51 protein-coding genes, 2 tRNA genes, 1 rRNA gene, 3 pseudogenes and 2 other annotated features are annotated in these 57,280 nt (G+C 50.3%); of the genes and pseudogenes, 16 read left to right on the top strand and 41 right to left on the bottom strand.

The features are described 5' to 3' along the window. Positions 1-26: 26 nt before the first annotated feature. The 6 genes from DXA93_RS13360 to DXA93_RS13340 all read right to left on the bottom strand — a co-directional run bounded on the left by DXA93_RS13360 (position 27) and on the right by DXA93_RS13340 (position 5,269). Positions 27-803: a C40 family peptidase gene (locus DXA93_RS13360; RefSeq protein WP_158583302.1), complete on the bottom strand. Its 777-nt coding sequence runs from the start codon at positions 801-803 to the stop codon at positions 27-29. Then, positions 796-969, bottom strand: coding sequence for a hypothetical protein (locus DXA93_RS17885; protein WP_158583301.1), 174 nt, complete (start codon positions 967-969; stop codon positions 796-798). Before DXA93_RS17885 ends, DXA93_RS13360 begins: the two co-directional genes overlap by 8 nt. Positions 970-1,216: 247 nt before the next feature. Beyond that, complete coding sequence (locus DXA93_RS13355; RefSeq protein ID WP_022462000.1) at positions 1,217-2,119, bottom strand: dihydroorotate dehydrogenase; 903 nt, start codon at positions 2,117-2,119, stop codon at positions 1,217-1,219. Positions 2,120-2,143: 24 nt separating this feature from the next. After that, entirely contained in the window at positions 2,144-2,914 is a 771-nt protein-coding gene (locus DXA93_RS13350; RefSeq protein WP_022461999.1) for a dihydroorotate dehydrogenase electron transfer subunit, read from the bottom strand. A gap of 107 nt (positions 2,915-3,021) precedes the next feature. Then, positions 3,022-3,951, bottom strand: coding sequence for an orotidine-5'-phosphate decarboxylase (gene pyrF / locus DXA93_RS13345; RefSeq protein ID WP_022461998.1), 930 nt, complete (start codon positions 3,949-3,951; stop codon positions 3,022-3,024). A gap of 37 nt (positions 3,952-3,988) precedes the next feature. Beyond that, complete coding sequence (locus tag DXA93_RS13340; protein ID WP_022461997.1) at positions 3,989-5,269, bottom strand: dihydroorotase; 1,281 nt, start codon at positions 5,267-5,269, stop codon at positions 3,989-3,991. Between the two features lie 314 nt (positions 5,270-5,583). On the opposite strand from DXA93_RS13340, the gene DXA93_RS13335 reads away from it, so the two are divergent. Then, entirely contained in the window at positions 5,584-5,784 is a 201-nt protein-coding gene (locus tag DXA93_RS13335) for a cold-shock protein (protein WP_022461996.1), read from the top strand. 388 nt (positions 5,785-6,172) lie between these two features. On the opposite strand, the gene DXA93_RS13325 is transcribed toward DXA93_RS13335, so the two are convergent. Together DXA93_RS13325 and DXA93_RS13320 are read right to left on the bottom strand one after the other, a co-directional pair. Next, positions 6,173-6,544 carry a hypothetical protein gene (locus DXA93_RS13325; RefSeq protein ID WP_118595600.1) on the bottom strand — a complete coding sequence of 124 codons (372 nt, stop codon included), beginning with the start codon at positions 6,542-6,544 and terminating at the stop codon, positions 6,173-6,175. 97 nt (positions 6,545-6,641) lie between these two features. After that, on the bottom strand, positions 6,642-7,481 hold the full coding sequence (locus tag DXA93_RS13320; protein ID WP_118595628.1) for a DegV family protein: 840 nt from the start codon (positions 7,479-7,481) through the stop codon (positions 6,642-6,644). A gap of 326 nt (positions 7,482-7,807) precedes the next feature. Here DXA93_RS13320 and DXA93_RS13315 point away from each other — a divergent pair, with 326 nt between their 5' ends. The 3 genes from DXA93_RS13315 to DXA93_RS13305 are packed head-to-tail and all read left to right on the top strand — an operon-like array spanning position 7,808 to position 10,304. Continuing rightward, positions 7,808-8,689 carry a magnesium transporter CorA family protein gene (locus DXA93_RS13315; RefSeq protein WP_022461993.1) on the top strand — a complete coding sequence of 294 codons (882 nt, stop codon included), beginning with the start codon at positions 7,808-7,810 and terminating at the stop codon, positions 8,687-8,689. A gap of 6 nt (positions 8,690-8,695) precedes the next feature. Further along, positions 8,696-9,202 (top strand): DUF5721 family protein, encoded by a 507-nt coding sequence (locus DXA93_RS13310; protein WP_055221274.1) that lies wholly within the window; start codon positions 8,696-8,698, stop codon positions 9,200-9,202. A 34-nt stretch (positions 9,203-9,236) separates the two neighbouring features. Beyond that, entirely contained in the window at positions 9,237-10,304 is a 1,068-nt protein-coding gene (locus DXA93_RS13305) for an ethanolamine utilization protein EutH (RefSeq protein WP_118595599.1), read from the top strand. Positions 10,305-10,392: 88 nt separating this feature from the next. Here DXA93_RS13305 and DXA93_RS13300 read toward each other — a convergent pair whose 3' ends face one another. Together DXA93_RS13300 and DXA93_RS13295 are read right to left on the bottom strand one after the other, a co-directional pair. Then, positions 10,393-12,372, bottom strand: a complete 1,980-nt coding sequence (locus DXA93_RS13300) for an oleate hydratase (protein WP_118595598.1) — start codon at positions 12,370-12,372, stop codon at positions 10,393-10,395. A 219-nt stretch (positions 12,373-12,591) separates the two neighbouring features. Then, positions 12,592-13,158, bottom strand: coding sequence for a TetR-like C-terminal domain-containing protein (locus DXA93_RS13295; protein ID WP_022461989.1), 567 nt, complete (start codon positions 13,156-13,158; stop codon positions 12,592-12,594). Positions 13,159-13,501: 343 nt separating this feature from the next. Between DXA93_RS13295 and htpG the strand changes: the two genes are divergently transcribed. The 4 genes and pseudogenes from htpG to DXA93_RS13275 all read left to right on the top strand — a co-directional run bounded on the left by htpG (position 13,502) and on the right by DXA93_RS13275 (position 18,370). Beyond that, positions 13,502-15,577, top strand: coding sequence for a molecular chaperone HtpG (gene htpG / locus DXA93_RS13290; RefSeq protein WP_118595597.1), 2,076 nt, complete (start codon positions 13,502-13,504; stop codon positions 15,575-15,577). 184 nt (positions 15,578-15,761) lie between these two features. After that, positions 15,762-17,086 (top strand): annotated as a pseudogene (locus DXA93_RS13285) (Na+/H+ antiporter NhaC family protein). A 223-nt stretch (positions 17,087-17,309) separates the two neighbouring features. Next, positions 17,310-17,681, top strand: coding sequence for a CidA/LrgA family protein (locus DXA93_RS13280; protein ID WP_117509759.1), 372 nt, complete (start codon positions 17,310-17,312; stop codon positions 17,679-17,681). Beyond that, positions 17,678-18,370 (top strand): LrgB family protein, encoded by a 693-nt coding sequence (locus DXA93_RS13275; protein WP_119208551.1) that lies wholly within the window; start codon positions 17,678-17,680, stop codon positions 18,368-18,370. Before DXA93_RS13280 ends, DXA93_RS13275 begins: the two co-directional genes overlap by 4 nt. 125 nt (positions 18,371-18,495) lie before the next feature. Here DXA93_RS13275 and DXA93_RS18010 read toward each other — a convergent pair whose 3' ends face one another. From DXA93_RS18010 to ilvB, 3 genes are read right to left on the bottom strand one after another with little or no spacing between them, the layout of a single operon-like run. After that, positions 18,496-18,699: a hypothetical protein gene (locus tag DXA93_RS18010; protein ID WP_055227113.1), complete on the bottom strand. Its 204-nt coding sequence runs from the start codon at positions 18,697-18,699 to the stop codon at positions 18,496-18,498. Positions 18,700-18,717: 18 nt separating this feature from the next. Beyond that, complete coding sequence (gene ilvN, locus DXA93_RS13265; RefSeq protein WP_055267497.1) at positions 18,718-19,227, bottom strand: acetolactate synthase small subunit; 510 nt, start codon at positions 19,225-19,227, stop codon at positions 18,718-18,720. A 12-nt stretch (positions 19,228-19,239) separates the two neighbouring features. Then, entirely contained in the window at positions 19,240-20,958 is a 1,719-nt protein-coding gene (ilvB, locus tag DXA93_RS13260) for a biosynthetic-type acetolactate synthase large subunit (RefSeq protein ID WP_055267495.1), read from the bottom strand. A 71-nt stretch (positions 20,959-21,029) separates the two neighbouring features. Further along, positions 21,030-21,305 (bottom strand) — a binding site (T-box leader). Between the two features lie 144 nt (positions 21,306-21,449). On the opposite strand from ilvB, the gene DXA93_RS13255 reads away from it, so the two are divergent. Next, positions 21,450-22,571, top strand: coding sequence for a phosphotransferase enzyme family protein (locus tag DXA93_RS13255; protein WP_118640276.1), 1,122 nt, complete (start codon positions 21,450-21,452; stop codon positions 22,569-22,571). A 104-nt stretch (positions 22,572-22,675) separates the two neighbouring features. Here DXA93_RS13255 and DXA93_RS13250 read toward each other — a convergent pair whose 3' ends face one another. Continuing rightward, complete coding sequence (locus tag DXA93_RS13250; RefSeq protein WP_055267491.1) at positions 22,676-24,691, bottom strand: beta-galactosidase; 2,016 nt, start codon at positions 24,689-24,691, stop codon at positions 22,676-22,678. A gap of 161 nt (positions 24,692-24,852) precedes the next feature. On the opposite strand from DXA93_RS13250, the gene DXA93_RS18640 reads away from it, so the two are divergent. Continuing rightward, positions 24,853-25,026, top strand: coding sequence for a hypothetical protein (locus DXA93_RS18640; protein WP_243038166.1), 174 nt, complete (start codon positions 24,853-24,855; stop codon positions 25,024-25,026). Then, the gene (locus DXA93_RS13245; RefSeq protein ID WP_243038167.1) at positions 25,020-25,673 is read left to right on the top strand and encodes a helix-turn-helix transcriptional regulator; all 654 of its coding nucleotides are present in this window, start codon (positions 25,020-25,022) and stop codon (positions 25,671-25,673) included. The genes DXA93_RS18640 and DXA93_RS13245 overlap by 7 nt, the downstream gene beginning before the upstream one ends. A 79-nt stretch (positions 25,674-25,752) precedes the next feature. Here the strand turns inward: DXA93_RS13245 and DXA93_RS13240 are convergent, their stop codons facing one another. Genes DXA93_RS13240 through DXA93_RS13230 form a run of 3 tightly spaced genes read right to left on the bottom strand, consistent with a single transcriptional unit; the run spans position 25,753 to position 28,127 of the window. Continuing rightward, entirely contained in the window at positions 25,753-27,147 is a 1,395-nt protein-coding gene (locus DXA93_RS13240; protein ID WP_055267487.1) for an NAD(P)/FAD-dependent oxidoreductase, read from the bottom strand. A gap of 24 nt (positions 27,148-27,171) precedes the next feature. After that, positions 27,172-27,435, bottom strand: coding sequence for a hypothetical protein (locus DXA93_RS13235; protein WP_055221292.1), 264 nt, complete (start codon positions 27,433-27,435; stop codon positions 27,172-27,174). Positions 27,436-27,458: 23 nt separating this feature from the next. Then, positions 27,459-28,127, bottom strand: coding sequence for an HAD family hydrolase (locus tag DXA93_RS13230; RefSeq protein WP_055221324.1), 669 nt, complete (start codon positions 28,125-28,127; stop codon positions 27,459-27,461). Between the two features lie 174 nt (positions 28,128-28,301). Here DXA93_RS13230 and DXA93_RS13225 point away from each other — a divergent pair, with 174 nt between their 5' ends. The 3 genes from DXA93_RS13225 (at position 28,302) to pepF (ending at position 31,508) form a co-directional block, all read left to right on the top strand. Continuing rightward, entirely contained in the window at positions 28,302-29,123 is an 822-nt protein-coding gene (locus tag DXA93_RS13225) for a Cof-type HAD-IIB family hydrolase (protein ID WP_119208550.1), read from the top strand. 143 nt (positions 29,124-29,266) lie between these two features. Then, positions 29,267-29,623 (top strand): hypothetical protein, encoded by a 357-nt coding sequence (locus tag DXA93_RS13220; protein ID WP_118601413.1) that lies wholly within the window; start codon positions 29,267-29,269, stop codon positions 29,621-29,623. Positions 29,624-29,705: 82 nt separating this feature from the next. Further along, complete coding sequence (gene pepF / locus DXA93_RS13215; protein ID WP_199709573.1) at positions 29,706-31,508, top strand: oligoendopeptidase F; 1,803 nt, start codon at positions 29,706-29,708, stop codon at positions 31,506-31,508. Between the two features lie 97 nt (positions 31,509-31,605). On the opposite strand, the gene pdxR is transcribed toward pepF, so the two are convergent. The 3 genes and pseudogenes from pdxR to DXA93_RS20680 form a co-directional block, all read right to left on the bottom strand. Further along, the gene (pdxR, locus tag DXA93_RS13210) at positions 31,606-33,012 is read right to left on the bottom strand and encodes a MocR-like pyridoxine biosynthesis transcription factor PdxR (protein ID WP_055267548.1); all 1,407 of its coding nucleotides are present in this window, start codon (positions 33,010-33,012) and stop codon (positions 31,606-31,608) included. A gap of 86 nt (positions 33,013-33,098) precedes the next feature. Then, positions 33,099-34,772: a glutamine--tRNA ligase/YqeY domain fusion protein gene (locus DXA93_RS13205; RefSeq protein WP_022463080.1), complete on the bottom strand. Its 1,674-nt coding sequence runs from the start codon at positions 34,770-34,772 to the stop codon at positions 33,099-33,101. Between the two features lie 151 nt (positions 34,773-34,923). Next, positions 34,924-35,381 (bottom strand): annotated as a pseudogene (locus tag DXA93_RS20680) (Lrp/AsnC family transcriptional regulator). A gap of 319 nt (positions 35,382-35,700) precedes the next feature. Between DXA93_RS20680 and DXA93_RS13195 the strand changes: the two are divergent. Further along, positions 35,701-37,114: pseudogene (locus DXA93_RS13195) on the top strand (aspartate ammonia-lyase). A 113-nt stretch (positions 37,115-37,227) separates the two neighbouring features. Here the strand turns inward: DXA93_RS13195 and DXA93_RS13190 are convergent. The 15 genes from DXA93_RS13190 to mutY form a co-directional block, all read right to left on the bottom strand. After that, positions 37,228-38,400 carry an NAD(P)-dependent malic enzyme gene (locus DXA93_RS13190; protein ID WP_022463077.1) on the bottom strand — a complete coding sequence of 391 codons (1,173 nt, stop codon included), beginning with the start codon at positions 38,398-38,400 and terminating at the stop codon, positions 37,228-37,230. Between the two features lie 347 nt (positions 38,401-38,747). Then, the gene (locus DXA93_RS13185) at positions 38,748-40,136 is read right to left on the bottom strand and encodes an MATE family efflux transporter (protein ID WP_022463076.1); all 1,389 of its coding nucleotides are present in this window, start codon (positions 40,134-40,136) and stop codon (positions 38,748-38,750) included. A gap of 126 nt (positions 40,137-40,262) precedes the next feature. Then, a complete protein-coding gene (locus tag DXA93_RS13180) occupies positions 40,263-40,466 on the bottom strand; it encodes a hypothetical protein (protein ID WP_055221304.1) in 204 nt (67 codons plus the stop codon). Positions 40,467-40,483: 17 nt separating this feature from the next. Next, the gene (locus DXA93_RS13175) at positions 40,484-40,777 is read right to left on the bottom strand and encodes an AAA family ATPase (protein ID WP_022463075.1); all 294 of its coding nucleotides are present in this window, start codon (positions 40,775-40,777) and stop codon (positions 40,484-40,486) included. Continuing rightward, positions 40,756-41,352, bottom strand: a complete 597-nt coding sequence (locus tag DXA93_RS13170) for a chromate transporter (protein ID WP_022463074.1) — start codon at positions 41,350-41,352, stop codon at positions 40,756-40,758. The genes DXA93_RS13175 and DXA93_RS13170 overlap by 22 nt, the downstream gene beginning before the upstream one ends. Beyond that, positions 41,349-41,915, bottom strand: coding sequence for a chromate transporter (locus DXA93_RS13165; RefSeq protein ID WP_117804329.1), 567 nt, complete (start codon positions 41,913-41,915; stop codon positions 41,349-41,351). The genes DXA93_RS13170 and DXA93_RS13165 overlap by 4 nt, the downstream gene beginning before the upstream one ends. Before the next feature lie 85 nt (positions 41,916-42,000). Continuing rightward, positions 42,001-42,073: transfer RNA gene (locus tag DXA93_RS13160), tRNA-Thr, on the bottom strand. Positions 42,074-42,244: 171 nt separating this feature from the next. After that, on the bottom strand, positions 42,245-42,850 hold the full coding sequence (gene sigH / locus DXA93_RS13155) for an RNA polymerase sporulation sigma factor SigH (RefSeq protein ID WP_226906387.1): 606 nt from the start codon (positions 42,848-42,850) through the stop codon (positions 42,245-42,247). 39 nt (positions 42,851-42,889) lie between these two features. After that, positions 42,890-43,612, bottom strand: coding sequence for a 23S rRNA (guanosine(2251)-2'-O)-methyltransferase RlmB (rlmB, locus tag DXA93_RS13150; protein WP_055221331.1), 723 nt, complete (start codon positions 43,610-43,612; stop codon positions 42,890-42,892). A 243-nt stretch (positions 43,613-43,855) separates the two neighbouring features. Continuing rightward, a complete protein-coding gene (locus DXA93_RS13145) occupies positions 43,856-44,215 on the bottom strand; it encodes a Mini-ribonuclease 3 (protein ID WP_055221333.1) in 360 nt (119 codons plus the stop codon). A gap of 107 nt (positions 44,216-44,322) precedes the next feature. Continuing rightward, positions 44,323-45,006, bottom strand: coding sequence for a serine O-acetyltransferase EpsC (gene epsC / locus DXA93_RS13140; protein WP_055227154.1), 684 nt, complete (start codon positions 45,004-45,006; stop codon positions 44,323-44,325). A 102-nt stretch (positions 45,007-45,108) separates the two neighbouring features. After that, positions 45,109-45,343 (bottom strand) — a binding site (T-box leader). 42 nt (positions 45,344-45,385) lie between these two features. Next, positions 45,386-48,013, bottom strand: a complete 2,628-nt coding sequence (locus tag DXA93_RS13135) for a cation-translocating P-type ATPase (protein WP_118659440.1) — start codon at positions 48,011-48,013, stop codon at positions 45,386-45,388. 263 nt (positions 48,014-48,276) lie between these two features. Then, the gene (ispF, locus tag DXA93_RS13125; RefSeq protein WP_022463066.1) at positions 48,277-48,825 is read right to left on the bottom strand and encodes a 2-C-methyl-D-erythritol 2,4-cyclodiphosphate synthase; all 549 of its coding nucleotides are present in this window, start codon (positions 48,823-48,825) and stop codon (positions 48,277-48,279) included. 26 nt (positions 48,826-48,851) lie between these two features. After that, entirely contained in the window at positions 48,852-49,868 is a 1,017-nt protein-coding gene (locus DXA93_RS13120; protein WP_055227139.1) for a glycosyltransferase family 2 protein, read from the bottom strand. Positions 49,869-49,906: 38 nt separating this feature from the next. Next, positions 49,907-51,013: an A/G-specific adenine glycosylase gene (mutY, locus tag DXA93_RS13115; RefSeq protein ID WP_119208546.1), complete on the bottom strand. Its 1,107-nt coding sequence runs from the start codon at positions 51,011-51,013 to the stop codon at positions 49,907-49,909. Between the two features lie 108 nt (positions 51,014-51,121). Here mutY and DXA93_RS13110 point away from each other — a divergent pair, with 108 nt between their 5' ends. Further along, positions 51,122-51,754 carry an HAD family hydrolase gene (locus DXA93_RS13110; RefSeq protein ID WP_243037561.1) on the top strand — a complete coding sequence of 211 codons (633 nt, stop codon included), beginning with the start codon at positions 51,122-51,124 and terminating at the stop codon, positions 51,752-51,754. Positions 51,755-51,840: 86 nt separating this feature from the next. On the opposite strand, the gene DXA93_RS13105 is transcribed toward DXA93_RS13110, so the two are convergent. From DXA93_RS13105 to DXA93_RS13080, 6 genes are all read right to left on the bottom strand, one after another. Next, the gene (locus DXA93_RS13105) at positions 51,841-54,270 is read right to left on the bottom strand and encodes a L,D-transpeptidase family protein (RefSeq protein WP_118659411.1); all 2,430 of its coding nucleotides are present in this window, start codon (positions 54,268-54,270) and stop codon (positions 51,841-51,843) included. Between the two features lie 181 nt (positions 54,271-54,451). Next, a complete protein-coding gene (locus tag DXA93_RS13100; protein WP_022463061.1) occupies positions 54,452-54,898 on the bottom strand; it encodes a threonine/serine exporter family protein in 447 nt (148 codons plus the stop codon). Between the two features lie 41 nt (positions 54,899-54,939). Further along, complete coding sequence (locus DXA93_RS13095) at positions 54,940-55,701, bottom strand: threonine/serine exporter family protein (protein WP_055221312.1); 762 nt, start codon at positions 55,699-55,701, stop codon at positions 54,940-54,942. Positions 55,702-56,090: 389 nt separating this feature from the next. Continuing rightward, the gene (locus DXA93_RS13090; RefSeq protein WP_070103753.1) at positions 56,091-56,612 is read right to left on the bottom strand and encodes a DUF4230 domain-containing protein; all 522 of its coding nucleotides are present in this window, start codon (positions 56,610-56,612) and stop codon (positions 56,091-56,093) included. A 280-nt stretch (positions 56,613-56,892) separates the two neighbouring features. After that, a tRNA-Trp gene (locus DXA93_RS13085) sits at positions 56,893-56,963 on the bottom strand. A gap of 104 nt (positions 56,964-57,067) precedes the next feature. Next, positions 57,068-57,280 (bottom strand): 23S ribosomal RNA (locus tag DXA93_RS13080); the annotation flags it as partial.

Here is a 57,280-nt window from a genome sequence, read left to right as displayed (position 1 = left end):
CCCATGCCGCCCGCGATGCCTGTTTTTCACGGTACATCGCTCTTTTCCTCCAGCTTTCCGCTTCCAGATATTTCACGAAAAACACTCCCAACCACTTTCAACGCCTCCGCCAGATCCTCCCGAAAATCCTCATCCCCTCTCCGCAGACTATTCACCCTGCACCCAAACACCCTCTCATGCCCCGTACAGTGCAGATACCTGCCGTCCCCCAGATACATCCCCACATGCCCCCTCCAGAACAGCAGATCCCCGGCCTTCGCCCGTTCCTCCACCAGACACATCTCCTCCCCTTCTCTCCAGATCGCTTTCATCGGATACCCTTCCCTGATATCCGCATCCCGCCAAATCAAAACCCCATTCATCAAATACACCATAAACACCACACCCGAACAGTCAATCCCATCCGCCGCCTTCCCGCCCCACCGGTACTGGCATCCAAGATACCCCTTCGCACACTCCACAACCTTCCTCCGAAACTTCTCTTCCGACCACCCCTCCGGAATCCCCTGCTCCACAAAAAACCTCTCTTCCGATTTTCCCCACAAAAACCGATCCGAATCCAGTCTTTTTCTTAATGCCACCTCCGGCACAAACCCACTGATCCCATTCGCCAGTTTCACCCTGCAATACCCATTCTCCGTCTCCTCCATTTTCTCCACAAAACACCCCCGTCCCAGCGTCTCCAACATCCGCGCCTGCACCCGCGCTCCCCTCATCACATCCGCAAACCCGCGTGTCACCACATACGTATTCCCTGCCTTTTCCCTCTCCTCCATCCACTCCCGGCTTTTCTCTTCAATCAAATTCCTCTCCATCCACCCCCGATACCCCATAATGCGTCCAAACCTCAATCCACTCCCCCTCATCTTCCCACATCACGCTCCATCCAAAAAACACCTCATCAACCACATCAACCCCATTCTCCTCATACAAAAACGCCCGCTTCACTTTAATGATCCCATACTTCATCTCACATACCACCTTCCATTTTCTATATACTATGCACCCACCACAACACTCTCACGCCGATCCGCCCCCGGCGGATCCAGACCTACTTCGTTTCAGCTCCACACAACCAGACCTCACTGGAATTTGCGCCTGCGGTGTGGCGGGCATAGAAAAAGAGGGCGGAACTGTGCCCATTCTGAGCCACAGTTCCGCCCTCTTTTTCTCGCCCGCCGCACCGCAGATGCGAAGCCGCTCGAGGCCGTCCGTCTTATCTCACCGCCCCGATCAGCGAATTAATATCGTCAACCTTATGCCTTCTCATATACTCTTCGATACCGCGAACCGTTTCAACAGTCGCATACGGATTAAAGAAATTCGCCGTCCCAATCGAAACCGCCGTAGCCCCCGCCAGAATAAACTCCAGCGCATCCTCCGCCGACGCAATACCGCCCATACCAATAATCGGCACTTTCACTGCCTGCGCCACCTGATACACCATCCGCACCGCAATCGGCTTCACCGCCGGCCCCGACATACCGCCAGTCTTATTCGCAATCGCAAACTTCTGCCGTTCAATATCAATCTTCATCCCAGTAAGCGTATTGATCAGCGACAGCACATCCGCCCCGCCGGCTTCCGCAGCCCGCGCCATCTCCGTAATATCCGTCACATTCGGGCTCAATTTCATAATAATCGGCTGCTTCGCATATTTTTTAACTTCTCTGGTGATCGCCTCCACCGCCTTCGGATCCTGTCCAAACGCAATACCGCCCTCCTTCACATTCGGGCACGAAATATTAATCTCCAGCAGATCCACCGGCTCCGAAGTCAATCGCTCCACAACCTCACAGTAATCCTCCGTCGTCCGTCCACACACATTCACCACAATCTTCGTGTCAAACTGTTTCAAAAACGGAATATCCCTCTCACAGAACACATCAATACCAGGATTCTGCAGTCCGATCGCATTCAGCATTCCGCCGTAAACCTCCGCAATACGCGGCGTCGGATTCCCCGGCCACGGCACATTCGCAACACCCTTCGTCACAACCGCGCCAAGCTCCTTCAAATCCACAAACTCACTGTACTCCGCGCCGGAGCCAAACGTACCAGATGCCGTCATAACCGGATTCTTCAGTTCCACACCCGCCAGATTCACACTTGTCTTCATCGCTTTTTCTCCTCCTCGCGTCACTTACAGCTCAATTTCCGTACTTAAAAAGACAGGTCCGTCCTTGCAGATCCGCTTGTTGTGCACATGTGAATGACCATCCACCTCAGTCGACTGGCAGACACACGCAAGACATGCGCCAACGCCGCACGCCATCTTCTCTTCCATCGAAATCCAGCATGGAATTCCCTTTTCCAGACCGTACGCCTTAATCGCACGCAGCATCGGAGCCGGACCGCAGGCAAAAATTACATCTGCTTCCAGATGATCCTCGCGCACCGCATCCATCACATTGCCCTTCACACCGGCACTTCCGTCCTCCGTTGCAATATGAAGATCGCCTGCCGCAGCAAACTCCTCATTTAAGAACAACTCATCGCGGTAACCACAGCAGATGATCGTGTCCGTTCCAAGATCCTTCGCCGTCTGCAGCATCGGCGGAACACCGATACCGCCGCCCATCAGCATCACACGTTTTCCCTTACCTTCCTCGATCGGGAATCCATTTCCAAGCGGCCCTAAAATATCAACCTCATCCCCCGCTTTCAGATGCGAAAACTCCTCCGTTCCTGCACCTGCCACACGGTAGACAATCCGAAGTCTTCCTCCCTCTCGGTCGATCTCACAAAGAGAAATCGGACGCGGCAGAAGACGGCTGCCGTCCTTCGAAAACAGAGAAATAAACTGGCCGGCCTTCGCCTCTTTCGCAATCACTTTCGTGGAAATCCACATGCTGTAAATTCCTTTTGCAATGCACTCCTGACTTTCCACAGTACAGCATTCCTTGATTTTCATAAGCTGAACACTCCTTTTATTTTCTTGAATCGGCGAAAAGCCCAAAATATCCTCCGGCGGACATAACATCTACCCGGCAGACCTTCTGAGCTTTTCACCCTGTATTCTTATTTTGCAGCAGCAAGCGCCCCGCTGATATCCTCAACCATATCCTTTACAGCTGCTCTCGAAGCATCCGCAAAGTTCTCAGTGCCAAACTCGGCATATTTTTCCTGTTTGTAAGCAGCGATAATACCTCTCGAAGAGTTTACGATTGCACCCAGTCCGTCCTCATTGAAGAAGTGAACGAGGTCTTTTCCTTTTCCGCCCTGTGCACCGTAGCCCGGTACCAGGATGTAGGATTTCGGCATTACCTTACGCAGCACCTTGCCCATCTCCGGGTACGTAGCGCCGACAACAGCTCCCACATAGCTGTAATCATCGCCCATGTGCTCCTCGCCCCACGCGGCAACCTGCTCGCCGACCCACTCATACAGCGGACGTCCGTCGATGATGCGGTCCTGGAACTCGCCGCTGGACGGGTTCGAGGTTTTTACCAGAACAAAGATACCTTTTTTCTCCTCTTTGCAGACCTTGATGAACGGTTTTACGCCGTCAGATCCAAGATACGGATTGACAGTTGCAAAATCCTCATGGAATCCGGCGTAGGATTTGCTTCCCACCTGCACGTGGCCGAGGTGGCCGACTGCATACGCCTCAGAAGTAGAACCGATATCGCCTCGTTTGATATCGCCGATGACAACGAGACCCTTTTCCTGGCAGTAGGAAACGGTCTTCTCATACGCTGCCATTCCCGGAACGCCGAACTGCTCATACATGGCAACCTGCGGTTTTACAGCCGGAATCAAATCGTATGTTGCGTCGACAATCGCTTTATTGAACTGCCAAACGGCCTCTGCAGCTCCTTCGAGTGTCTCTCCGTACTCGGCAAATGCCTTTTTCTGTACGTGCTCCGGCACATAGTTCAGCATCGGGTCCAGACCTACGACGATCGGTGCATTTGTTTTTTTAATGTTTGCAATCAGTTTGTTAATCATCTGCTTACTCTCCCTCTTCTGTCTTTTCTTATAGAAATTACTCAGCTTCGTATACAATCTTGCCGCCGCATACGGTAGCCATAACTTTTCCTTTGACTTTCTTACCGCCGAACGGAGTGTTTTTGCCCTTGGAAACAAACTCCTTCGGATCGATCACATACTCTGCTTCCGGATCGATGACAACCACATCGGCGTCCATGCCAGGTGCAAGAGAACCTTTCTTGTCCAGGTGCAGGATTTTTGCCGGATTGTAGCTCATCTTCTCCGCCATCTGCATCGGGGTGATGATCTCGGTATCCACAAGTTCGGTGATGGTAAGAGCCACGCTCGTCTCCAGTCCGACGATGCCGAACGGAGCTTTCTTGAAGGACTCCTGTTTCTCGGTCAGCGCATGCGGTGCATGATCGGTGCTGATGACATCGAAGACATCGTCTTTCAGACCCTGGCGCAGTGCCTCGAGATCCTCTTTCGTACGGAGCGGCGGATTCATCTTGTAGTTGGTGTCGCCCTTTACGATGTCGTCGCTGCAGAGGGTAAAGTGATGCGGGCAGACCTCGGCGGAAATCGAAACGCCGGCCTTTCTCGCCTCACGCACCATATCCACGCTCTCTTTGGTCGAGCAGTGACACAGATGCAGGTGTGCACCTGTCTCTGCGGCAAGTACGATATCTCTTGCAACAATCGTGTTCTCTACGGAGTTTGTGATGCCCGGCAGATGCCACTCTCTCGAGTTTGCATCCTCATTCATGCAGCCGCCGTTTACGAGGTTCTTGTCCTCGCAGTGAGCCAGCACCGGAATGTTTTTCTCTGCGGCAATCTCCATGGCCTCTTTGTAGAGCAGCGCGTTCATAACGGATTTTCCGTCCTCGCTGATCGCCGGGATGCCGGCTTTTACCATGCCCTCGATATCGGCGAGCTCTTCACCCTTCTGTCCTACTGTGATGGCACCTGCCTGCAGTACATTAATCGGAGAAAAACGGTCTGCTTTGATCGTTACATAGTTGACGCGGTCCGGGCTGTCGATGACCGGTTTTGTATTCGGCATCGCTACCAGCGTTGTCACGCCTCCTTTTGCTGCTGCTTTCGAACCGCTTTCAATATCTTCTTTATATGTCTGCCCCGGGTCGCGGAGATGTACATGCATATCGATGATGCCAGGCATTACATAGCAGCCTTTTGCATCTATTACCTGCGCATCTTTTACGCGGATTCCTTTTTCAACCCGTGTAATAACGCCGTTTTCGATCAGAACATCACTGATTTCGTCTTTTTGGGTGGCCGGGTCGATGACCTGTCCATTTTTGATTAAGATACTCATCTTACGTTCTCTGATCCTTTCTTTTCTTCTGGCCGTCGTCCGACCATTTATTCCTTTTTATAATACACGAAATCTTTCCTGAAATAAAGAGTTTTTTCTTGACTTTTTTGATTTGCAAGATTATAATGGTCTCAATCGAGAAGATGTTGAGATGTAATACGTGGTCACTAGCTATTAGAGATTATATTAGCATTCACCTTCAATATAATCTGTAATAGCTAGTGAATTTTTTTATCAAAAGTTCACTCGCTTATGGGGGAACATATGCATTCCCACATCATGCTTATTTTTTAATTTTATGGAGGTAACTCACAATGAACAAGGGAACAGTGAAATGGTTTAACGCAGAGAAGGGCTATGGCTTCATCACAGGCGAAGACGGAAACGATGTATTCGTACATTTCTCCGCTATCCAGGGTGAAGGATTCAAAACTCTTGACGAAGGTCAGGCGGTTACTTACGATCTTACCGAGGGTGCTCGCGGAATGCAGGCTTCCAACGTTGTTAAATGCTAATTAACCATAAGCGAAAGGCCGGAGGATGTATGTCCTCCGGTTTTTTAATTTACGCGGACAACGAGCCAAAGTCCGTGCCTGCACGAGACCTTGGCGACTGCCGCGATAACTTAAGAAACTCGCGGAGCGTGTTTCTCATAGTTTTTTCTATAGCAAGACCCGAAAATAATGCAAAAAAGGCAGTGCTGCAGAGCGCGAATTGCAAGGAACAGATTTGAAGGCGTACCGGGGTACGACGAAAATCTGTGACGCAGTAATTCACGCTCTGCGGTGCTGAATTTTTTGCATTATTTTCGGGGATTGCTATAAATCTCTATAACAAAAGCGCTTATCACTCCGGGATTTTCCCGTCTGTGGTAAGCGCTTTTACTTTCTTTAACAATTCTGCTTATTCCGCTGTACTTTCGCTGATGGAATCTGCTGTGCTGTCACTTGCCGTATCTGCTGTGCTGTCCGAAGATGTATCGGAAACATCAGAGCTGTCGCTGGTGTCATCTGCACTGCTGTCGCTGGATGTGTTGGTCTCGCTCAGATAATTCTGAATATCCGTCACGTTCATCGTTGTGGTTTCTGTCGTGCGGTTCGCCTTTTTCTCTGCTACCGAGTTCTGGTAAACAGCAACGGAGAACCAGCCGATCAGGGTAGCCAGAACAACGACGAAAGCGGTAACTTCCAGTCTCGTGATCCATCTTTCACGTCTCATGATTTTCTCACGGTTCGCTTTTTCCTTTTTATAGCGGTCAACTTTTTCCTGACTCATGGTTCTACTTCTCCTTTGATTTCTAAAAAGTGCTCGGCGGCACTTTCAAACATGTTGAAAATTATACTACATTTTCAACAAAAAGGGAAGAGAAAAGTTATAATGCAATGATAATTCCGCCGTCATTTGCATACATACTGCTGACGCCCTGGGTATCGAGTACGAAGACATCCTGTACCGCAAGGCGCTCCAGAAGGGCTTCTTTTACCATCTCGGCGCGCTCCGGGCAGTTGCAATGAGAGATGGCAAGCGTTTTGTTTTCTACATGCTGTGCGTCATTTACAATGGCATCGACCATTTTCATCAGTGCTTTGTTGATGCCGCGCGCCTGATCAAGCTGTACGATATCGCCCTCCGATGTGGCTCCCATAACCGGTTTGATCTTAAGCGCGGATGCAACAAGTGCTTTCGCCTTGGAAAGACGGCCGTTTTTCCGCAGAGTTTCGAGATTTTCCAGCACGAAATAGGTGTGCTGTGTGCTGATATAGAGTTCTACTGTCTCTACGACGCGCTCAAAGCTCATGCCGGCTTCCTCGCACTCCACGATTTTTTTCACGATCAGGGTCTCTCCTATCGATGCGCTTCTGGAATTGAATACGTGAATCTTCAGATCCTCGTTCTCCTCCTGCGCCAGGTTTGCACCGAGCACTGCGCTGTTATAGGAACCGCTGAGCTGTGCGGAAAGTGTGACCGCGTAGCACCGTTCTGCTCCGTTCAGAAAAGATTTCCGGAAATAATCCGGCGACGGGCAGGCGGATTTCGGGCACTCCGGGCATTCCGCTACTCTCTTTAAAAAATATTTCTGGTCAAATGTCTCGTCATCCAGAATGGATTCTCCGCCGACTTCCAGGGTCAGCGGTGCAATTTCAATATTTCCTCTTTTTTTCATATCTGCTGTCAGTTCACAGCAGCTGTCTGCAACAATGTGAAAACTCATATATTTTGTCCCTCCAAACTTGATTCCGCTTTTTCTCACTGCGGACGTTTCGTATTTCCAATCACCGCTCTTTTTCAAACCTTCCTGAACTAGGGACGAATTCGACACAGTGAATTTTTTGATATTTTGTCATGTAGTTTTGATAACTACATTTTATCATAACACACTTAGTGCTCCATTGCAAAAAGTTTTTTCCCAATAAAAGTTTTTCCGTTAAAAGTTTTTTCCTTTTCTTGTCGCACTCCCCTTTTTGCGGTATACTACGGTCATACGGCTTTTTTGTTTATGGATATTTTTCCATTGCTTATTTTCAGGAGGTGGTACGTATGGAATGGACTTTTTCGGATTCGGTCCGGCTTTCCCTGCTTTCGTTTTCGGAAGCTTCCAAAGCCTGCGCGGCGCTGCCCGGATTTTCTCTTTTCCGGCGCAGTCTGCAGCCGGAGCGCATCGAATACTGCCGCGCAGAGCTGCTGCCTGACTGCCTGGTCGGATCGCTTGCCGTCCCGGACAAGACGCATCCGCTTCACCTTGCATTCTCGCTTGCGTTTTATCTCGACCGGGGGCAGCTTATTCTGGCAGCCGACGAACAGACACTTCCGGCTTTGCAGAGCCTCCTCTTCCCGGAAGAACCGCTCGATACTTCCGATGTCTTCCACCTGTTTTTCTCGTTTCTGGAATCGCTGATCCAGGAGGATATGCTCTATCTGCAGAATTTTGAGAAGCGCCTCGCGACAATCGAGGAGTCTCTTCTCGACACTCTGCCAAAAGAGCTGCAGCGGACCCTGATCACGATTCGTCGGGAGCTGCTCGTGTTCCATGCCTATTACCAGCAGCTTCTCGACATGTGCGAAATACTCTCCGAGGACGAAAATCACTTTCTTCCCCCGGAATGCGCCCGTCAGTTTTCGCGCCTTGGAAACCGCGTGGACCGTTTGTACGACCACACCCAGATGCTGCGGGAGTACGCCCTGCAGATCCGCGAGATGCAGCAGGCGCAGATCGACCTGCGTCAGAACGATACGATGCGGATTCTGACGGTCGTCTCGACGATCTTTTTCCCGCTTTCCCTGATCGCCGGCTGGTACGGCATGAATTTTACGCATATGCCTGAGCTTTCTGCCCCGTATGCGTACTTCATCCTGATCGGCGTCTGTATTCTCATTGTTGCTGTTGAAATTTGGTATTTTAAAAAGAAAGGCTGGTTTTAACTACGGATGATTATCCTGCAGATTACACAGTTAAAGAATTTTATGAACACTCTGCTCCGTCTCGAGACATTTGACCGCTTTCCCGTCTCCGAGGCGTCGATCACAACGTTTACGACGTTCTCCATCGACGGCAGTCTTCACACGGACTTTTTCGATCCCGATGACGCGCAGCTCTTAAAAGAAAAAGGGCGGACGCGGCTTCTCTGGAAAGATGTGAAATCGTTCTGCTATTCCGTCATCAAAGGAAAACGGACACCCCTGCAGTTCAAATTTGTGTTTCAGCTTCCGCAGGCGGCGTGCGAAAAAATGATCGCGGACCATGCGCTGCCGCTGGAAATAGAGAACGTGTTTGGATGCTTTCTGAATTTTCAGTATAAGGACGGAAAACTCTTACTTACCACCGGAACTTCCCTCAAAATCTTTACGATGGACAAGTCGCTCGACCGCGTCTTCGATGAGGAAGTCCGCCAGTTTCTGCTGAAAAATGAAATTGCATTTGAAGAACAGATATAAAGACAAAATACTTATTTAGAAAGGTTCTCTTTTTATGAATCAGATTATTATGTGGATCATGGCAGTCGGCGCGGTACTCGGCGGTGTCGACCGGATCGCTGGCAATCGCTTCGGACTTGGAAAACGGTTTGAGGAGGGCTTTACGCTGCTTGGACCGACGGCACTTTCCATGTCGGGCATCATCTGCCTCACCCCGCTGCTCTCCCGCTTTCTCCGTTTCGCCCTCGTTCCCATCTGGAACTTTTTGGGGCTGGATGCGGGACTTCTCGCCGGCATTCTCGCCATTGACATGGGCGGCTACCAGCTCGCCGGAGAGCTTTCGGCATCGCAGGAGATGGTGCGCTACGCAGGACTTGTGATTGCGGCGACGCTTGGCTGTACCATCACCTTTACGATTCCGGTCGGCATGGGAATGCTGAAAAGCGGCGACCGCCTCTTTTTCTCCCGCGGCATGCTGATCGGCACGGGCACGCTTCCCGTCACGATGATCGTCGGCGGACTGCTCTCAGGGCTCTCTTTTCTGCAGATCGTACTTCAGTCGCTCCCGGTGCTCCTCTTCTGCTTTCTGCTGATGTTCGGCATCTGGCGTTTTCCGGAGCAGACCGTGCGCGCGTTCACGGTATTTGCAGATGTGATCCGGCTTCTGACGACGATCGGCCTCATCGCGGGTGCGTTCTGCTATATGACCGGCTTTTCGCTGCTCCCGGACCTTGCGCCGCTAGAGGACGCGATGGCGGTCGTCTCGTCCATCGGCATTGTACTGCTCGGCAGCCTTCCGACGGCGGAGCTTTTACAGCGGGTGCTCAAAAAGCCGCTCTCTTTTATTGGAAGAAGAACCGGCATGAACGACAGCAGTGCCGCCGGCCTTCTGATGGGCATTGTCAGCCCTGTTCCGGCGATCACAATGATGGAAAAAATGGACGAGCGCGGAAAGATTGTAAACGCAGCTTTCCTCGTCTCCGCCGCATCGACCATCGCCGCACATATGGGATTTACGTTCGGCACCGATCCTGATTTTGTCGTGCCGCTTCTCGTTGCAAAGCTCGCTGGAGGCATCGCCGCCGTCTGTGCCGCACTGTTTTTCACGAAGAAATCTGCTTAATTGTTTGAGAGCATACATAGCAACGCAATAAGACCTGCGCCGTTTGAAAGCGCAGGTCTTATTGCATTTCTTACTTATTTTCTATTTCTTATTTCACCATATCCTCTTTGATAATTCCATGCTCTTTTAAGAGATCTCCAACTACATTTCCATCTACCAGTTTCAGCAGAGGTTTTTTCAGCAGGTTGAGCGGTCCAGGAAGCTCGATTTCCAGCGGGGATTTTCCATCCATCAGTTTCACGGAGCTGTCCAGCAGGTCGCGGATATCGTAAACGCTGCCCCATACTTCCGGCACGCCGCGGTCTACGCCGAGGAGTCCGTAAACAGCTTCCATTGCGGTACGAACGGAATACTCTGTCGTGAAGATGGTATCTCTTGGTGTCTCAGCGAACTGTCCGAGGAATGCGAAGTTGACGCAGCCATCCGGGATGACATCCGGGCGGTCGCCCTTTCTTCTTGGCATAAAGAATGCGGTGATGTACGGCATCATGGTCGGTACGCAGACAGCGCTGTTCTCTGCCAGCTCCGGAATCTGGTCAACCGGCACGCCGAGGTGGTACAGCCACTCTTCGGTGATCTCTTTACCAGTGCACTCTTTCATCGGTTTCTTCACATAGTCGCCAGGTACATCGGTGAACAGGCTGTAAACCCATACGCATACCTTATCTTTATCCTGCTCTTTGAACTGTCCCTGACGGTTGATGGTCCAGCTTAAAAGCCACTTGGAATCCTGGCAGCTTACGATACCGCCGGTAACAACCTTTCCGGTTCTCGGATCACGTTTGCAGATATTGGTGATATACGGAATGATCTTATTGTCGAGAGTGGTAATTGTTGCGGATTCCCAGTTTGTCTTTGCAATATCGGAACAGAATTTCTCCGGATGTCCAAAGGACGGATCCTGTTTTGCAATGTTTTTCCACAGGCTCCAGCAGCCGCTCGTGCGGACCTCTGCATCACCGTTCGGTGCATGGTTCTGATCGCCGTAGATCGTGCCTTCGGTGCAGCTTCCGTTGGTAACGAAGACGAGGTCATTCTCGGTGAGAACGATGCCTTTCTCGACGCCGTTTACCTTGCACTCGATGGCTTTTGCTACTTTCTTTCCATCGTTGATTTCAAAGATAACGTTGGTTACTTCGGTATTGAACTGGAAGTCTACGCCGGCATCCTCGAGGTATTTCTTCATCGGAAGAATCAGGGATTCATACTGGTTGTACTTCGTGAATTTCAGTGCGGAGAAGTCCGGCAGTCCGCCGATGTGGTGAATGAACCGCTGGAAGTACAGCTTCATCTCCAGTGCACTATGCCAGTTTTCAAATGCGAACATCGTTCTCCAGTACAGCCAGAAGGTGGAATTGAAGACTTCATCATCGAAAACATCCTCGATCGTCTTGTCGTACAGATCCTCGTCTCTTGTCATGAAGAGTTTCATGATCTCCATGCAGCCTTTCTGGCTCAGGTTGAACTTTCCGTCGGTATGGGCATCCTCGCCGCGGTTCTTCGTTGCACGGCACAGGGAGTAGTTCGGGTCTTTTTTGTTCAGCCAGTAATACTCGTCGAGAACGGATACGCCAGGTGTCTCAATTGACGGGATGCTGTGGAACAGATCCCACAGGCACTCGAAGTGGTTTTCCATCTCACGGCCGCCTCTCATGATGTAGCCGCGGGTCGGATCGTAGATACCGTCGCAGGCACCGCCGGCGATGTCCATGGCTTCCAGAATGTGGATGTGATCGCCTTTCATCTGGCCGTCTCTTACAAGGAAGCACGCTGCTGCGAGGGCTGCGAGGCCGCTTCCTACGAGGTATGCGCTCTTCTCATCGACGCCTTCCGGTTTTTCCGGTCTTGCGAAGGCTTCGTAGTTTCCGTTGGTGTAATAAATGCCTTTGCTGTTTTTCTTATCTTTTCCGCGCTCGGTGTTGCGGTAATCATTCTTTGGTTCTGATGTTACAGTGGTTGTCTCCGCTGCTTTTTTTGCTTCACTCTTGTTTTTTGCCTGCAGCACTGCTGCTCCAACTCCGATGACTGCTGCTGATGCGATTCCGAATTTTAATCCTTTTTTTGACATAGACGTTCATCCTTTCTTTTCTAAATACGACTGCCGGAATGTTTTTTCGAATTTCCGGTTCGTATAGGTTATGCTGCTTTCTTTGTTTTACAAGTTTCTATTTGTGTTGCCATTGTCTGTTGACAATTTGAATCTTACTTCATTTTTCCCCGCTTTTCCATTTACAAAACAGGGCGGATGATTAAATTTTTATCATCCGCCCTGTTTTGTAAAGTGTAACTATATTTTATTTCTTTTTTCAAAATTTCGGATGGAATTGACGACATTTCCTTCCATCGTGCGGTGCATTTTTTCCGCAATCATATGGTAATCCACTTTCATTCCGTCTTTGATCCAGTCAAGCATGACACCGGTAAAGCTATACTTATAGAAATCTGCGATAAAACTCTGATCCGCCTCAGAGATGCCGGTTCCCTTTGCTTTTTCCTGCACGACACCGTACAGCAGATCGTGCGTCAGATGAAAGAGATATGTTTCGATCTGCTCCCGGCTTACAGAGTGATAGACATTCATAATAAATGGTTTATTCTCGAGCACTGCCTCAAAAATCTGCTGCAGGCCCTCCTGCCATGTCTCATACGTTTTCTTCCCCTGCAGCGCCTGCGTCGCATCCTCCAGGCACGACCATTCGACAAGATCGTAGATATCCTTAAAATGATAATAAAACGCCATCCGGCTGATGCCGCAGTCTGTCGTCAGATCGTTGATCGTAATTTTGTCCAGCGGCTTTTTCAAAAGCAGCTTTTTTAATGACGCTTCCAGCGCCGCCTTTGTCGCATTTGTCATGTATTTCCTCCATTTTTCTTTTATGTACCCTCGGAATCTTTCTGTTCGAAACGCTTCTATGCTTTTTCATTGTAGCATATCCATTCTCCAGAAACAACTGCGCAGCCCTTCTGATCAGACTTTACAAAAAGTTTAGAAAGTACCGTAATACCAGTAAATTCAATACTTTCCGTTGTTCTGTTAGCACTCTTTTTTCTCGAGTGCTAATTTTTCCTTGACTTTTCCCTGTGCCAGTATTACTATAACTATCAGAGCAGTAAAAAAGCTGCAGACATCTAAAAAAGCATGATATCCCCGCTTTGCTGGATCAAAATATTTTTATAAGAAAAGGAGTGTGTTTCTCATGAGTGCGAAACATGGAAATCTTTCAATCAACAGCGACAATATTTTCCCGATTATCAAAAAATGGATGTACTCCGACCACGATATCTTCGTCCGCGAGCTCGTTTCCAACGGCTGCGATGCCATCACCAAACTGAAAAAACTCGACGGCATGGGCGAATATACTCTGCCGGATGACTACAAAGCAGCCATTCAGGTGATTGTAAACCCGGATGAGAAAACCTTAAAATTCATCGATAACGGTATCGGTATGACCGCAGACGAAGTCGAAGAATATATTACCCAGATCGCCTTCTCCGGCGCTACCGAATTCCTGGAGAAATACAAAGACAAAACGAATTCAGATCAGATGATCGGCCACTTCGGTCTTGGTTTCTACTCTGCTTTCATGGTAGCAGATGAAGTTCACATCGATTCTCTTTCCTATAAAGAAGGATCCACCCCGGTACACTGGACCTGTGACGGAAGCACCGAGTACGATATGTCCGAGGGCAGCAAGACAACTGTTGGTACCGAAATCACTCTGTTCCTGAACGAGGACTGCCTGGAATTCGCAAACGAATACCGTGTCCGCGAAGTTCTGGAAAAATACTGCTCCTTCATGCCGGTTGAAATTTTCCTGTCCAAAGCAAATGCGCCGCAGGAATACGAGACCATCGATGAAAGCGAATTAAAAGATGACGACGTTGTCGTAGAGCACATCCACGAGGACGCAAAATACGAAGAGAAAGAAAAAGAAGACGGAACGAAAGAGCAGGTTGAAGTTTCCCCGGCCAAAGAGAAAGTAAAAATCAACAAACGCCCGGTTTCCATCAGTGATATCCACCCGCTGTGGACCAAACATCCAAACGAGTGCAGCGATGAGGATTATAAAGAATTCTACCGCAAAGTCTTCAACGACTACCGCGAGCCGCTGTTCTGGATCCACCTGAACATGGACTATCCGTTCAACCTCAAAGGTATCCTCTACTTCCCGCGTATCAACACCGAGTACGATTCCATCGAGGGAACCATCAAGCTGTACAACAACCAGGTATTTATTGCCGACAACATCAAAGAAGTCATTCCGGAATACCTGATGCTCTTAAAAGGCGTCATCGACTGCCCGGATCTGCCGCTGAACGTATCCCGAAGCGCACTGCAGAACGACGGATTTGTCAAGAAGATCTCCGAGTACATCTCCAAGAAATTCGCTGACAAGCTCTCCGGCATGTGCAAAACCGACCGCGAGAATTACGAGAAATACTGGGATGATATCAACCCATTCATCAAATACGGATGCATCAAGGACGAGAAATTCTCCAAGAAGATGATGGACTATATTCTGTTCAAGAACATCGACGGAAAATATCTGACTCTTGAGGACTGCATCAACGAGAATAAGAAAGAAGAAGCTCCTGCAGAGAACACCGAAGAGAAGGCTGAAACTACGGAGAATACCGAAAATACGGAAAACGCTGACGAGAAGAAAGAGCCGGAAAAAACGACTGTTTACTACGTCACCGACGAAGTTCAGCAGAGCCAGTACATCAACATGTTCCGCAGTCAGGGCATGGATGCTGTCATCCTGAAACACAACATCGACTCCGCTTTCATCACCCATGCAGAGCGTTACAACGAGCATGTAACTTTCCAGCGCATCGATGCAGATCTGACCAACGATATGAAAGACGAGTCCGGTGAGGATCTGACCGACGCTACAAATACTCTGACCGATCTCTTCCGCAAAGTCCTCGACAAGAAAGATCTGACCGTCAAAGTTGAGAACCTGAAAGACGAAAATGTATCCTCCATGGTAACGCTTTCCGAGGAGAGCCGCCGGATGCAGGATATGATGAAGATGTACGGCATGACCGGCATGGATCCGTCCATGTTCGGCGGACAGGAAACCCTGATCCTGAATGCAAAACATCCGCTCGTTCAGTACATTCTGGAGAATGGCGAGAACGGCAACACATCCCTGTTCTGCGAGCAGCTGTATGATCTGGCAATGATCAGCCACAAACCGCTCTCTCCGGACGAGATGACAAAATTCGTAAGCAGAAGTAATCAGATTATGATGCTCCTCGCAAAATAATAAAGCACAGGCACAGCAAAACGCACCTCTTATAAAAAACGCCGGATTTCTGGAATTTACCAGATGTCCGGCGTGTTTTTTCCTGCTTTTTTACTTTACGATTTCTGATCCAGATGATAGAATAATTCTATTCGCCCTATTAAAAAATAAGGAAAATCACACGAAAGGTCTGGTATTTATTTCTATGAAAAAAGGAAAGCCATCCGCCCTGCTCCCGATCGCCGTTTTTCTGGTGTTTTATCTGGGGTTCGGCATTTATTCCGAGTATATTTTAAAAATTCCGATGGGCTTCTACAACATCCCCATCGTCGTCTCGTTTCTGACAGCGATCCTCGTCGCCTGTCTGCAGAACGCAGTGTCCCGTTTGAAGAAAAGCTCGCTCTCATGGGACAGGGCATCGGGGACAAAAACATCATCACAATGCTGCTGATCTTCCTCGCCGCAGGCACGTTTGTCGGCGTTGTCGGAAGGAGCAGTGCAGAGAGCGTTGCCTATTTCATGCTCTCCTGGATTCCGGCAAAGTATGCCGTCGCTGTGCTCTTTGTCGTTGCCTGCTTCGTCTCCACGGCCATGGGAACCTCCGTCGGAACGATCACGCTTCTCGTGCCGATCGCCGCTGCTGTTGCCGAGACCTCCGGCTTTTCGCTGGCGCTCTGCGTCGCCTCCGTCATGGGCGGATCCATGTTCGGCGACAACCTCTCCTTCATCTCCGACACGACAATCGCCGCCTGCAACGGACAGGGCTGCGAGATGAAAGACAAGTTCCGCGAAAACTTCTGGATCGCTCTCCCGGCTGCTCTTGCCGCGCTGGCGCTGATCCTTGTAATCTCCTTCCGACAGGCGCCGGGCACACCGATCGTCCACGAATACCATCTGCTGCAGATGGTTCCGTACCTGCTCGTGCTGATCGGCGGCATCGCGGGCATTCAGGTGTTTGTCGTACTCCTTATCGGTATTGCTTCCGGTGCCGTTATCATGCTCGGTACGGGACAGACGACGCTCTGGGATATGCTCTCCAGCATGGGAAGCGGCACTTCGGGTATGTTTGAGACATGTATGGTTGCGATTCTTGTCGCTGCGATGTGCGCGCTGATCCGGGAAAACGGCGGCTTTACTGTCCTGCTTCGTGCCATTCACAAAATCTTCCGCGGAAAAAAGGGCGGCCAGCTCGGTGTCGGCATTCTCGTCGCGCTGCTCGACATTGCGACCGCAAACAACACCGTCGCGATCGTCATGGCAAACCCGATCGCAAAGCAGATGTCCGAGGACTACGGCATCACCCCACGGAAAACGGCATCGCTCCTCGATACCTTCTCCTGCATCTCACAGGGCATCCTGCCATACGGCGCGCAGATGCTCGTGGCGATTTCCGCGGTGCATGAACTGGGATATGAGCTCTCCGCCTTTGAAATCATGGCAAACCTCTTCTATCCGGGCATGCTGCTTGTCAGTTCGCTGATCTTTATCTTCGTTCTGCCGGATCGGAAAAATGCCGAAAACAATGCTTAAAAAGTTCCGTATCGGATCAACTCAAAAAATTATGTTAAAATGCCCACCGATTTCACTTTTTCGTTTGATTGGCGAGCATTTTTTTGCTTTTTTTGGCAAAAATAGCCAAAATTGCAGTAACATTTACGGTTGAAATTCTTTTATGCGGGTAGTATAATCGGGGTCGTGACATTGAGAAGGAGTGATGTTATGTGGGTTATGGGGAGAAAGGACAACAGAAAAAGTGAAATTATTAAGACAGTTCCTTGTAATTATGGCGGTTTCGTTCGTCGGAGAAATCCTGCACGCCGTGCTGCCGCTTCCGATTCCGGCAAGTATCTACGGCCTTGTGCTGATGCTGGCGCTTCTGATGACGGGGGCATTAAAACTTGATACCGTCGAGGACGCAGGCAAGTTTATGATTGAGATCATGCCGGTCATGTTCATTCCGGCGGGCGTCGGCCTGATGGAATCCTGGGGTGAATTAAAAGCCGTTCTCGTTCCGGTTCTCGTGATTACGCTCGTCAGCACCATCGTCGTTATGATTGTGTCCGGACGCGTGACACAGGCGGTTATCCGGCTGGAAAAGAAACACAAAGGAGGGGACGCAAAATGACAAATACGCTCTGTGAATCTGCATTTTTCGGCGTTGTCATCAGCCTTCTGGCGTATGAGCTCGGCATGCTGTTAAAGAAAAAATTTGGGCTTCCGATTTTCAATCCGCTGCTGATTTCCATTGCAGTCGTCATTGTATTCCTTGCTGTTTTCGATATCGATTATCAGAATTATAATGACGGTGCAAAATACTTGAGCTATCTGCTGACTCCTGCAACGGTCTGCCTTGCGATTCCGCTGTATGAGCAGATGGAGGCATTGAAAAAGAATATCAAAGCCATCCTCGCCGGTATTCTCTCCGGCGTGCTGACGAGCCTTACCGTGGTTCTCGCGCTGGCGCTGATCTTCAATCTGAATCATAAAATGTATGTAACACTACTGCCGAAATCCATCACAACGGCCATCGGCATGGGTGTTTCGGAAGAGCTCGGCGGTGCGGTGACGATCACGGTCGCCGTTATCATCATCACGGGTGTGCTGGGAAATATGCTGGCGGAGACGCTCTGCAAGCTGTTTCACATTGAGGAGCCGATTGCAAAGGGCATCAGTATCGGATCGGCCTCCCATGCGATCGGTACGGCGAAGGCCATGGAGATGGGCGATGTCGAGGGCGCGATGAGCAGCCTTTCGATTGCAGTTGCAGGTATTCTGACTGTGGTCGGAGCGTCGATTTATGCGATGTTTATCTAAAAACGAACACTGATAAAAAACAGAAAAAATCCGGGAATGGAAAGCAATGTAAAACTTTCCGTTCCCGGATTTTCTATCCCTGAAATTCTATAATTAAAAATTAAAATTCCGACTGCAGAAACTCTTCAATAAAAAGAAGCGCAGTAGCACTCCGGCCCTTCCGGGTCAATGCAGATATGCTCGAGCGTTCCGCTGTGCATCGAAAGCCCCATCGTCAGATCCTGCACAATCTGCTGCTTCGCCGTCTGGCGGTGCTCATAGATGTACTGATACACACTTTTCTTATTAATCTTTTTTAACGTAATTGTGGTAATACTCTTTTCGTTCACGCAAAAACGTCCTCTCTTTTACCGCTCCATCACATTGATCGACTCGATGCCGACGCTTCCGCCGCGCACGACCTCGATCTTGCCGAATTCCTCTTTCATCAGCTTCACAACCGCATCGTTTTTCGTCGCCGTCTGGACAAACTCGAGCAGCAGGCTGTCTTTTCCGTAGTCGATGACCTTCGCCTTGAACGTCTCGGCGATCTGGAACAGCTCGACTTTTTCAGCTGCGCTGCAGTTGAATACCTTGATATACAGAATCTCTTTCATTCGCACAAACACGTCGGTGAAGTCGATGACTTTGATGACCTCGACCATGCGGTTCAGCTGTTTTTTGATCTGCTCAAACGTCTCATCATCGCTGACCGTGGCGATCGTCATACGCGATACAGTCGGGTCCTCGGTCGTTCCGACGGTCAGACTGTCCAGGTTATAGCTTTTTGCGGAAAAAAGCCCGGAAATCTTGGAAAGGACACCAACCTGGTTTTCTACGTACAGTGAAATCCATCTTTTTTTCATTCCTTTATTCATCGCGCTCTCCTCCTAACAGTCCATAATCATATCTTCAAGCGTTCCGCCCGGTTTGATCATCGGGTAAACCATCTCCTCCGGATCGATGATAAATTCGATGATCGTCGGAGTCTTGGTGTTTTTCTTCGCCTCTTCAAACGCTGCGGCGATATCCTCTTTCTTCATGACGCGGATGCCTTTTGCGCCGTAACTCTCAGCCAGCTTAATAAAATTCGGCGTGTATTCCGGGTACTCTTCTCCGTCTGTTCTGCGGGAAAGTGCACCGGCGCGCAGGTTCGTCATGCTGTACCGTTTGCCGTAAAACAGTTTCTGCCACTGGCGTACCATGCCGAGGTATTCATTATTAAAGATACACAGGATAACCGGCAGCTCCTCGAGAACGGCAGTCGCAAGTTCCTGAATATTCATCTGCATACCGCCGTCACCGGAAATCGCGATGACCGGTTTGTCCGGGTTGCCGATTTTTGCTCCGATCGCGCCCGGAAGGCCGTATCCCATCGTTCCAAGGCCGCCGGACATGATGATCTGGCGGTTTTCGGTAATGTCGACGTACTGACTTGTCAGCATCTGGTGCTGTCCGACGTCGGTGACGATGATCGCATCGTCAAACTGCTCGTTGATCGCGTTGAAAATATCGAGCGGTCCCATCACGCCGTTCGGGCGCATCGTCAGCGGATGCTCGTTCTTCCAGGCATCGATCTGGGCAAGCCATTTCGATGTGGAGCATGGCTCTACGTACTCTGTCATCTTCGTGATCGCCTCTTTTGCATCGGCTACGATCGGAATATCGACGTGGATGTTTCGGGAGATCGAAGCTGTGTCGATGTCGATGTGGACAATCTGCGCGTGCGGGGCAAATTCATGCAGCTTTCCGGTGATACGGTCATTGAAACGTGTTCCGATCGAGAACAGCAGATCACACTCGCCGACTGCCATATTCGCCGCATACGCGCCGTGCATGCCAAGGTTTCCGATGAACAGCGGGTGTTTCGTGGAGATCGCGCCGCGTCCCATAACGGTTGTGACAACCGGCACCTGTGTTTTCTCGACCACTTCGCGGAACACTTCCTGCGCATGTGCGATGTTGACGCCGCCTCCGGCAAGGAACAGCGGGCGTTTTGCTTTTGCGAGCATTTTCAGCGCACGTTTTAACTGGCCGATGTGTACGCTGGTGTTCGGTTTGTAGCCGCGGATGTTGACGTTCTTCGGATACTCTGCGCTGCCGAGCTCTGCCATGACATCTTTTGGAAGGTCAATGAGAACCGGGCCCGGTTTTCCGGTGCGGGCGATGTAGAAGGCTTCTTTGATGATGCGTCCAAGGTCTTCCCGGTTTCTGACGGTCACGCCGTATTTCGTGATGCTGCGGGTGATGCCGACGATATCAACCTCCTGAAATGCATCGTTTCCGATAAGGTGGCGGGCTACCTGTCCGGTGAAGCAGACAAGCGGAACGCTGTCGTAGTTTGCCGTTGCAAGACCGGTGACCAGGTTGGTTGCACCAGGGCCGCTGGTAACGAGGCATACGCCGACTTTTCCTGTCGTTCTCGCATAGGCATCCGCCTCATGCACCAGCGCCTGCTCGTGGCGCGGCAGAACGATTTTGATTTCATCCTGTTTGTAAAGCTCATCGCTGATATCAATGGTGCAGGCTCCCGGATAACCGAAGAGATACTCGACACCCTCCTCCTTCAGAGCCTTTACCAGAAGTTTGTTTCCTGTAATCTGTTTCATATGAAAACCTCCTGTTCTAAATTTGCTGCATAAAAAATCCCCGAACATAAAACACCTTTTCTGTGCCTTACGTTCAGGGAGAATGTTTCCATCCACGGTACCACCTGAATTCCAGAAGAATACGCTTCTGCTCATTCCGTACAGGATTTAACTTTTTTCATCCGATACGGCATCCCGGTAACGTGGGAACTACGTTGGAGCCTACTTGGAAAACATTGCTGTCCGCTTTTTCTGTTCAGTCCACTGCTCGAGGGCTACTTCCGCAGGCACGCTCACGGAGATTCTCACCAGCCATCTCCTCTCTTTGCTTTGCGCCGCCAGGTACTCCTCCCTGTCACTGCATTTTAGGTTTTGTTTTTTCTTAAATTACTGTCTATTATAGTCGGAAATGCCGCTCGTTGTCAATCGTTTCGCGCCCTTTTCTTGACTTTTCGCCCTGCGTGTGCTTTACTTAATCAGGTTTTTCTAATTAAAATAAGGAGTTTATACCCATGATGATTACATACACACAGGAAGAACTCTCTTCCATTGTCCACGCATTTGCTTTCCCGGGAACGATTACAGACTGGACGCCGCACGGGAACGGCCATATCAACGATACGTTTCTGGTGCGCTCTACCGAAAACGGCGTCCTCCGCAAATCGATTCTGCAGCGCATGAACCGCACCGTTTTCCACAATCCAACGGAGCTGATGCAGAATATTGCACAGGTAACATCATTTCTGCGGAAAAAAATCACAGCCGCAGGAGGAGATCCATTCCGCGAAACGCTGAACCTGATTCCGACGACAGACGATGCCTGGTTTTTCGTCGATGAGCGCGGAGAATTCTGGCGCGCATTTCTCTTTATTTCCAATGCGTCCTGCTATGATGCCGTGACAGATCCAAAGCTGTTTTACGAGACCGGTAATGCTTTCGGCCGCTTCCAGCAGATGCTCTCCGATTTTCCGTCCGCCTCTCTTTTCGAGACGATCCCGGATTTCCACAACACACCGCTCCGCTACCAGGCGCTTTTACAGGCGGCACAGGCGGATCCGAAAGGACGGCTGAAAAACGTTTCGGATGAGATGGCGTTTTTCCTCGACCACGCAGACGATTACGGCGTAGCCGAGCGCATGAAGGCCTCGGGCGAGCTGCCGCTCCGCGTAACGCACAACGATACGAAGCTGAACAACATTATGATTGATGACAAAACCGGCGAGGGCATCTGCGTCATCGACCTAGACACCATTATGCCGGGACTGTCGATCTTTGACTTCGGCGATTCCATCCGCTTCGGCGCGAATACGGCCGCTGAGGACGAACAGGATGTCTCTAAGGTGTCTCTTTCCCTTCCTCTCTTTGAGAGCTATACAAAAGGCTTTCTCGCAGGCTGCGCAGGCTCTTTGACCCGCGCGGAAGTCGAAATGCTGCCGATGGGTGCAAAATTAATGACCCTCGAATGCGGCATCCGTTTTCTCGCCGATTACCTGATGGGCGATACCTACTTCAAAACCGCTTACCCGGAGCACAACCTCGTACGTGCGCGGACACAGATTGCGCTTGTAGCGGATATGGAGGAGAAATGGGGCGAGATGGAGAACATCGTCGCACGGGCTTCGTTTTCCCACTAAGCACCCGCATAAATTCACAGCATCAAAAAGACACAGCTGGAAGTATCTTTCTGCCTCCTGCTGTGTCTTTTTTGTTATCTTTCTACTATACAATATGTTTTATATTATGCTCTCGGAACGCTGACAATCCGCAGATCGTATTTCTTCAGCATCTCGCCGCCCTGTACTTTCTCGCCGGTCAGGATATCTTCTTTTCCGTCGAAGACTACCGGAAGCGGAATCTCCTCATCTTTGAAGTTGATGATAAAGTACAGATCCTCGCCGTCTGCCTGGCGTTTTGTGATCTCGAGTGCTGTTGCTTCTCCAATCACCGGCTGGATGGCTGCGCCGTCTGCTGCCATAGCAAGAACTTTTGCAAGGCCGCTCTCAGAAAGGTCGGTTCCGACATAATATACGGTTCCTTTTCCGAACCGATTTTTTGCAACAGCAGTCATACCTGCATAGAAATCGCTCTCATACTGTGCGATTTCTTCAGCTCCTTCGAGGTGCATCAGGTCGCATACGAGACGGCACTCTTCCTCGGTTCCGTCTGCGAAACGGATCTTGTTTCTCTGCTCCGGTGCAAGAGCGTCGATCTCTTCTACCCATACGCCTGCCATTTTTCTGAGCGGTCCCGGGTATCCGCCGAGATGAACGTTGTCCGACTGTCCGACGATACCGCTCATGTAGGTGGTGATGAGAGTTCCGCCTGCCTGTACATAAGCCTCCAGGCTCTCTGCCACACCGTCTTTTACCATGTAGAGAACCGGTGCTGCAACGAGGTCATATTTGGAGAAGTCCGCGTCGATCGGGATCATATCGACAGCGATGTTCTTGTTATAGAAGTAATTGTACATCTGCTCGATCTGGTCTACGTAACGTAAATCGCGGTTCGGTCCGCTGGTGTACTCCAGTGCCCAGTAGTTTTCCCAGTCGAAGATGATGCCGACTTTTGCGTGGTTCTCGGAGCCCATCACACGGCTTCCGATTTTCTCCAGTTCTTTTCCGAGCTGGGTTACCTCACGGAAGACACGGGTATCTGCGGTTCCTGCGTGTGCGATAACAGCACCATGGAATTTCTCGCATCCGCCGACGCTTCTTCTCAGCTGGAAGAACTGAATCGTGTCTGCGCCGTGTGCAACGGTCTGATAGCTCTGTGCGCGCATCTGGCCAGGTTTCTTTAAGGAGTTGTACGGCTGCCAGTTCTGCTGGCTCGGAGTCTGCTCCATCAGCATAAACGGTGCGTCTTTGAGGCCGCGCATCAGGTCGTGGGTCATAGCTACGTGGCTCCATGGTGTATTGTAGCTCGGGTAGTTGTCCCAGGATACGATATCCATTTCTTTTGCCCATTTGAAGTAGTCGAGGCCTTTGTACGTTCCCATCAGGTTTGTGGTGATCGGGGTTTCTTTGTCGTATTTGCGGATCGCGTCACGCTCCATTTTGTAGTTGTTCAGCATGCCGTCGGAGTTGAAACGCATGTAGTCGAGGGACATTCCTGCAAATGCAGTGCCGCTTCCCCATGGCATTCCGTCTCCCAGATCGTTCGGCGGTACAATCTCGTCCCAGTCGTAGATGGTGTGGCCCCAGAACTCCATGTTCCATGCCTTGTTGACTTCATCGAGTGTTTTGTATTTGTCTTTCAGCCATACGCGGAACGCTTTTGCACAGTTCTCGCAGTAGCACTCGCCGCCGTACTCATTGCTGATGTGCCAGCAGACGATGTTTTTGTTGTCGCCGTAACGCTCTGCCAGTTTTTCTGCCAGGCGCTTTGCATATTTCTGGAAAACCGGGCTGTTCGGGCAGGCATTGTGGCGATGACCGAATTTGTGATGGCGTCCTTCGAAATCGGTTCTTGCCACTTCCGGATAACGGTGTACCATCCATGCCGGGAGTGCGCCGGTGGATGTTGCCATGACGATCTGGACGTCCTCTTTTGTCAGGGTGTCTACGATCTCATCGAGCTCTGTAAAGTCGTACTCATTCTCGGACGGCTGGATTTTTGCCCAGGAAAATACGTTGATCGTGGTGCTGTTGATGCCGGCCTGATGGAAAAGTTTCATATCCTCATCCCAGATCTCTTTTGGCCACTGGTTTGGGTTGTAGTCTCCTCCGTATAACATTTTTTTGAATTTTGGCTGCATTTTTTTGATTCCTCCTGTGTTTGGATATCTCGTTTTGATGGCTCTATTATATACTGGTCTTTGTGAGAAAAGTATGATATGCTTGTCTAAAAAGTATGAATTTTCGAAACTCATTCCGGAATCTTATTTTAGACTTTTCTTTCAGAAAGGAACTGACTGTTATGCCTATTTTCTTTAAACCATCCGCCTCCGATTTTTCCCTCTCCGCTGACAGCATCGGCAACCGCTGGCTGCAGGAGCCCGTTGTGCGCCCGAACGGATTCCCCTTATATCACTGGATCCAGACGGAACGCGGCGAAGGGCTGCTGACCCTCGAGGCCAGAAACTTTTGCTGAAACCAGGTGACGGTGTTCTGATTGCTCCGCATGTGCCGCATGAATACCGCGAAAACGACGGCAGCGGGATGTGGTTTACATCCTTTCTGACCTTTGACGGAAAGCTCTCCGATGATCTCTATAAAATCTGTGCCGTCTCGCCGTATCTTTTCGTTCCGGCCTCAGAGGGCGCGTGGTTTCAGGAATGGATTGACCGCATAATCGACTCACATTTTCTGAAAAATGACATCGACGATGCTGCGCTCTCCGTCGGATGCTTTGAGTTCCTGACACGCCTTTCCCAGCTCCGCACCGGCCTTTCCCGGACGGAGCATCCGCTGTATCTCCAGTATGTCCGCCCGGCAATGCAGGAAATCGAAAGTCATCTTTCCGACCCGCTCAATGTGGATGATCTCGCGGAACAGCTCCATATCACGCCGCAGTATCTGACACGCCTGTTCCAGCGTTTTGTCGGCAGCTCTGTCCGCTCGTACATCAGCGTTCTGCGCATCAGCCGCGCCAAGGAGCTTCTCATCAGCCGTCCCTACACTACGCTCGACGGCATCGCCGCCCTCTGCGGCTACCGCGATGTCAGCTACTTTATCTCGGTTTTCCGCCAGCAGACCGGGACAACGCCGAAGCAGTTCCGGAAGCTGTACGGCATATAATCTGAAACACCCCTCTTTCCGGCGCAAAAAAAGATCCTCCGTCTCATTTCACAGACGAAGGATCTTTTTTCGTTCTCTCTTATTTCATGCTTTTCAGAATGCTTCTCGCAACCGACAGTCCGTTTGCGCTTGCCTGCTGGAGGCCGCGGGTTACGGATGCGCCGTCGCCGATGGCGCGGAGGCCTTTGACGCTGGTGCAGAAGTCTTTGTCTACGACAACTTTGTTGGAATAGAATTTGACTTCTACGCCGTACAGCAGTGTCTCATCGCTGGCGATACCCGGTGTTACTTTGTCGAGGGCTTCGATCATCTCGGCAATGTCGACCATGATACGGTGCGGGAATACCAGGGAAAGGTCGCCCGGAACGGCATCTTTTAAGGTCGGGATCAGGTTATTGCGGCAGAGACGCTCTTCTGTCGTTCTTCTTCCGCGTTTGAAATCGCCGTACGTCTGAACGAGGATCTTGCCGTCGCAGAGCATGTTGGAAAGCTGTGCGATCTGTTTGCCGTACTCGATCGGGGTTTTAAATGGTTTCGTAAAGTTCTTGGATACCAGGAGGGCAAAGTTCGTGTTGTTTGTCTTGAACTCCTGGGATTTGTAGGCGTGACCGTTTACAACTGCCAGACCGTTTTCATAATACTCAGTTGCCACCTCACCGGACGGGTTCGTACAGAAGGTACGCACTTTGTCGTCAAAAGTCGGGGTATAGTAAACGAGTTTTGCCTCGTACAGGTTCTTGTTCAGGAACTCCATGACCTCGTCGCGGACTTCCACGCGGACACCGATATCGACGGTTCCGACCTCGGTCTCGATGCCGTGGCCGTTGCAGATATGTGAGAACCAGTCGGCTCCCTCGCGACCTACTGCGGAGACAATCTCATCTGCCTCGTAAACCGTTCCGTCCTCAAGTGTTACAGCTGTCGCACGGCCGTCCTTGATCGTAATATCATTGACCATCGTGTTGAATTTCATTTCCACGCCGATCTCTTTTAAGTGATCCTCGAGGCGGCTGTAAATCTTGTAGCCCTCCTCAGTTCCGAGATGGCGGATTGGACATTCGATCAGCTTCAGGTTGGCGTTGATCGCTCTGCGGCGGATCTCACGGATCTCTTTTTCTTTATCGACACCGTAAACATTCTTGTCTGCGCCGAAATCCAGATAGATCTGGTCGGACTCATGGATCAGCTCAACCGTCTTTTCATATCCTAAAATCTCCGGCAGATTTCCACCGACATCCGGGGAAAGAGAAAGCTTTCCGTCGGAAAATGCGCCTGCTCCGGCAAATCCCGTTGTGATCGAGCACGGTTTGCAGTTCACGCATTTTTTCGTTTTTCTCTTTGGACACTGACGGCTCTCGATCGAACGTCCTTTTTCGATCATCAGCACCTTCAGATCCGGTTTTTCTTTCAGCAGTTCATAGGCACAGAAAATACCTGACGGGCCTGCGCCGATAATAATGACATCATATTTCATTCTTTTTTAATTTCCTCTCGTTTTTTATCCCATCACGATCAGATACTGTCCGTCCGGCAGGGCAAAGACTTCGCTCTGCTCTTCTAATTCTGCATCCGACATTTCTTCCACGTCCATGCCCTCTTCTTCCATGTAGGCGCGCACGTCGTCCAGATTGTCGGCAACGACTGCAAGGCAGTCCTCCAGAAAGGCCTCTGCCTCATCGTAATTTTCAGCCACCGGCTCGTCGAATAACTGGCCCTGATTCATTAAAAATGTGTTGATGCATTCTTCAGTATATTCTCCCATTCTGGTTTTCTCCTCTGTTCGTTTTATTTTTCCTGATTCTTTCTGTGAAAAAGCGTTAAGATTTCCTCCGGCCGGTCGAGCAGCTCCATCGCATGGTTGTCGATCAGCTCCTGGCGCGGGCGGAATCCCCACGTCACACCAACGGTAAACATGCCTGCGGCGTTTCCGGTCTGCATATCCGTATTGGTATCGCCAAAGTACAGGCACTCTTCCGGTCTGGCGCCGAGTGCGTCTGCAATCGCGAGCGCACCGATCGGAGACGGCTTTCTCGGGATTTCTGCGGTCTGCCCCTGAATCCGGTTGAAAAAGCCCGGTCCGTACACGCTCTCCACGACGTGGATGGCCGCCTCGTGCGGCTTGTTGGAACATACGGCAATCGGAACTTCTTCCCGCAGCGCGGTCAGGGTTTCCCGCATATTAGGATACGGTTTTACGTGATACAGCGGGTCCTCGTTGAACCACGCGCGGCCAAGGCGGATGCCCTCCTGCAGATAGTTGAGCTCTGCATCTCCGGCGTCTTTTAAAGCGCGCTCCACTGCCAGATCGAAACCGTCTCCGGCGTAAAAGTTGAAGGCTTCTACCGGGCGCGGCACAAGTCCAAAATGTTCCAGAACGCGGTTTACTGCGTGCGCAATCGACTCTACAGTGTCTGCGATGGTGCCGTCCAGGTCAAAGATACAAGCTTTTATCATATTCTGACTTCCCTTCTTTGTCTCTTTTGTTCTTCGATTTTCTTTCTTCTCTCTCTTCTTGTCCGCAATCATTATATCCTGTATTTTTTCCCTGCGCAACCATATTTTCTTTTCCGGCACTTTATGCTAAAATGAAACTGTTTTTCAGATTCTTGGAAAGGAAAAAAAGAGAATATGAATCAGACTGTGAAAATATTTTTTACCGATATGGATGATACCCTGCTGAATTCCGAAAAGCAGGTGACAAAAGAAAACATGGATGCCATTTCAGAGGCACTTGCTGCCGGCCACAAAATTGTGTTCAACACCGGCCGCCCGCTCTCCGGCTTTCTGCCGATCTTAAAAGAGCTCGGACTCGACCGCGAAGGCTGCTATGCCATCGCATTCAACGGCGGACTGATTTACGACTGCGCGGCAAAGAAAACGCTGTACCGCCGCACGATTCCGCTCGAATATGCACGCGTGATCTTTGAAAAAACGCAGGAGGCAGGCCTCTACTGCCACACCTACTCCGACACCTCTCTTCTCTGCCGCCATGTGGGCGAGGAAACGCGTATTTACACGCAGGCAATCCACATTCCCGTCGTGGAGGATCCGCTTCTGCCGGAACACCTCGCCAAGGAGCCGTGCAAGATGATCGTGATTGATCTCCACGACCGTGCAAAAATGGACGCTTACCGCGCTGCCATGGAGCCGTGGGCAAAAGGAAAAATTTCGATGTTCTACTCCAGCCCGCATTACCTCGAGCATGTCCCGGAACACGTTTCCAAGGGCCATGCCGTGAAAAAACTCTGCGAGCTTCTTCAGATTCCGCTTGCCAACACCGTGGCTGCCGGAGATCAGGAAAATGATATTTCGATGATCGAGGCCGCTGCCGTCGGTGCCGCCATGAAAAATGCGACCGATGCCGTAAAGGCGAGTGCCGATTATATCACGGAAAACGACTGCAATCACAGCGGCGTGGCGGAGATTCTTCGTAAGTTTATCCTTGCCTGATTCTGTTTCTGTGTCAGGAAACCTTCTTTTTCTTGTTTTCTTTGGCACTTTTTCCGAATTCTGTAAGATTTTACTTTCTTTTTTGTTAAAACTGTATTACAATAGTTTCAAAGGACGGCATTTGAAAGGAGACTTGAATCGAGATGTCACGAAAATCAAAACGTATTCTGCTTACTCTGGCTTCTGCCGCTGTCGGCGCAGCCTGCGGTGCGGCAGTCTATTTTATCCGGAAAGGAAAAGCAGATCTTGAAACAGATTTTGACGATTTTAAAGACGAATTTGAAGAGGAAGAGCCTGCTCCTGCTGAACGTACTTATACGACCCTTCCGAAAACGAAAGGTGCGGAGGATGCTGCACCGGATCTGGAATCTGGCGATGATGAAGCGGATTCTTGCGAGGAAGAAACAACAGAAGAAACTGCAGGCGCCGCAGAAGAAACACCGTCTGCTGCGGATCGTGAAGTTTCTCCGCAGGAAGAAAGCGAAGTAACCGCAGAATAAAACCCAAAAACAGAATATAGAAACATAAGGAAGTAATTCCTGGGGAGGGAAACCTCCCCTTTTTTATGGAAAGGAGATTGTTATGGAACTTGCAAAACGCGATGACGTTCCTGTAGAACTTACCTGGGACCTGTCTTTAATTTATCCAACCGAGGAGGCCATGCTGGCTGATGCGCAGAAAATGAAAGAATTAAGTCTTTCTATGGAAGCATCCTACAAAGGAAACCTCACCGATGCAGCCACGATCAACCACTGCCTCGACGATTACCAGGAGGTCTACCGTCTGATCACACTGACCGCCAACTACTGCGATCTCGCCGTTTCTGTCGACTATTACAACAGTGCAAACCAGACGCGCAACGACCGCATCAACAGCCTGATCTCTGAGATTTTCAGCCGTCTCACCTTTATCGAGAGCGAGCTTTCCGAACAGTCCAAGGATGTTTTGAACGAGGCCATGCAGCAGTCAGATACGAACCGCTGCTATCTCGCCGAGATTCTCCGCAACAAGGCACACCGCCTGAGCCCGGAAACCGAGCGTGCCATTTCCGCTCTGTCCCAGACCTTCTCGGCTCCGTACCAGATCTACAACATGGCAAAGCTTGCCGATATGAAATTTGATTCTTTCACCGTAAACGGAAAAGAATATCCGCTCGGCTACTCCCTGTTTGAGGATAATTACGAGTACGAAAAAGACACCGATATCCGCCGCAGTGCATTCTCCGCCTTTTCTGCAAAAATCAGACAGTACGAAAATGTAACGGCAGCTGCTTACAATGCCCAGCTGCAGACAGAAAAGACCATGGCCACGCTGCGCGGCTTCGATTCCGTCATCGATTCTCTGCTGTTCCCGCAGCAGGTCAGCCGTGAGCTGTACAACCGCCAGATCGATCTCATCACCACCCGCCTGGCTCCGCATATGCGCAAATATGCCCGCCTGCTGAAAAAGGTCCACAACCTTGACCGCATGACCTTCGCCGATCTGAAAATCGCCGTCGACCCGGAGTACGATCCGTCTGTCACGATCGAGGAATCAAAACAGTACATCGAAAAAGGTCTTGCCATTCTCGGTGATGATTACGTTTCCATGATTCAGGAGGCCTACAAAAAACGCTGGGTTGACTTTGCACAGAACCAGGGAAAATCCACCGGCGGCTTCTGTGCCAGCCCGTACGGAAAAGGTTCCTTTATTCTCTTAAGCTGGAATAACCGCATGGCAGATGTTTTCACGCTGGCGCATGAACTCGGCCACGCCGGCCATTTCCGTCTCTGCAACGGCGCACAGGCGATTCTCGATACCGAGGTTTCCTCTTATTTTGTCGAGGCGCCGTCTACCATGAACGAGCTTCTTATGGCTCATTATCTGCTGAAAACGACCCCGGACAAACGGTTCCGCCGCTGGGTTTTAAGCTGTATGATCAGCAACACATATTATCATAACTTCGTCACCCATCTGATGGAGGCTGCTTACCAGCGCGAGGTTTACAAGCTCATCGATGCCGGCGACAGCGTACAGGCTGAGACGTTAAGCAGCATTATGAAAGAGACCCTGCAGAAGTTCTGGGGCGATGATGTGGAAATTTCCGATGACGCAGCGCTCACCTGGATGCGCCAGCCGCATTACTATATGGGACTTTACTCCTACACCTACAGCGCCGGACTGACCGTTGCCACACAGGTCTGCAAGCGCATCGAAACCGAAGGCCAGACCGCTGTCGATGACTGGAAAAAGGTACTGACCGCCGGAAGCACGAAGACACCGGAAGAGCTGGCAAAAATGGCCGGCGTTGATATCTCGACGGATGCACCGCTTCTCGATACGATCGAGACGATTGGATCGATCATCGATGAGATCTGCGAGCTGACCGAAGAGCTGGGCTGCTGATCCTGTCCGCATTGTAACTCTCTATCAAACAGTAAAAACGGATTGTTCCGTCAGTTTTTGTTACTGGCGAAGCAATCCGTTTTTTTCATATCTTTTTTCACGCATTCCAGCACTTTTTCAGAATCGCAGCTGCCTCTGCAATCTCCTCCTCAGAAAGCCCGGCGTACCCAAGCAGCACTGTGCCGCCCTGTGCGGGATCTGCGGCAGCGCCGATGCAGTACCGTTCCAGCCCGTACACGCGCACACCATCCTCTTTTGCCCGCTGCACCGCCTCCGCTTCGGAGAGTCCTCTCGGCAGGTGGACCAGCACATGGACGCCCGCATTCTCGCCGGACACCGTGTACTCCCGCCCAAACTCCTTCAGAAGCCGGATCAGCAGGTCGTGTTTCCCTTTATACTGTGCACGCATCCGGTTCAGATGGCGCTCGAACGCGCCGCTCCGCATAAACTCTTCCAGAATCTTCTGGTCCGTCTTCGAAACTGTCGCGGAAAAGCATCTTCCGTTCTCCTCGTAGGCAGGCAGCAGCGTCTCCGGCAGCACCATGTAGCTGATGCGGATGGACGGCGCAATCGCCCGCGAAAACGTTCCAAGATAGATCACTTTTCCCTCTGTGTCATTGCCCTGCAGTGCCGGGATCGGGCGGCCCTTGTAGCGGAATTCACTGTCGTAATCATCCTCAATCAGATACCGCCCATTTTCCCTCGATGCCCACGCAAGGAGCTGCATCCGCCGCTTCATCGGCATGACCATGCCCATCGGGAACTGGTGCGACGGCATGATGTACGCCAGATCCGCCCCGCTTTTTTCCAGCTCCGCCGGCCGCATGCCCGCTTCGTCCATCGAAATCGTACACATCGCATAGCCAAGCTTCGCAAAACAGCGGTAGGCACTGATGTAGGTCGGATTTTCCATCGCCACTTTATGGCCACGCCCTAAGATCACCGAAAGCAGCATCAGCAGATAATCATTTCCCGCTCCGACGATGATCTGCTCCGTGCGGCAGTTCACGCCGCGTGCGTGGTGCAGATAGTCGCGGATTGCCTCCCGAAGACCGTGCTCGCCCTTCGCATCCCCGAGCTGGAACAGGCTGTCATCTGCGTCCAGCAGGACTTCTTTCGAGATCTTCTTCCAGCTGTTCTGCGGAAATCCGCCCGGCGCCGTACCGGTCACGGCAAAATCGTAGCGGAACGGCATCTGTTCCGCGGCATCATCCTCTTTTGTCTCCTCTTTCTTTTCATCGAGGCGGTACAGCCCCTCAATTTCACAGACAAAGTAGCCTTTGCACGGCACACTCTCCAGATACCCTTCGGATACCAGCTGCTCATACGCCAGATCCACGGTACTCCGGCTCACCGACAGATAGCCCGAAAGCGCCCGCGCCGACGGCAGCCGCTCCCCTGCACGGATCCGTCCGCCGCGGATTTCCTCGCGGATAAAACCGTAGATCTGCTCATAGAGCGGTGTCTTCCGATGCGGATCCAGCGAAATCGTCAATTCATTCATCTTCCCATCTCCCTGACAAAAAGAACAGCCGCTTGGGATGTCGGTTTCATCCAGGCGGCTGCTCTGTTCCATTTCAAAATTCTTATTTATTTCGCTGCCGGCAGCTTGAAAGAGCTCTTCAGGGATACGATACGGTTGAACACCAGCGCATCCTCTTTGGAATCTTTTGCGTCTACACAGAAGAATCCGTTTCTGACAAACTGGAAGCTGTCGTATGCTTTCGCATCTTTTAAAGACGGCTCCAGATAGCACTCTTTTAATACGGTCAGGGAATTCGGATTCAGGTTCATGGAACCATCCTCGTTGTAAACGCCCTTCTCCTCGTCGATCAGGTTTTCGTACAGACGGCACTCTGCTTTGACGGCGGTCTTTGCTGCTACCCAGTGGATCGTTCCTTTTACTTTTCTTCCGTCCGGGGAATTTCCTCCCTTGGACTCCGGATCGTACGTTCCATGGATTACGGTGATATTTCCGTTCTCGTCTTTCTCGCATCCGGTGCAGGTGACGAAGTATGCGTTCATCAGGCGGACTTCATTGCCTGGGAACATACGGAAGTATTTGCGGACCGGCTCCTCCATGAAGTCTTCGCGCTCGATGTACAGCTCTCTTCCGAACGGTACCTGACGGCTGCCAAGCTCCGGATTCTCGAGGTTATTCTGTACTTCCAGCATCTCAATCTGGTCTTCCGGGTAGTTGTCGATGACAAGTTTCACCGGATTTAAGACTGCCATGGTACGGGCTTTTTTCAGCTTCAGATCCTCGCGGATGCAGTACTCCAGCATCGCATAGTCAACGGAGCTGTTTGCTTTTGATACACCGCACAGATCTACGAATTTCTTGATGGACTCCGGTGTAAAGCCTCTGCGGCGGAGTGCTGCGATGGATACGAGACGCGGGTCATCCCAGCCGTCTACCACGCCGTCCTCTACCAGCTTTTTGATGTAACGTTTTCCGGTAACCACGTTAGTCAGATACAGCTTTGCAAACTCAATCTGGCGCGGCGGCATCGGATATTCCAGCTCGCGTACAACCCAGTCGTACAGCGGACGGTGGTCCTCAAACTCCAGCGTACAGATAGAATGGGTAATGCCTTCGATGGCGTCCTCGATCGGATGCGCGAAGTCGTACATCGGGTAGATGCACCAGGTATCGCCGGTTCTGTGGTGATGCATATGGGCTACACGGTAGATAACCGGGTCTCTCATGTTGATGTTCGGTGATGCCATATCGATTTTCGCACGGAGTACTTTGCTTCCGTCCTCGAACTCGCCGTTTTTCATGCGCTCGAACAGGTCCAGGTTTTCCTCCACGGAACGATTGCGGTACGGGCTCTCTTTTCCAGGCTCGGTTAAGGTTCCGCGGTACTCACGGATCTCCTCTGCGGACAGATCGCAGACGAATGCTTTTCCTTTTTTGATCAGTTTTACGGCTGCCTCATACATCTGTGGGAAATAATCGGATGCGTAGTACAGATGATCTTTCCAGTCTGCACCAAGCCACTGGATATCGGCTTTGATGGAATCAACAAACTCGGTTTTCTCTTTCGTCGGGTTTGTATCATCGAAACGCATGTGGAACTCTCCGTTGTACTCCTGTGATAAACCGTAGTTTAACAGGATGGATTTTGCATGTCCGATATGAAGATAGCCGTTTGGCTCCGGCGGGAATCGTGTGCATACATGGTCGTAAACGCCCTCTGCCAGATCTTTGTCAATCGCAAGCTCGATAAAATTTTTGGAAACAACTTCTTTTTCTTCCATAATAAGGTCAGGCCTCCCTCGAATCTTTTCGTTTGGAGCACTGTCCCGAAAAGGGCGCAAAATGCTCTGTGTATTCTATCACTATAACACAAAAGCATTCTCCTGCAAAGCATTTTTTTCGGTACACAAAGCCGCCGGAGCGGACCGGTGCCTATTCTTCTGCCTCGTGTGCGGTCACCTGGCGGTGCTCCACGGAGGTCGAGAACACGATCTGCGTCCGCGTCCGTCCAAAATGCTGCAGCTCGCCGATAAACTGGTCGAGCTCAATGGTGCTAACAAAAAGGCCCTCAATGAGCATGGAGTAATCACCGGTAACGCAATTACATTCCACGACATTGTGGACCTTTTCAATATAGGGATAAAATTCTTTTTTCTGAACCGGCTCAACCTCGAGTTGATGAACGCTTTGATCGGATATCCCAAAAGCGCCGGATTTAATTTGACCTGATATCCTGTAATGTAGCCTTCCTTCTCCAGCCGCTCAATTCTGGCGGAAACTGCCGGGGAGGATAAAAATACGTGTTCCGCGATTTCTTTCAGCGGCATCCTGGCATTTTCCCGAAGGAGATTCAAGATTTTTGCATCGATGTGATCGAGCTCATGGCGCATCGCATCGTTCTTGCTTTTTTCATGTTTCATACGCTGCTCTCCTGTTTTTTCACTTTTATACTGTTCAGCATATCACGTTCGCCGTTTTTTGTCTACGAAAACGTGTCCTCGCGGAAACTGCTTTCGAAAAATAAGTAAAAGTGCCTCTTTCCCTTGGTATTTAAAATCAAATACAAAAATAAATAAGATTCCACAGTTCTTCGGCGGCGGTATTTACAAATTTCTGCCCTGGTGTTATTCTTCCGGTATCGAAAGGCAAAGCAAGAATTGTTTCAGACAATATACACAACTCAATGCGTGCAGAAAGAAGGAGATTATTATGAAGACAAGAATTGAAGCAGATTCCATTGGTTCCCTTGAAGTCCCATCCGACGCCTACTACGGGGTACAGTCCCTGCGGGCAAAACGGAATTTTCCCATCACGGGAACGTCGATCCACCCGGTCATGATCCAGAATCTGGCGAAAATTAAAAAAGGCAGCTGCCATCTCCAACCGCGAAGCACAGAGACTGCCGGAGGAAAAAGCGGCTGCCATTATCTATGCCTGTGATGAAATCATTGCCGGCAAATTAAAAGACCAGTTCATCGTTGACGGCATCCAGGGCGGTGCCGGAACGAGTGCCAATATGAACGCAAACGAAGTCATCGCAAACCGCGCCATCGAAATCCTGGGCGGCACCAAGGGTGATTATACCATTGTCCACCCGAATGACCACGTCAACATGGCACAGTCCACAAACGACGTTATCCCAAGTGCAGGAAAACTGACCGTACTCGATCTGCTCCCGGATCTTCTGCATGCGCTCGAGTCACTCCACGCAGCACTGCTCGATAAGTCCCAGGAATTTGACCACATTTTAAAGATGGGAAGAACCCAGCTTGAGGATGCCGTTCCGATGCGTCTCGGCCAGAGCTTCCACGCTTACGCAACGATGATCGAGCGTGATATCCGCCGGATCGAATGCGCCAGAAAAGAGCTGTTCACCCTGAACCTCGGCGGAACAGCCATCGGTACGACGATCAATGCTTCCGATTACTATCTCCACCACATCGTACCGACCCTCGCTGCTGTGACAGGCTATCCGCTGATGCAGGCGGACGATCTGTTTGACGCGACGGAGAACCTCGACGGATTTGTGACGATCTCCAACACGTTAAAGACCTGCGCCGTCAACCTCTCCAAGATGTGCAACGACCTGCGCCTGCTGTCCAGCGGACCGCGGACCGGATTCGGCGAGATCAACCTGCCGCCGATGCAGAACGGATCCTCGATTATGCCGGGCAAGATCAACCCGGTTATCCCGGAGGTTGTGACACAGGTTGCCTTCCATGTCATCGGAAACGACACCACAATCACGATGGCGGCTGAGGCTGGCCAGATGGAGTTGAACGCGTTTGAGCCGGTTGTCTTCTACTCCCTGTTCTCTTCCATCACCTCGATGACAGGCGCTGTGAATACGCTTGTGAAGAACTGTATTCTCGGCATTACCGCAAATGAGAAACGATGCGAGGATCTCGTTTCGAAGAGTGTCGGCATCACAACGGCGCTCTGCCCGTATATCGGATACCAGAAAGCGGCCTCGATTGCAAAGAAATCGCTGAAGACGGGCGAGAGTGTTACTTCTCTGGTTCTGAAAGACGAACTGCTGACACAGAAACAGCTCGACGACATTCTCGATCCGTACGCTCTGACCGGACCGGAACTGCCGGCAGAAGACGATCTGGCTGGCTGAATGTAACTGCTGCTTTCCTTCATAATTTCTTAACGATACGCAAAAAGGCTTCCCGGATTTCCTTGCTGTCCGGGAAGCCTTTTTCTGTCGTTTTCTTTTGTATCAAACTCTGTTTAGATTCTCGCTACGCCGCTCTTTCTTGCTGCCTCTGCAACGGCTGCTGCCACCGCATCTTTGACACGCGGATCAAAGGCTGCCGGGAGGATGTAGTCTGCGTTCAGCTCTTCATCGCTTACCAGGCCTGCGATTGCGTAAGCTGCTGCGACCTTCATTTCATCGTTGATATCAGATGCTCTCACATCGAGCGCTCCGCGGAAGATGCCCGGGAAGCAGAGTACGTTGTTGACCTGGTTCGGGTAATCGCTTCTTCCTGTGCTGACAACGGCTGCTCCTGCTGCTTTCGCCTCGTCCGGGAAAATCTCCGGCGTCGGATTTGCGCAGGCAAAGATGATCGGCTCTTTTGCCATCGTACGTACCATATCGGGAGTGAGCGTACCCGGCGCAGAAACGCCAATAAAAATATCGGCTCCTTTGATTACCTCTGCAAGCGTGCCCTTCTCATGGTTGTAGTTTGTGATCTTCGCCATCTCCTCTTTGATCGGGTTGAGGCCGTCGCGTCCCTCGTAAATCGCACCTTTGCGGTCTGTCATGATGACGTTTTTGAGACCCATCGAAATCAGCAGGCGGATAATGGCGATTCCGGCTGCACCGGCTCCTGAGGTAACAATTTTGACTTCATCCAGTTTCTTTCCAACCAGTTTCAGCGCATTGATGACACCGGCCAGTGTGATCACGGCTGTTCCATGCTGATCATCGTGGAAAATCGGAATATCACAGCATTCCTTTAATTTCTTCTCGATCTCAAAACATCTCGGTGCGGAGATGTCCTCCAGGTTGACACCGCCGAAGCTTCCTGCGAGAAGACGCACGGTATTGACAATATCATCCACATCCTTGCTGCGCACGCAGAGCGGGATTGCATCGACACCACCGAATTCTTTAAACAGCACGCATTTTCCTTCCATGACCGGCATGCCGGCCTCCGGGCCGATATCTCCAAGTCCGAGAACTGCGGTTCCATCTGTAACAACAGCTACCGTGTTCCATCTTCTGGTCAGCTCGTAGCTCTTGTTGACATCTTTCTGAATTTCCAGGCACGGCGCCGCCACACCCGGTGTATAGGCAAGACTCAAGGCATCTTTTGTATCTACGGCCGCCCGGGAAGTGACCTCAAGCTTTCCGCGTAATTCATAGTGCATCTTTAATGATTCTTTTGCGTAATCCATCGCTTTTTTCCTCCATTTCATGTGTGACTGCGTCTCATTAATAATAGGAAGAGAGATTCACGCGTCACACGGGATGTCTGTTCGCTGCACCCCTATTATAACAAGCGTTCTCTAAATTTCAACCGGTGTTTTGATTAATGAAAAAATTTCCACTTTTCCACCAAAAACAGCTGCTTCATTTGCGAAATTTTATCAAAAATACTCTTTTTCTTTCTCTCAGCCGCAGTCCGATCCTGCCCGGAGGGCTTTTTTTGCTTTACAGTAAAATTCAACAAAGTTTTTTATAAAGCAAAAAATCTGCCCGCCTCCCATCCTTTTCAGACTGGAAAACAGACAGATTTTTTTCTTTACTCCGCCACAATATTCTGCAGCCAGACTCCTTTCTTGACAAGGACAAATCCAATCACGCACTTGATCAGGTCAACCGACATAACCATAAAGTAGATTGCGTAGATCGAAAGTCCGGTAAAACGGCTCAGGCAGAAAGCCACCGGCACACTGACAACCCAGATGAAGACGCTGTCGAACAGGAACGTGATGATCGTTTTTCCACCGGAGCGCAGGGTAAAGTAGCTTGCATGCAGGAATGCATTGACCGGCATGAACATGGCCACTTCCACGATGAAGATTGCCGCCATGTGGCGTACTTCGTCCGTCGTGTTGTAGAGGCGTGGGAAGATTGGAGCCACGAGCGCCATCAGCGCGCCGATCACAATGCAGAGTAATACGGAAAACGTGATCAGCTTCGTATCGGTATCCTTTGCCTCTTCCATCCTTCCGGCTCCGAGGAGCTGTCCGACGATGATGGCAACGGAATCGCCGAGTGCGATGAAAACGACGTTGAACAGGTTCGAGATCGTGTTGGAGATATTCATCGCGGCTACGACATTCAGTCCACGCACGGAGTAACACTGCATCAGGATCGCAACGCCGCCTGCCCAGAACGTTTCGTTCAGCATCAGCGGTGTTCCTTTGATAAGGATCTGTTTCGTCAAAGCCGCCGGAACACGGATCGTGCGGTACAGATGCTTCGTAAAACGATATTTTTCTTTGTTTCCGTGCGTGCGGATCAGCACGATCGCCATCTCCACGTAACGGGACAGCACCGTTGCAACTGCCGCGCCGACAACTCCGAGCTGCGGTGCGCCGAATTTTCCGTAGATTAAAATATAATTAAAAATCAGATTGACAAATACGGCTGTGATACCGGCCTTCATCGGAAGCATCGTCTCGCCGCATTCGCGCAGCGTGCTGGCATAAAGCTGCACAAACAGGAACGGCGGAAGTCCTACCAGCATGACCTTCATATAAGAAATGCCATAGGCTAATGTCGCATTCATGTCCTGGCTTCCCTGATCTCCTGTCAGGTAGAGACGAATCAGAGGCTCGTGCGCACCAAGGAAAATAGTGATTGCCGCTGCCGTCAGGATCACGCCGATCCAGAGCTTGAAGCGGAAGGTGTTTCGCACACCCTCGTCGTTGCCCTGTCCGAAATACTGCGCAGTGAAAATTCCTGCACCGGATACCCCTCCGAAAATGCAAAGGTTATAGATAAAAAGAAGCTGGTTGACAATTGCAACGCCGGACATCTGCTCGGTACCGACCTGTCCTACCATGATGTTGTCGAGAAGACTGACAAAGTTGGTGATACCGTTCTGAATCATAATCGGCATCGCAACGCCAAGTACCATCAGGTAAAACCGTTTGTTCCCAATAAATTTTCTGTGTTTCTGCATGGTTTCCCCCTTTTCTTGCTGTATAAAATAAATGACATAAATCGGAGCCTTTCTGGATTTCTCCAGGCAGGCCCCGAACAGTAATGCTTATTATACACGATTCATGTTTAGAAAGAAAGATCCTTTTTATCTTTTTTCTGGCTTTTTTTGACATCTTAATTTCAGAGCATCAAACAGCCTCAACGATAAGATAAGCATAACTCCCCATATTACCCATGCCGCAAAGCACCCAATTCCCTGATGGCGGATATCTACCATTATTCCAACAATAAAAGGAAGTGACATAAACATAATTACTGCCATTATAAAATCAAAAATAATGTATAACACTATGTTTACCTTCCCTATTAAGAATCTGCTGTTTGATATTCATCCTGTATTTTCTGATTTGCCGCCTGACCAATATTAAGCTTTTCAAACATTTCTTCTGTATCCAGACTTCTGCTGTAGTACGCAGTCATCATATCCGCTGTGATCGATTTTCCAAATCTTCTGGGGCGGCTGTTGCAGATAAACTTCGATGTTGTGTCAATCACACTGTTGGTGTATTCCAGCAATCCTGTTTTATCGATATATATTCTTGAGTTTAATACGTCCTGAAAAGCATTCACCTTTGAATTTAAAAAATCGTCCCACAGCATGCCGCAAATTTTTCCACCAGCGCCACTGCCACCTTCATCACCCCGGCCAGTACCATCACAAAGATTGGGTTCTTTTTGCCTTTCTGCAGCAGAATGAGGCTGATGATAAAGATCACGACAAGACTCCAGTTCGTCTGCGCCAGCCGGATCACGGTATCTCCTTCACTACTCCAAAACGCCGTGACCAGAATTGAAATCCCTGCGGAACCGATCATCGCCACAACCGCCGGGCGGAGGGAGTGGAGGATTCCCTGGAGCATTGCCATTTCGCGGTATTTTAAATATAGCTTCGCAAGCAGTGTGACGAGAATACACGACGGCAGAATACATCCAAACGTTGCCACGAGCGCTCCTGGGATGCCTGCGATTTTAATTCCGACGAAGGTTGCCGAATTGACTGCGATCGGCCCCGGTGTCATCTGAGAGATGGTGATAAGATCCGTAAACTCCGACATCGAAAGCCAGCCGTGTCCCTGCACCACCTGTCCCTGAATCAGCGGCATGGCCGCATAGCCTCCGCCGAAGCTGAGCAGGCCGATCTGGAAAAAGCTTAAAAATAGCTGAAAATAAATCATTTCGCACCCCTCCGTTTCGCCAGAATCGTCCGCACCGCACCGATGGCACCGCAGACCAGTACAATATAAATCACGTTGACCTTGAAAAAACAGGCTGCTGCAAACGCACAGACAAGAATCACCAGCGACAGCGGATCTTTTTCTTTCACAACCCCGGCTCCCATCTCATACGTCACGGATGCAATCACGGCTCCGACGCCTGCCTGCATTCCTTCGAGCATCTGGCTCACGAAAAAATTATCCCGGAACGCCTGATAGCAGACCGAAATCACAGAGATAATCAGAAACGGCGGAATAATCGTTCCAATAATCGAAACCAGCACACCAATCATCCCCGCCAGCTTATACCCGACGACAATCGCTCCGTTTACCGCAATCGGCCCCGGCGACGACTGTGCAATCGCTACCAGGTCCAGCATCTCATTTTCCTCAATCCAGTGGTACTCATCCACGAACTTTTTCTTCATCAGCGTCACAATCACATACCCGCCTCCGAACGTAAACGCGCTCAGATACAGCGTGGAAAGGAACAGCTTCTGCAGTACCTTACGTTTTGACTCCATTCTTTTCACCTCGTTTTTTCCGATCTGTCTCCCGTTGTTTTTATATAATGAAAAAATCCCGGTTTCCCGGGATCTTTCTTAAGTAAGCTGATGACGGGAATCGAACCCGTGACCTCCGCCTTACCAAGGCGACGCTCTACCGACTGAGCCACATCAGCATTCGCAAGTTGTTTTGTTTTTTTTGTTAGCTCCTTGCTACATTTGGTATTCTATCAAAACTATAGTGAATTGTCAACAGTTTTTTCTACAAATTTGAAAATTTTTATTTGTTCACAGATTTTCCTGCGCTTTTGACAATTCGCCGTAATTTTTTCGGTCGTTTTCCCATCTCACGAACAGACCTCCCGCACTTTACTGCGGATTCTCTGCAGTGCATTGTCGATTGCCTTCGGCTGCTTTCCAAGTTTTTCCGCAATCTGCGTATAATCGTACCCTTTCAGATACAATTCCAGCACCTGGTACTCAAATTTGCTGAGCCGTTCTTTGATCCGCTCATGCATGCCGATTACGTTTTCCCGGCTGATCATGATCTCCTCCGGTGTCTCCTCGTCCACCAGGCGCAGCTCCTGCTCGGAAACCGGTTCACTTAACGAGACGAAGCTGTTCAGCGGCTGATGCTTCTGGCGCTGGGACGATGCCACTGCCGAATACATCTGACGGTCGATGCACAGGCCGGCGAAGGTGGCAAACGATGCCTCCTTCCCCGGTTTGTAGTCACGCACTGCCTTAAAAAGTCCGAGCATGCCCTCCTGGATCAGATCCTCGTGATCTCCGCCCACCAGGTACAGCGCCCTCGCCCTGGTCCGCACCAGCGATTTGTATTTGTCGATCAGATAATCGGTAATCTCGCGTTCTCCTGCCCGCAGACGCGCAATCAGCTCCTCATCCGTACAGGTATCGTAATCTTTCACCATCATATCTCTTGTATCCTTCATCTTTCTTCCGCCGGAGCGTAATGTGATTTTCCGCAATTTCTAGCAGCTTCTCTGTCTTACAATCTCATAAGCGAGCACGCCGGCTGCCACGGAAGCGTTCAGAGAGTCGATATCGCCTTTCATCGGAATTGTGGCTGTGAAGTCGCAGTTTTCTCTCACCAGACGGCTGACACCCTCTCCCTCATTTCCGATTACAAGGCCGATCGGTCCTTTGAGGTCGAGATCATACATTCTCTGTCCGTTCATGTCCGCGCATACAAACCAGATGCCCTTTTCCTTCAGCATTTCCATGGTCTGCACCAGATTCGTCACCTTTGCCACCGGTGTGTAATTTAATGCACCTGCCGACGTTTTGGCAACGGTTGCTGTCAGGCCGACTGCGCGGTGCTTCGGCACGATGACACCATGTGCGCCTGCCAGGTTTGCGGTACGGATGATCGCACCGAGGTTATGCGGATCCTCAATGCCGTCCAGCAGAAGGATAAATGGCGGCTCTCCTTTCTCCTCTGCGCGCGCGAGGATGTCCTCAACGGTTGCATAACTGTAGGAAGCCACCTGTGCAATGACACCCTGATGCTTTCCGGTGGTGGACAGCTCGTCAAGACGTTCTTTTTCTACATAATTGATGATGGTATCGTGTTTTTTCGCCTCACGGATGATCGTGCGGATCGGGCCGTCCTGGCTGCTTGCAAGGACGAACAGCTTGTCCACGGTCTTGCCGGAGCGGAACGCCTCGATGACAGCGTTTCTTCCCTCTACCATGCCGCCTGTAAACTCCTCATCCGCCTGCTGTACTTCCTGTTTTCTGTCTCTGTCACGGTAATCTCGTTTCCCCTTAAAGTCACGTTTTTTTCCGTCTCTTCTCTCAAAGTTTCTCTTGTCGTTTCTGTTGTTTTCTCTCATATCATTCCTGTTCCGCGGTCCCAAAAGCAGTGGGAACTTTTGCTTTTTCAAAAGCCCCACTGCCCTGCCGCTTCTTTTTTATTTTCTGAATCTTATCTGCTCTCACACTTCGCCAAGTCCTGCCCGGATCAGGTCGATCATCCGCTTGTAATCCCCTTTCAGGTACAGATACCCCATCACGGCCTCAAACCCGGTTGCCCGGCGGTAGTCGATCGTGGACGCATTTTTTGCCTTGGTATAGGATTTCGCATTTCTGCCTCTTTTATAAATCTGTTTTTCCTCTTCGGTAAACAGCGGCTCCAGAATTTCAATCATCGCCGACTGTTTCTCCGCCTTTACAAGCCCTGCCGCATGGCGGTGCAGCTTGTTGACCTGCATATTTGCTTTCCGCACCAGAATCGTGCGGATGACGATCTCATACGCAGCATCCCCGATGTAGGCCAGCGTAAGCGGCGAATACATGCGGATGTCATGCTGTTCCAGTCCGAATACCTCCGAAAGATAATCCTTCTCCCCGAAAACCGCCTCTGGAAAAAGCTCCTCGTTTTCTGTCTCTTTGCCCACTTCCGTCACTTCTGTTCTGTCCTTTCTTTTTTCCTCATCTGACGCAGCTCGCCCTCCAGCTCGAGCACACGGTTCGTAAGCTCCGTATTCTCCTGCTGCAGTACTTTGATATCCTCGAAAATCGGGTCCGGCAGATGAATGTGATCCATGCTTTTTCTCGGAATCCGCACATCATTCTGCTTCACAATGTGCCCCGGCACGCCGACGACGGTACAGTTCGGCGGAACCTCCTCGATCACAACCGATCCGGCTCCGATTTTGGAGTTTTCCCCGATCGTAAACGATCCGATGATCTTCGCACCGGCGCTGACCATAACATTGTCCTTCAGCGTCGGATGACGTTTCCCGGTCTCCTTACCATTACCGCCAAGCGTCACGCCCTGATACAGCGTCACGTTGTCTCCGATAATGGCTGTTTCTCCGATAATCACACCAGAACCATGATCAATAAACAATCCCTTTCCGATCGTCGCACCCGGATGGATTTCGATACCGGTTTTTCTCGCTGCCCGCTGTGAAATCCACCTGGCCAGAAAGTAATGGCCTTTCAGATATAGCTTGTGCGCCCGTCTGTACTTCAGCATAACACGAAATGAAGGATACAGCAAGACTTCCATGGGAGAATGTATCGCCGGATCCCGCTCCTGAATCACCTGAAATTCCTCTTTAAAATACGCGAAAAAACTCATCTTTCCTCTCCTTGCCTCCTGCCAGGACTTTTTCAGATTTTTATTTCTTACCACCTTTTTTGCCCGAAGGGCAATATTCAAAAACGGAGCTGTTTCATCTCCGATAAAGACGAAATAGCTCCGTGGTTCCACTTTACTTTAAGGGCACACCTGCCCTCTTCTTTTCTTCTGCATAACGTGCAGGACCCGTGCCGGACTACCCACTTTTTCCGCTTCACCCGGCCAGCTTCCGGACGCACTTCAAAAACCCTCGTTTCAGGCAGCTTCCAGCCCCATTTGTCTGCCATTCTCTGTGAAACAATTCTGATTTTCTACTTTTTCCGTTCCAAGCCTTTTTCTGTTTCCGTTTGTTCTAGTTTATGCAAATTTTTCTCGTTTGTCAAGCAAATTTCCGCCGGATCCACTTGCTGATTTCGACCGCCGGAATGACAAGCAGTCCAAGGCCGATCGCCACATCATATTCCAACGCGCTGATCCGCTCAAAACCGAACGCACTCGACAGTGCCGGGATGTAAATGACGGCGGATGTGAGGACAAATGAGAGTGCCATCGCGCCCCACAGATACTTGTTCTGATGCTTCATATGGAAAATAGAACCTTTCCGTGATCTCATATTGAAGGAATGGAAAATTTCCACCATAGAGAGTGTCAGAAACGCCATCGACATGCCGTCCGGGCTGTTGACGATTTCCCAGCGGCCGGCTTCCAGATAGTGGCCGATGAAGTAGGACGCCAGCGTCAGCACCGTAATCACGATGCCCTGAAACGCAACATCAAAGCCGAGGCCGTCCGCAAAAATACCGTCATCCGCATTTCTCGGCGGGCGTTTCATGATGTCTGCCTCACCGTCCTCCATACCGAGCGCCAGCGCCGGGAAGCAGTCCGTAATCAGGTTGATCCAGAGCAGATGCACCGGATTTAAAATCGTAAAGCCCATCAGCGTCGCGCAGAAAATCGACAGCACCTCGGCAAGGTTCGATGCCAGAAGGAACTGAATTGCCTTACGGATATTATCGTAGATTCGTCTTCCTTCCTCAACCGCTACGATGATCGTCGCAAAGTTGTCGTCCGCGAGCACCATATCTGCCACGTTTTTCGTCACATCCGTTCCCGTGATGCCCATTCCGATGCCGATATCCGCACGCTTGATCGACGGCGCATCGTTGACTCCGTCTCCTGTCATCGCGGTGATTCTGCCTTTCCGCTTCCACGCATCGACAATCCGCACTTTATGCTCCGGCTGAACGCGTGCGTAAACAGCATATTCCTCGATTCTCCGGTCAAGCTCCTCATCGCTTAACTGGTCAATCTCGGCTCCCGTTACCGCTTTCCAGCCCGCCTCCAGAATACCCAGCTCTTTTGCAATAGCAACCGCTGTGTCTTTGTGGTCACCCGTAATCATCACCGGACGGATGCCTGCCCCGCGGCATTCCCGGATCGCATCGACTACTTCCGGCCGCACCGGATCAATCATACCGCAAAGTCCTAAAAAGCAGAGATCCTGCTCCAGAAAGTCCGGCTCCTGGGAGGACGGCATCTGGTTCCACGCTCTTCCTGCTGCCGCCAGCACGCGGAGTGCCTGGTCTGCCATCGCCTTGTTCTGCGACAGGATTTCCTGCCGGAATGCTTCTGTCATCGGCTGTTTTCTGCCGTCACGCCAAACGGAGGTACACCGCTTCAGAATCTCATCCGGTGCGCCTTTTGTGCAGGAAAAATACGTTCCGTCGTTTGCGCGGTGGATCGTTGTCATGCGTTTCCGCATCGAATCAAACGGCGCTTCCCCGACACGCGGATACTGGACGGACAGGCTCTTCTTCGGGCATCCCTCTTTCTGCGCATCGTTGACCAACGCACATTCCGTCGGTTCTCCGACTGCCTCGCCGTTTTCGTCCGGCTCCGCATCGGAGCAGAGTGCCATGACGGATACGAGACGTTTTATATCACTTCCCTCATGTTTTACCACGGTCATCTTATTCTGGGTCAGCGTTCCTGTCTTATCCGAGCAGATCACCTGCGTACAGCCGAGCGTCTCGACAGCCGTCAGTTTCCGGATCACCGCATTCCGCTTTGACATTTTGGTCACACCGATGGAAAGCACGATTGTGACAACTGCTGCAAGTCCTTCCGGAATTGCCGCTACGGCAAGGCTGACGGCTACCATAAAGGTATTTAAGATGTTCTGCGGCGTCACGCCCTCTTTTAAAATGCCGACAACGAAAATCACGGCACAGATGGCGAGCACCATCACGCTTAAGATTTTGCTGAGCTGGTTCAGCCGCTTCTGCAGCGGTGTGCTCTCATCCGCCGACTGCGTCAGAACATGGGCGATTTTTCCCATCTCGGTTTTCATACCCGTTCCGGTGATAACAGCGCGGCCGCGGCCATAGACAACGGTGCTTCCCATATAGACCATGTTTTTCCGGTCCCCGAGCGGAACCTCGCTGGCTGCGCCGGCGTTCAGAACATCCGCTGTTTTATTGACCGGGACAGATTCTCCGGTCAGCGCTGCTTCCTCGATTTTCATGCTGGCGCTCTCTAAAATACGGCCATCCGCCGGAACAGCATCGCCCGCTTCGAGAATTACAATATCACCGGGTACGAGCTCCTCGCTCTTTTTCACTTCCATTTTCCCGCCGCGCATCACCTTCGACGTGGCTGCCGCGATCTCCTGCAGAGCTTCAATCGCTTTCTCTGCCTTGCTCTCCTGCAGAACACCGAGCACCGCATTAATGATGACAACGGTGAGAATAATGACCACATCAGCGTACGATTCGCCTTCATACGCCGATGTGATGCCGGAAATCAGCGCTGCGGCGAGCAGGATCAGGATCATCGGGTCTTTCAGCTCTTCGAAAAACCGCTGCAGATTGCTCTTCTTTTTTCCCGCCGCCAGCCGGTTCGGTCCGTGTTCGGAAAGCCGCCGCGCAGCTTCCGCCTCGGAAAGTCCCTGCTCCGTTGTCTGTAACTCATCAAGAATCTTCGAACTTTTTTCCAGATACTCTTTCATTTCCATCCGTCCTTTCTTCTGAAAACGCTTTTTTGCGTTCCTATGATAAGTTCCCACTGGTACACCGGTCTCTTTCTATATAGAAAAAGACCTATCCGCACCATATTTGTTGATACAGATAAGTCTTGTCATTTCATACAAAGCCAGAAGAAATGCTTTTTCTTCGGTTGTTGGCCTTATAGCGTCACGTATGCCGCCGACTACTCCCTTATTCTTCTTCCAGTCTACCACATCTTCCGGCCTTGTGCAATCGCATTTCTCTTTTATTCTTCTGCGTTCTTTGCGCATCCTGGGCAGCCGCTGCATCCGCCTGCGATCCGGTCGTCCGGCATCAGGTCGAGTGCCTTGGAAATGCAGCAGATCGCCTGTGCGGAAATTCCCTCTTTCTTTCCGGTAAAGCCAAGTCCTTCCTCGGTCGTTGCCTTGATATTGACCTGATCCTCTTCGAGATGAAGCGCCTCCGCCACATTTTTCACCATCGTGTCGATGTATGGCAGGAGCTTCGGCTTCTGTGCAATAACGGTTGCATCGATATTTTCAATCAGATACATCCGCTCCTCGAGCATCTCACCCACTTTTTTCAGCAGTTCGATGCTGTCTGCGCCCTCATACGCCGGATCATTGTCCGGAAAATGGCGTCCGATGTCCCGCAGTGCTGCAGCGCCGAGAAGCGCATCCATAATGGCATGGACCAGCACATCTGCATCGGAATGTCCCAGAAGGCCATATTCATACGGGATTTCCACACCGCCCAGAATCAGTTTCCGGTTTTCCACCAGTTTATGCACATCGTAACCCATTCCTACTCGCATTGTTCGTTCCTCCGCTTCGTTACTTTCTAGTTAAATCCATACAGCTTCTGCGCTACCTTGTAAGCATAGACTGCAATTTTCTGTCCCGGTTTTGATTTGCTGCTCATAACAGTTCCGAAAATGCCGTGGCGGATGCGGAAGTAATCGGCTGCATCCTCCTGCTTCAGGTATCTCCACAGATCGTTCTTTTTCTCGAGATTTTCTTCCGTTCCGGAGCGCATCATCATCACGGAAGAAACCGTCATAATAATGGTCAGATAGCTGATCATATATTTCCGCAGGTACTTCGACAGCCCTTTCTGTTCACCAAGGTAATCGATCATCAGCTTGTTGACACGGATCTGCTGGTCAATTCTGCCGATCATGACTTTCTCGTTAACCGACTGGTCGGCTCTTCCAATAAAGTAGCGGTAGAAATTGACATCGAGATAATACATCGTTTTGACGTACGGAAGCGGAATAAACGCAACCAGATTATCCACATAGAAGGTGTGCTCCGGTAGCTTCATGCCGCACTCTCTTAAAAGAGAAGTCCGGTAAATCAGCGAATGCATCAGCAGATAATGTGTTTTGCCGAGAGCTTTCGCCTCATCCCATCCGAAAAAGCGGCCTTCCGGCAGCGATTTCGCATAGCGCATCACACGTTTTCTCTTGGCGCCCTCTTTTTCATACACATAGTTACTGATCAGAAGGTCGAGTGTTTTCGGTCCGCGTACGACTTCTGCCAGAACATTTAAAATCTTCTGGTATGCCTCTGGGTTTACCCAGTCATCACTGTCCACAACTTTAAAGTACAGACCCGTCGCATTTTCCACACCCGTGTTGACTGCTCCGCCGTGGCCCTTGTTTTCCTGATGAATCGCTTTTACAATCGTCGGATATTTTTCCTGATAGCGGTCTGCAATCTCTGTGGTTCCGTCCTTGGAACCATCGTCCACGATCAGAATTTCTACTTCTTCTCCGCCGACCAGCAGCGAATCGATACATTTCTCCATATATGCTTCTGAATTATAGCATGGTACTGCAATTGATAAAATCTTCATCTTTTTTTCTCCCTGCTCTTTTTTGCTCTTCTGCCGTTTCAGGCACGTTCCAGATCTGTATATTTTGCGTATTCCGCAAACGCAGACGGAATGGCATATCTTTCAGCCGCGGTTTTCGCATCCGCAAAAATCAATCCGGCTTTTTCTTCCCCTTCCTGCTCCACATCGTTTCCTGCAATTTTAATGGCGTATCCTGTGATATGCCACTCGACATGGGAAAAAATGTGCTTGTACGGCGGCAATGCCTGAATATGAAGCGGCGTCACGCCGAATTTTTCTGCCTCTTCAAGTGCTTCCTGTTCGGAGAGCACGCCATCGAAGTTCGGGAACTCGTAAAGTCCCGCCAGAAGTCCTTTTTTCGGCCGTTTCCGCACTGCTGTGTGCGCACCGTCCAGAAATAACAGAACGGTTCTGTCTTCGATTCTGCGCGGCTTTGCGCTCTTTTTAAACGGATATTCCGTCCAGGTCTGATGCCGTCCCGCCAGACACTGGTCAAAAAGCGGACAGACTTCACATTTTGGTGCTCCGTTCGGCAGACAGACCATTGCGCCGAGATCCATCATCGCCTGATTGAAGGCTCCCGGATCTTCTGCCGGCATGATTTCGGTCAATTCCGCTTCCACGCGGTTTTTCACGGACTGCTTTAAAATGTCCTCACCGTCCTCCCGGAGGCGTGCCATCACACGAAGCACATTTCCGTCCACCGCCGGCACCGGAATGCAAAACGCGATCGATGCAACGGCTCCCGCTGTGTAATTTCCAATTCCCGGAAGTCCTTTTAAGGCTTCGTAATCTGCCGGAAATACACCGTCATACACTTCCATAATTTTCTGTGCGGCCTTCTGCATATTCCGCACACGGTTATAGTAACCAAGGCCTTCCCAGAGCTTCAAAAGCTTTTCCTCGGGACAGACCGCAAGTGCTGCGACATTGGGCAGTTCACGCATAAACCGCTCATAAAACGGCTTGACCGCCTCCACCCTCGTCTGCTGGAGCATAATCTCGGAAACCCAGATTTCATACGGGTTCTTTTTTTCTCTCCACGGCAGCACTCTTTTATTTTCGCCATACCATTTCAATAATGCTTTGTGATTGTGTCCTGCATAGTAATCTCCTGTTAATATATCATTCTTATTTTGCCACATTTTCCTCCAAAATGCAAAATAAACATTGCGCTCTCACGTGTTTTTGATTAAAATTAATAAATACTTTAAAAGAATAACCAAAACCCTTAAGATATGGAGGAAAAACTCTTGATCGACAGTATTATTTTTGATGTGGACGGCACCCTGTGGGACTCCACAGACGTTGTTGCCGACGCATGGAATCAGATTCTGAAAAAAGAAACTGATATGACACCAAACCTCACCGGAGCCGTGTTAAAAGGCCTGTTCGGCCGCCTGCTCCCGGATATCGCCGCCGTCATTTTCCACGAATATCCAAAGGAGCGCCAGTTAGAACTGATCGAGGCATGCTGTGCCAAAGAGCATGAGGCACTTCTTGCGACACCGGCTCCTGTTTATCCGGGACTTGTCGATGCACTTTCTATTCTTTCCAGACATTACCCGCTTTATATCGTAAGCAACTGCCAGGCGGGCTATATCGAAGTTTTTCTGGAAGCCACAGGCCTCGGTCACTATTTCAAAGGCCATCTCTGTCCTGGCGATACCGGAAAGGCAAAGGCAGACAACATCCGTACAATCATCGAACAGAACCATCTGCAGCACGCGGTCTATGTCGGCGATACCGACGGCGACTACAAGGCGACACACGAGGCCGGAATCCCGTTTGTCCATGCCGCATACGGTTTTGGTCAGACCGAAAACCCGGACTACACCATCACTTCCCCGATGGATCTTGTCACACTGTTCGTACCGGAAAATTAATTTTTAACAGTTTCTTTCTCATAAAAAATACGCATTCCTGTTTTGATAACGGAATGCGTATTTTTTATGTTCTATTTCTTCTTTTCTCAGCTCTCGCCCTTACCTGGGTAATCATCGTCACCCGTATGGTCTCCCTGATCCGGTGCGCTCGGTTCCGGTGTCGACGGGGTCTCGGTCGGTGCTACGGTCGGCTCCGGCGTAGACGGGACCTCGGTCGGTGCTGCGGTCGGTTCCGGCGTAGACGGGGTCGATGGAGTTGATGGGGTTGATGGAGTTGATGGGGTTGATGGAGTTGATGGGGTTGATGGAGTTGACGGCGTGTAATCATCGTACGTGTAGGATGGCGTTCTCGTCGGCGTTACTGTCGTGGTATTCGTCGTATCATCGACATTTTCGTCATCTGCTTCCGGTGCCTGTGTCACAGTAAGCGTGTCTTCACTTACCTCATAAGCTTCGGAATAATAAATGATAACCGGTGTTCCGCCATCGACATTGTCATATAATGCCTGTGCCACTGCAGTCGGAAGTGCAACAGATCCTGTCGTCGATCCTGCAGTCAGATACAGGTTTCCGCCGAAACTGCTTCTCCAGGAAGCATCGTAGAAACCAATCTCTCCATTGAACGGAATCCAGGAATCCACATCTCTTTCCCAGGAATAGCTGCCGTCTGCCTGAAGCTCTCCGTGCAGTTTTTTCTGGCTTTCTTTTGCTGCGGTTGTGTAGATACCCGGCTTCGTGTAGCTGCTCTGCTCCATCAGACCGGTTACACAGTCACCGTCGACAACCAGATTTCCATCTTTGTAGAGCCAGATATGCTGACGGCTGGCATCAACCTCAACATACGTCTTGCCGAATCCGTTGTTCTCTGTGGAAGCAGCAAACTCTCTCTGCGCATACTGCGGCTCTCTTGCATCTGCTGCGTGAGCATCTACTTCTTCTGCGATCTTTGCAATCTCCTGCTCCTGATCCACTTTCCATCCGTAGCCTTCCTGGCTGATGGTCACGCCGCCTTCGATACCGGTTGCCGGGAAGGTGTGATCCTTGCCATCGGTATCAATCGCTGCCGCAAGATTTGCCACATATTCTTTTACTCTTTCATTCCACTGGTTTTCATCTTTGGAATAATTTCCATCCGCATCGACTGCCAGCCAGTCTTTCATGGTATTTCCGTCAAGAACCTGTGTTGTTCCATCCGGCATACTGTATGTGATGCTTGCGCGTACCAGTTCATTTAACTGATCCTTCTGTGCATTCAGTGTTTCGTCATCTGCTGTTACCAAGGTTCCGTCGTAAACGCCTGCTTTTTCAAGATCCACTTCGGTATCCGCATTGATCAGCGCGTTTTCGATGCACTGTTTTGCAAGGGTAAGATCCATTCCCTCACCCATAACAGCATCCACAATCTCAAACTCATTGTTCTGGAAGGTGATGTAGGCGCTGGCCGGTGCATTCTCACCGTCTGCGGACTGGAATTCGTCAAATCCATCAATCACCGCATCCAGTTTTTCCTGACTGTACTGCATGGTGACCTGGGAATCTTTCTCTTTTCCGCCATTTCCCAGGAACCAGAGGAAACTGTTCTGTTTCTTTAACACGCTCTCCACGCTGCCGTCTCCGGCGTAGGTGTAGTCGATGTCTTTTCCGCTGACACTCTTCGTATCATTGTCTTTGAATTTTACATTTAAGGTATAGTTTGCAGCCTGCTCTTTGATTTTCGTTTCTGCCTCTTTGGCCGTCATATCTGAGCAGTCTACTCCGTTGATGGTTGTTCCGTTGAAAAAATAATTCTGGTAATGGAACATTTTGCTTCCATAGAAAAAGCCTCCCACAGCAATAACAGCAACGGCTGCAACGGCGATAACCGCACCGCCTTTTCCCTTTTTCTTCTGCGGTTTTGCGCCATGCGGAATGTACTCTTCGTCGTCATCCTCATAATCGTCGTAGTCATCATCCTCATCGTCTATTTCCGGCATTGGGATATGGCCTACCGTGTCGCTGACGAGGCGCTCCATTGCGGCTTCCACCTGATCACCAAGCACTTCTTTCTCCGAACCCTTGGTCTCTGTCTTCTCTTCTCCCAGCAGATCATCCTCATCTGCGAATGGATCGTTGATGATCAGATCATCATCCACCATCACTTCTTCCGGTTCCGATTCTGTTTTTGTCTCCGCCGGCGTCTCTTCGATTTCTTCTTCCTCTTCTGTAAATTCCGGAATCTCGATGTCCTGCGTCACAGGCTCCACTTTGGTCTGCTTCATTTTCTGCTTCGCTTCTTCGTCTTTTGCACGCTCAGTTGCCTCAAGGACACTTCGCAGATTACTTAAATTTGCAGTCTCATCCGGGATGTGATCTTCGCTTTTTGTTTCTTTGCTTTCAAATTCAATGGAGTCTTCGATGTCTGCCAGTTCTTCCTGGAATGTTTCACCGCTCTCCTTTTCCGCCAGGTCACGGTCAATCTCTTTTTGCAGGGCAGCCCAAAGTTTACCGTCCTTTAAATCATCATCTTCAAACTTCATATTTTTTGCTCCTCATAGTTCTGTGTCTGCACTTTACTTACTTCTCTTCTTTTTTCCTTAAAAATGCCCCTATAGATTTCTTCTTTCGTCCAAGGGCACATACACTGTTAAGTATATCATAAAATCCGACAAAAAAAAGCAAAAAATTTGGTTTTGGCAAATTTCTCACTTTTTTCGTAAATCACCTATGGAATTCGTAAAAAAATACCTTCTGCAGCGCTTCTCCGAGGAAAATTCCAAGGGCAATTGCGCCTGCCGCGGTCGCTGTCTCTAAAAGATACGTTCCAACCATGTTTTCCGGCCCCATAACGATCGAGTAGACGATGCGGTACATACCGGCTCCCGGCACCATCGGAAGAATGCCCGGGATCACGAAAAGGATCACCGGCGCTTTGAAATGACGCGCCATTGCCTGGGAAACCAGGGCGACGGCAACGGCGGCAAGAAAGTTCTTCATCAGAATGCCGTCGTTGAATACTTCCACGATCAGATAGACCGCCCAGCCGATCATACCGACACCGGCCGTGTAGCATTCCAGCTTTTTTGGTGCGTTCAACAGTCTTGAAAATCCCCAGATTGCAACCCAGGCTCCAAGGGATTTCAGGATGATTTCACCTGCTATTCTCATATTTTTGCTTTAACCTCATCTTTTTTCTGTATCGGTTTTCTCTACCGCACCAGTGGACGGAGCAGCAGCATGCCAAGTCCCACGCCGATTGCGATGGCCGCAGCGGTTACAAACGCCTCAAGCATCCGTGCCGCACCGGAAATGTAGTCGCCGTGCAGGGTATCATACACCGCATTCGTGATCGCCACACCCGGTACGAGGGGCATGATCGATGCAATGATAATGACGTTCAGATCCATGGTCCCCGGCAGGTAATGAACACAGAGAATCGATGTGACCGCCAGCAAAAATGACCCGATACAGTTCACAAGAAACGACTGCATCCCGGCTTTTTTTCCTCCGTAAACACCGATTCCTGATATAAAACCTGCAAGTGCAGATGCCAGCACTTCGTAGAACCCGGCTCCGAACATGATTGCAAAGCCTGCGGTCGTCGCCATCATCGCGAGCAGATTTTTTTTAATTTCCGACTTAGCACGATAGATATCCCGCACCCGGTGGAACAGCGCATCCAGGTCGATATTTCCTTCGCAGAAATCGCGGGAAAGCTGATTGACCGCATGGATCCGGTTCAGATCCGTTGCACGGCTCTCTACGCTGCGCATAACAGTCATGGAATCCATCGCCGGGTCGTCGAGCGTTACCACAAAGCCGGTCGTCAGCGCCAGTACATCCGCAGTTTTCAGGCCGGACATGCGCAGCATCCGCAGCATGGTATCCTCCACCCGCCACGTCTCCGCCCCGCTTTCCAGCAGGATTTCTCCCGCCATGACTGCGGTGTCCAGCAGCAGTTTATAGTCCATAGTTTTTGTCCTCTCAAATGTAACTCATATTTCACACATGCCAAACGATTGTACCATGAAGCAGTGTTCACTTTCAAGTTAATTCTATACAAATTCGGCGATATCCGGCGTTGGGATGTTCCGATGTTCACCCGCGCCATTCACAAATCTTTTCAAAGTTTCTTCAAACTCCATTCACACTTTCCTCACATATGACAACTATACTAAACGTATCAAAACAAAGGGACAACAAATCATCTTCCTCTATCTTTCAACCGTTGTCCCAACCTAATATTCTTTCCAATTTATATAGATTTTTCTTTTTCATAATGCCGGTGTTTCTGCCAGAAGAAATACCGGCCCTCCTTTTTTTATCCCCCAAAAAGAAGTGCCGACATCCCGTCTATGTACTATTCTTCAAATTTTACAACCAATGTCTTGTCCCCGACCGTCTCGGACAGCATTCCGGTAATCAATGTTTTCGCCTGTTCCTGTGCCATCGTTTCCAGGTCATCCATTTCTTTCGTCTGCTGCTCTACATCCTCCTTCGCACTCGCGATTGCATCCATCGCATCTTCCTTCCGCTCCCAGTTCAGAAGCGCTGCCTTCTCATCGTAATACTGGATGGAATCATTGTCGATGGAAATATCAAAAATCTCCACTGCCGGAAGTGTAACTGTTACTTCTGAATCCGTCACCTCCGTATTCGCCTTCGCGAGATTCACGCCCGCACGTACCTCTGCACGGTATGTCATATTAAACGCCTTCTGCGTCAGAAACGGAATCGACCCGTCCGAGTAATGAATCAGCCCGTTATAAATCATCTTCGCCGACGTCAGCTCCCCCGCCGCCTCCAGCTTACTGTCAATAAACGTCCCCGTAATCTCCGGCTCCCGGTCCCGCCGCAGCGACTGCGTCAGATAAACAACCATTCCAGCAAGGATTACTACGATCAGAAGATAAATGACAGCTTTTACCGTGCCGCGGCTCCATTTTTTTCTCTGCTCACGTTACACCCACTCCCTTCTCATGTTTCATTTTTCATTATTTTTGAATATGTTCTGTGGCTCTATTGTACCTTATTTACACCATAAAAAACAGTCCTGCTTTACAAAAATATCTTAAAATTCTGTAAATCCTGTTCTGTTAGACTTTTCTTTTAAATAATACGAAAAAAGAGTGAAGATTTTGTATCTTCACTCTTTTCTAATACAGGGGATGAGAGAATCGAACTCCCACCAAAGGTTTTGGAGACCCCTATCATACCATTTGACCAATCCCCTACGCTAGATATACCTTCAAAACCGCATACACTTAACATCTATACATCATACCATACTTTCTTTCCGAACACAACCATTTTCTGCAAAACTTTTGTTTTGCATTTCAGGTCAAGCCCTCGACCGATTAGTAACAGTCAGCTCCATGCCTTACGGCACTTCCACCCCTGCCCTATCTACCTCGTCGTCTTCAAGGGGTCTTACTTCTTTCGAATGGGATATCTCATCTTGAGGGGGGCTTCACGCTTAGATGCCTTCAGCGTTTATCCCTTCCCGACTTGGCTACCCGGCCGTGAACCTGGCGGTTCAACCGGTACACC

The organism is Blautia sp. OF09-25XD, assembly GCF_003482095.1.
Lineage (GTDB): Bacteria > Bacillota > Clostridia > Lachnospirales > Lachnospiraceae > Fusicatenibacter > Fusicatenibacter saccharivorans.
This window is presented reverse-complemented; position numbering and strand designations above follow the sequence as displayed.

What these genes read in the sequence shown, in the direction of transcription:
- DXA93_RS18640 (WP_243038166.1), top strand. Translation starts at nt 24,853, where the DNA reads ATGCCTATTTTCTTTAAACCATCCGCCTCCGATTTTTCCCTCTCCGCT.
- DXA93_RS13105 (WP_118659411.1), bottom strand. Translation starts at nt 54,270, where the DNA reads ATGAAGTTTGAAGATGATGATTTAAAGGACGGTAAACTTTGGGCTGCC.
- DXA93_RS13240 (WP_055267487.1), bottom strand. Translation starts at nt 27,147, where the DNA reads ATGAAATATGATGTCATTATTATCGGCGCAGGCCCGTCAGGTATTTTC.
- DXA93_RS13315 (WP_022461993.1), top strand. Translation starts at nt 7,808, where the DNA reads ATGGAATGGACTTTTTCGGATTCGGTCCGGCTTTCCCTGCTTTCGTTT.
- DXA93_RS13225 (WP_119208550.1), top strand. Translation starts at nt 28,302, where the DNA reads ATGAATCAGACTGTGAAAATATTTTTTACCGATATGGATGATACCCTG.
- DXA93_RS13170 (WP_022463074.1), bottom strand. Translation starts at nt 41,352, where the DNA reads ATGATTTATTTTCAGCTATTTTTAAGCTTTTTCCAGATCGGCCTGCTC.
- pyrF (WP_022461998.1), bottom strand. Translation starts at nt 3,951, where the DNA reads ATGATTAACAAACTGATTGCAAACATTAAAAAAACAAATGCACCGATC.
- DXA93_RS13190 (WP_022463077.1), bottom strand. Translation starts at nt 38,400, where the DNA reads ATGGATTACGCAAAAGAATCATTAAAGATGCACTATGAATTACGCGGA.
- DXA93_RS13300 (WP_118595598.1), bottom strand. Translation starts at nt 12,372, where the DNA reads ATGTCAAAAAAAGGATTAAAATTCGGAATCGCATCAGCAGCAGTCATC.
- DXA93_RS13135 (WP_118659440.1), bottom strand. Translation starts at nt 48,013, where the DNA reads ATGAAAGAGTATCTGGAAAAAAGTTCGAAGATTCTTGATGAGTTACAG.
- epsC (WP_055227154.1), bottom strand. Translation starts at nt 45,006, where the DNA reads ATGAGTTTTTTCGCGTATTTTAAAGAGGAATTTCAGGTGATTCAGGAG.
- ilvB (WP_055267495.1), bottom strand. Translation starts at nt 20,958, where the DNA reads ATGAAACAGATTACAGGAAACAAACTTCTGGTAAAGGCTCTGAAGGAG.
- DXA93_RS13230 (WP_055221324.1), bottom strand. Translation starts at nt 28,127, where the DNA reads ATGATAAAAGCTTGTATCTTTGACCTGGACGGCACCATCGCAGACACT.
- DXA93_RS13185 (WP_022463076.1), bottom strand. Translation starts at nt 40,136, where the DNA reads ATGCAGAAACACAGAAAATTTATTGGGAACAAACGGTTTTACCTGATG.
- DXA93_RS13320 (WP_118595628.1), bottom strand. Translation starts at nt 7,481, where the DNA reads ATGAGTTTTCACATTGTTGCAGACAGCTGCTGTGAACTGACAGCAGAT.
- rlmB (WP_055221331.1), bottom strand. Translation starts at nt 43,612, where the DNA reads ATGGTAGAGGGAAGAAACGCTGTCATCGAGGCGTTCCGCTCCGGCAAG.
- DXA93_RS13250 (WP_055267491.1), bottom strand. Translation starts at nt 24,691, where the DNA reads ATGCAGCCAAAATTCAAAAAAATGTTATACGGAGGAGACTACAACCCA.
- DXA93_RS13235 (WP_055221292.1), bottom strand. Translation starts at nt 27,435, where the DNA reads ATGGGAGAATATACTGAAGAATGCATCAACACATTTTTAATGAATCAG.
- DXA93_RS13100 (WP_022463061.1), bottom strand. Translation starts at nt 54,898, where the DNA reads ATGAGAATAGCAGGTGAAATCATCCTGAAATCCCTTGGAGCCTGGGTT.
- DXA93_RS13295 (WP_022461989.1), bottom strand. Translation starts at nt 13,158, where the DNA reads ATGACAAATGCGACAAAGGCGGCGCTGGAAGCGTCATTAAAAAAGCTG.
- mutY (WP_119208546.1), bottom strand. Translation starts at nt 51,013, where the DNA reads ATGTGGCAAAATAAGAATGATATATTAACAGGAGATTACTATGCAGGA.
- pepF (WP_199709573.1), top strand. Translation starts at nt 29,706, where the DNA reads ATGGAACTTGCAAAACGCGATGACGTTCCTGTAGAACTTACCTGGGAC.
- pdxR (WP_055267548.1), bottom strand. Translation starts at nt 33,012, where the DNA reads ATGAATGAATTGACGATTTCGCTGGATCCGCATCGGAAGACACCGCTC.
- DXA93_RS13165 (WP_117804329.1), bottom strand. Translation starts at nt 41,915, where the DNA reads ATGGAGTCAAAACGTAAGGTACTGCAGAAGCTGTTCCTTTCCACGCTG.
- DXA93_RS13205 (WP_022463080.1), bottom strand. Translation starts at nt 34,772, where the DNA reads ATGGAAGAAAAAGAAGTTGTTTCCAAAAATTTTATCGAGCTTGCGATT.
- DXA93_RS13325 (WP_118595600.1), bottom strand. Translation starts at nt 6,544, where the DNA reads ATGAGTCAGGAAAAAGTTGACCGCTATAAAAAGGAAAAAGCGAACCGT.
- DXA93_RS13120 (WP_055227139.1), bottom strand. Translation starts at nt 49,868, where the DNA reads ATGAAGATTTTATCAATTGCAGTACCATGCTATAATTCAGAAGCATAT.
- DXA93_RS13355 (WP_022462000.1), bottom strand. Translation starts at nt 2,119, where the DNA reads ATGAAGACAAGTGTGAATCTGGCGGGTGTGGAACTGAAGAATCCGGTT.
- DXA93_RS17885 (WP_158583301.1), bottom strand. Translation starts at nt 969, where the DNA reads ATGAAGTATGGGATCATTAAAGTGAAGCGGGCGTTTTTGTATGAGGAG.
- DXA93_RS13310 (WP_055221274.1), top strand. Translation starts at nt 8,696, where the DNA reads ATGATTATCCTGCAGATTACACAGTTAAAGAATTTTATGAACACTCTG.
- DXA93_RS13255 (WP_118640276.1), top strand. Translation starts at nt 21,450, where the DNA reads ATGATGATTACATACACACAGGAAGAACTCTCTTCCATTGTCCACGCA.
- sigH (WP_226906387.1), bottom strand. Translation starts at nt 42,850, where the DNA reads ATGAAGGATACAAGAGATATGATGGTGAAAGATTACGATACCTGTACG.
- DXA93_RS13220 (WP_118601413.1), top strand. Translation starts at nt 29,267, where the DNA reads ATGTCACGAAAATCAAAACGTATTCTGCTTACTCTGGCTTCTGCCGCT.
- ilvN (WP_055267497.1), bottom strand. Translation starts at nt 19,227, where the DNA reads ATGAATAAAGGAATGAAAAAAAGATGGATTTCACTGTACGTAGAAAAC.
- DXA93_RS13145 (WP_055221333.1), bottom strand. Translation starts at nt 44,215, where the DNA reads ATGTATTCGCCGCTTACGCTGGCCTACATCGGGGATGCTGCGTATGAG.
- DXA93_RS13340 (WP_022461997.1), bottom strand. Translation starts at nt 5,269, where the DNA reads ATGAGTATCTTAATCAAAAATGGACAGGTCATCGACCCGGCCACCCAA.
- DXA93_RS13175 (WP_022463075.1), bottom strand. Translation starts at nt 40,777, where the DNA reads ATGCTGTGGGACGATTTTTTAAATTCAAAGGTGAATGCTTTTCAGGAC.
- DXA93_RS13095 (WP_055221312.1), bottom strand. Translation starts at nt 55,701, where the DNA reads ATGGACTATAAACTGCTGCTGGACACCGCAGTCATGGCGGGAGAAATC.
- DXA93_RS13090 (WP_070103753.1), bottom strand. Translation starts at nt 56,612, where the DNA reads ATGGTTGTTTATCTGACGCAGTCGCTGCGGCGGGACCGGGAGCCGGAG.
- htpG (WP_118595597.1), top strand. Translation starts at nt 13,502, where the DNA reads ATGAGTGCGAAACATGGAAATCTTTCAATCAACAGCGACAATATTTTC.
- DXA93_RS13335 (WP_022461996.1), top strand. Translation starts at nt 5,584, where the DNA reads ATGAACAAGGGAACAGTGAAATGGTTTAACGCAGAGAAGGGCTATGGC.
- DXA93_RS13350 (WP_022461999.1), bottom strand. Translation starts at nt 2,914, where the DNA reads ATGAAAATCAAGGAATGCTGTACTGTGGAAAGTCAGGAGTGCATTGCA.
- DXA93_RS13275 (WP_119208551.1), top strand. Translation starts at nt 17,678, where the DNA reads ATGACAAATACGCTCTGTGAATCTGCATTTTTCGGCGTTGTCATCAGC.
- ispF (WP_022463066.1), bottom strand. Translation starts at nt 48,825, where the DNA reads ATGCGAGTAGGAATGGGTTACGATGTGCATAAACTGGTGGAAAACCGG.
- DXA93_RS13305 (WP_118595599.1), top strand. Translation starts at nt 9,237, where the DNA reads ATGAATCAGATTATTATGTGGATCATGGCAGTCGGCGCGGTACTCGGC.